At 51.7% G+C, this 57,671-nt stretch carries 46 protein-coding genes and 1 riboswitch (2 of these 47 only partly in view); of the genes, 41 read left to right on the forward strand and 5 right to left on the reverse strand.

All coding sequences use genetic code 11. The features are described 5' to 3' along the window. A protein-coding gene (locus DX130_RS06000) for a DHA2 family efflux MFS transporter permease subunit (protein WP_116043607.1) crosses the window boundary here: on the reverse strand, positions 1 to 1,289 show its 5' portion. It extends 202 nt beyond the left edge of the window; only the first 1,289 of its 1,491 coding nucleotides appear in the window; it begins with the start codon at positions 1,287 to 1,289; its stop codon lies off the left edge, out of view. A gap of 237 nt (positions 1,290 to 1,526) precedes the next feature. Here DX130_RS06000 and DX130_RS06005 point away from each other — a divergent pair, with 237 nt between their 5' ends. From DX130_RS06005 to DX130_RS06015, 3 genes are all read left to right on the forward strand, one after another. Beyond that, positions 1,527 to 2,132, forward strand: coding sequence for a TetR/AcrR family transcriptional regulator (locus DX130_RS06005; protein ID WP_116043609.1), 606 nt, complete (start codon positions 1,527 to 1,529; stop codon positions 2,130 to 2,132). Between the two features lie 152 nt (positions 2,133 to 2,284). Then, positions 2,285 to 3,877: a tRNA (N6-isopentenyl adenosine(37)-C2)-methylthiotransferase MiaB gene (gene miaB, locus DX130_RS06010; protein ID WP_116043610.1), complete on the forward strand. Its 1,593-nt coding sequence runs from the start codon at positions 2,285 to 2,287 to the stop codon at positions 3,875 to 3,877. Between the two features lie 25 nt (positions 3,878 to 3,902). Then, positions 3,903 to 4,382 carry a YlbF/YmcA family competence regulator gene (locus tag DX130_RS06015; protein ID WP_116043611.1) on the forward strand — a complete coding sequence of 160 codons (480 nt, stop codon included), beginning with the start codon at positions 3,903 to 3,905 and terminating at the stop codon, positions 4,380 to 4,382. Positions 4,383 to 4,458: 76 nt separating this feature from the next. Here the strand turns inward: DX130_RS06015 and DX130_RS06020 are convergent, their stop codons facing one another. Beyond that, the gene (locus tag DX130_RS06020; RefSeq protein ID WP_116043613.1) at positions 4,459 to 5,076 is read right to left on the reverse strand and encodes a biotin transporter BioY; all 618 of its coding nucleotides are present in this window, start codon (positions 5,074 to 5,076) and stop codon (positions 4,459 to 4,461) included. Between the two features lie 123 nt (positions 5,077 to 5,199). On the opposite strand from DX130_RS06020, the gene DX130_RS06025 reads away from it, so the two are divergent. Both DX130_RS06025 and DX130_RS06030 read left to right on the forward strand, forming a co-directional pair. Beyond that, entirely contained in the window at positions 5,200 to 6,045 is an 846-nt protein-coding gene (locus DX130_RS06025) for an ATP-binding cassette domain-containing protein (protein ID WP_116043614.1), read from the forward strand. Continuing rightward, entirely contained in the window at positions 6,035 to 7,783 is a 1,749-nt protein-coding gene (locus DX130_RS06030; RefSeq protein WP_116043616.1) for an ATP-binding cassette domain-containing protein, read from the forward strand. The genes DX130_RS06025 and DX130_RS06030 overlap by 11 nt, the downstream gene beginning before the upstream one ends. On the opposite strand, the gene DX130_RS06035 is transcribed toward DX130_RS06030, so the two are convergent. Then, the gene (locus DX130_RS06035; protein ID WP_116043617.1) at positions 7,760 to 8,410 is read right to left on the reverse strand and encodes an HAD family hydrolase; all 651 of its coding nucleotides are present in this window, start codon (positions 8,408 to 8,410) and stop codon (positions 7,760 to 7,762) included. The genes DX130_RS06030 and DX130_RS06035 overlap by 24 nt on opposite strands. Before the next feature lie 230 nt (positions 8,411 to 8,640). Between DX130_RS06035 and lepB the strand changes: the two genes are divergently transcribed. The 16 genes from lepB (at position 8,641) to add (ending at position 31,079) form a co-directional block, all read left to right on the forward strand. Then, complete coding sequence (gene lepB, locus DX130_RS06040; protein ID WP_116043619.1) at positions 8,641 to 9,186, forward strand: signal peptidase I; 546 nt, start codon at positions 8,641 to 8,643, stop codon at positions 9,184 to 9,186. 120 nt (positions 9,187 to 9,306) lie between these two features. Beyond that, positions 9,307 to 10,800, forward strand: coding sequence for a sensor histidine kinase (locus DX130_RS06045; protein WP_116043620.1), 1,494 nt, complete (start codon positions 9,307 to 9,309; stop codon positions 10,798 to 10,800). Further along, positions 10,778 to 11,467, forward strand: coding sequence for a response regulator transcription factor (locus tag DX130_RS06050; RefSeq protein WP_116043622.1), 690 nt, complete (start codon positions 10,778 to 10,780; stop codon positions 11,465 to 11,467). Before DX130_RS06045 ends, DX130_RS06050 begins: the two co-directional genes overlap by 23 nt. Before the next feature lie 36 nt (positions 11,468 to 11,503). Further along, positions 11,504 to 14,533, forward strand: a complete 3,030-nt coding sequence (locus tag DX130_RS06055) for an efflux RND transporter permease subunit (protein WP_116043623.1) — start codon at positions 11,504 to 11,506, stop codon at positions 14,531 to 14,533. A gap of 136 nt (positions 14,534 to 14,669) precedes the next feature. Next, positions 14,670 to 15,542 (forward strand): NAD(P)-dependent oxidoreductase, encoded by an 873-nt coding sequence (locus tag DX130_RS06060; protein ID WP_116043625.1) that lies wholly within the window; start codon positions 14,670 to 14,672, stop codon positions 15,540 to 15,542. Positions 15,543 to 15,601: 59 nt separating this feature from the next. Beyond that, complete coding sequence (locus tag DX130_RS06065; RefSeq protein WP_116043627.1) at positions 15,602 to 16,000, forward strand: DUF3889 domain-containing protein; 399 nt, start codon at positions 15,602 to 15,604, stop codon at positions 15,998 to 16,000. A gap of 236 nt (positions 16,001 to 16,236) precedes the next feature. Next, on the forward strand, positions 16,237 to 18,645 hold the full coding sequence (locus DX130_RS06070; protein ID WP_116043629.1) for a hypothetical protein: 2,409 nt from the start codon (positions 16,237 to 16,239) through the stop codon (positions 18,643 to 18,645). Positions 18,646 to 18,671: 26 nt separating this feature from the next. Beyond that, positions 18,672 to 19,604, forward strand: a complete 933-nt coding sequence (locus DX130_RS06075) for an ABC transporter ATP-binding protein (protein WP_116045767.1) — start codon at positions 18,672 to 18,674, stop codon at positions 19,602 to 19,604. Continuing rightward, the gene (locus DX130_RS06080; protein ID WP_116043630.1) at positions 19,601 to 20,518 is read left to right on the forward strand and encodes an ABC transporter permease; all 918 of its coding nucleotides are present in this window, start codon (positions 19,601 to 19,603) and stop codon (positions 20,516 to 20,518) included. Before DX130_RS06075 ends, DX130_RS06080 begins: the two co-directional genes overlap by 4 nt. A 27-nt stretch (positions 20,519 to 20,545) precedes the next feature. Further along, the gene (locus DX130_RS06085) at positions 20,546 to 22,312 is read left to right on the forward strand and encodes a hypothetical protein (RefSeq protein WP_116043631.1); all 1,767 of its coding nucleotides are present in this window, start codon (positions 20,546 to 20,548) and stop codon (positions 22,310 to 22,312) included. Positions 22,313 to 22,388: 76 nt separating this feature from the next. Further along, entirely contained in the window at positions 22,389 to 23,378 is a 990-nt protein-coding gene (locus DX130_RS06090; RefSeq protein ID WP_116043633.1) for an AAA family ATPase, read from the forward strand. Then, on the forward strand, positions 23,375 to 24,418 hold the full coding sequence (locus DX130_RS06095) for a DUF58 domain-containing protein (RefSeq protein WP_116043635.1): 1,044 nt from the start codon (positions 23,375 to 23,377) through the stop codon (positions 24,416 to 24,418). Before DX130_RS06090 ends, DX130_RS06095 begins: the two co-directional genes overlap by 4 nt. 70 nt (positions 24,419 to 24,488) lie before the next feature. After that, positions 24,489 to 26,453 carry a vWA domain-containing protein gene (locus tag DX130_RS06100; protein WP_116043636.1) on the forward strand — a complete coding sequence of 655 codons (1,965 nt, stop codon included), beginning with the start codon at positions 24,489 to 24,491 and terminating at the stop codon, positions 26,451 to 26,453. Then, positions 26,437 to 29,418: a VWA domain-containing protein gene (locus tag DX130_RS06105; RefSeq protein WP_116043638.1), complete on the forward strand. Its 2,982-nt coding sequence runs from the start codon at positions 26,437 to 26,439 to the stop codon at positions 29,416 to 29,418. Before DX130_RS06100 ends, DX130_RS06105 begins: the two co-directional genes overlap by 17 nt. Before the next feature lie 83 nt (positions 29,419 to 29,501). Continuing rightward, entirely contained in the window at positions 29,502 to 29,813 is a 312-nt protein-coding gene (locus DX130_RS06110) for a rhodanese-like domain-containing protein (RefSeq protein ID WP_116043639.1), read from the forward strand. A gap of 231 nt (positions 29,814 to 30,044) precedes the next feature. Continuing rightward, positions 30,045 to 31,079, forward strand: a complete 1,035-nt coding sequence (add, locus tag DX130_RS06115; RefSeq protein WP_116043641.1) for an adenosine deaminase — start codon at positions 30,045 to 30,047, stop codon at positions 31,077 to 31,079. Here add and DX130_RS06120 read toward each other — a convergent pair. Then, complete coding sequence (locus DX130_RS06120; RefSeq protein WP_165861175.1) at positions 31,072 to 32,715, reverse strand: PucR family transcriptional regulator; 1,644 nt, start codon at positions 32,713 to 32,715, stop codon at positions 31,072 to 31,074. The genes add and DX130_RS06120 overlap by 8 nt on opposite strands. Before the next feature lie 483 nt (positions 32,716 to 33,198). On the opposite strand from DX130_RS06120, the gene uraD reads away from it, so the two are divergent. From uraD to DX130_RS06145, 5 genes are all read left to right on the forward strand, one after another. Continuing rightward, positions 33,199 to 33,711 carry a 2-oxo-4-hydroxy-4-carboxy-5-ureidoimidazoline decarboxylase gene (gene uraD / locus DX130_RS06125; protein WP_116043644.1) on the forward strand — a complete coding sequence of 171 codons (513 nt, stop codon included), beginning with the start codon at positions 33,199 to 33,201 and terminating at the stop codon, positions 33,709 to 33,711. A gap of 225 nt (positions 33,712 to 33,936) precedes the next feature. Then, the gene (locus tag DX130_RS06130) at positions 33,937 to 34,872 is read left to right on the forward strand and encodes an FAD binding domain-containing protein (protein WP_133297895.1); all 936 of its coding nucleotides are present in this window, start codon (positions 33,937 to 33,939) and stop codon (positions 34,870 to 34,872) included. Positions 34,873 to 35,361: 489 nt separating this feature from the next. Next, positions 35,362 to 36,681, forward strand: a complete 1,320-nt coding sequence (locus DX130_RS06135; protein ID WP_116043647.1) for a deoxyguanosinetriphosphate triphosphohydrolase family protein — start codon at positions 35,362 to 35,364, stop codon at positions 36,679 to 36,681. 116 nt (positions 36,682 to 36,797) lie between these two features. After that, entirely contained in the window at positions 36,798 to 39,056 is a 2,259-nt protein-coding gene (locus DX130_RS06140) for a heavy metal translocating P-type ATPase (RefSeq protein ID WP_116043648.1), read from the forward strand. After that, entirely contained in the window at positions 39,056 to 39,742 is a 687-nt protein-coding gene (locus tag DX130_RS06145; RefSeq protein ID WP_116043650.1) for a sulfite exporter TauE/SafE family protein, read from the forward strand. The genes DX130_RS06140 and DX130_RS06145 overlap by 1 nt, the downstream gene beginning before the upstream one ends. Before the next feature lie 195 nt (positions 39,743 to 39,937). Here DX130_RS06145 and DX130_RS06150 read toward each other — a convergent pair whose 3' ends face one another. After that, positions 39,938 to 40,411 carry a FixH family protein gene (locus DX130_RS06150; RefSeq protein WP_116043651.1) on the reverse strand — a complete coding sequence of 158 codons (474 nt, stop codon included), beginning with the start codon at positions 40,409 to 40,411 and terminating at the stop codon, positions 39,938 to 39,940. A gap of 305 nt (positions 40,412 to 40,716) precedes the next feature. Then, positions 40,717 to 40,918: riboswitch (cobalamin riboswitch) on the forward strand. A 164-nt stretch (positions 40,919 to 41,082) separates the two neighbouring features. On the opposite strand from DX130_RS06150, the gene DX130_RS06155 reads away from it, so the two are divergent. The 15 genes from DX130_RS06155 to DX130_RS06225 form a co-directional block, all read left to right on the forward strand. After that, positions 41,083 to 42,102 (forward strand): ABC transporter substrate-binding protein, encoded by a 1,020-nt coding sequence (locus tag DX130_RS06155; protein ID WP_116043653.1) that lies wholly within the window; start codon positions 41,083 to 41,085, stop codon positions 42,100 to 42,102. Beyond that, positions 42,103 to 43,146 (forward strand): FecCD family ABC transporter permease, encoded by a 1,044-nt coding sequence (locus tag DX130_RS06160; protein WP_116043654.1) that lies wholly within the window; start codon positions 42,103 to 42,105, stop codon positions 43,144 to 43,146. It abuts the gene before it with no gap. Beyond that, positions 43,143 to 43,925, forward strand: a complete 783-nt coding sequence (locus DX130_RS06165; RefSeq protein ID WP_240644322.1) for an ABC transporter ATP-binding protein — start codon at positions 43,143 to 43,145, stop codon at positions 43,923 to 43,925. Before DX130_RS06160 ends, DX130_RS06165 begins: the two co-directional genes overlap by 4 nt. Before the next feature lie 16 nt (positions 43,926 to 43,941). Beyond that, positions 43,942 to 45,009, forward strand: a complete 1,068-nt coding sequence (cobT, locus tag DX130_RS06170; RefSeq protein WP_116043656.1) for a nicotinate-nucleotide--dimethylbenzimidazole phosphoribosyltransferase — start codon at positions 43,942 to 43,944, stop codon at positions 45,007 to 45,009. Between the two features lie 14 nt (positions 45,010 to 45,023). Further along, positions 45,024 to 45,623 (forward strand): bifunctional adenosylcobinamide kinase/adenosylcobinamide-phosphate guanylyltransferase, encoded by a 600-nt coding sequence (gene cobU / locus DX130_RS06175; protein ID WP_116043657.1) that lies wholly within the window; start codon positions 45,024 to 45,026, stop codon positions 45,621 to 45,623. Continuing rightward, on the forward strand, positions 45,620 to 46,600 hold the full coding sequence (gene cbiB, locus DX130_RS06180) for an adenosylcobinamide-phosphate synthase CbiB (protein WP_116043659.1): 981 nt from the start codon (positions 45,620 to 45,622) through the stop codon (positions 46,598 to 46,600). Before cobU ends, cbiB begins: the two co-directional genes overlap by 4 nt. Further along, positions 46,588 to 47,403 carry an adenosylcobinamide-GDP ribazoletransferase gene (gene cobS / locus DX130_RS06185; RefSeq protein WP_116043660.1) on the forward strand — a complete coding sequence of 272 codons (816 nt, stop codon included), beginning with the start codon at positions 46,588 to 46,590 and terminating at the stop codon, positions 47,401 to 47,403. Before cbiB ends, cobS begins: the two co-directional genes overlap by 13 nt. 268 nt (positions 47,404 to 47,671) lie before the next feature. Then, positions 47,672 to 48,781 (forward strand): threonine-phosphate decarboxylase CobD, encoded by a 1,110-nt coding sequence (cobD, locus tag DX130_RS26845; RefSeq protein ID WP_116043662.1) that lies wholly within the window; start codon positions 47,672 to 47,674, stop codon positions 48,779 to 48,781. Further along, complete coding sequence (locus tag DX130_RS26850; protein ID WP_116043663.1) at positions 48,771 to 50,429, forward strand: cobyric acid synthase; 1,659 nt, start codon at positions 48,771 to 48,773, stop codon at positions 50,427 to 50,429. The genes cobD and DX130_RS26850 overlap by 11 nt, the downstream gene beginning before the upstream one ends. Next, positions 50,426 to 51,139, forward strand: a complete 714-nt coding sequence (locus DX130_RS06200; protein ID WP_116043665.1) for an adenosylcobinamide amidohydrolase — start codon at positions 50,426 to 50,428, stop codon at positions 51,137 to 51,139. Before DX130_RS26850 ends, DX130_RS06200 begins: the two co-directional genes overlap by 4 nt. 252 nt (positions 51,140 to 51,391) lie before the next feature. Further along, positions 51,392 to 53,173 carry a copper amine oxidase N-terminal domain-containing protein gene (locus DX130_RS06205; protein WP_116043666.1) on the forward strand — a complete coding sequence of 594 codons (1,782 nt, stop codon included), beginning with the start codon at positions 51,392 to 51,394 and terminating at the stop codon, positions 53,171 to 53,173. Positions 53,174 to 53,319: 146 nt separating this feature from the next. Beyond that, positions 53,320 to 54,162 carry a hypothetical protein gene (locus DX130_RS06210; RefSeq protein ID WP_116043668.1) on the forward strand — a complete coding sequence of 281 codons (843 nt, stop codon included), beginning with the start codon at positions 53,320 to 53,322 and terminating at the stop codon, positions 54,160 to 54,162. 43 nt (positions 54,163 to 54,205) lie between these two features. Continuing rightward, on the forward strand, positions 54,206 to 56,710 hold the full coding sequence (gene hrpB / locus DX130_RS06215) for an ATP-dependent helicase HrpB (RefSeq protein ID WP_116043669.1): 2,505 nt from the start codon (positions 54,206 to 54,208) through the stop codon (positions 56,708 to 56,710). Between the two features lie 18 nt (positions 56,711 to 56,728). Further along, a complete protein-coding gene (locus tag DX130_RS06220; protein WP_240644323.1) occupies positions 56,729 to 57,028 on the forward strand; it encodes a DUF1294 domain-containing protein in 300 nt (99 codons plus the stop codon). A 76-nt stretch (positions 57,029 to 57,104) separates the two neighbouring features. Continuing rightward, a protein-coding gene (locus tag DX130_RS06225) for a HelD family protein (RefSeq protein WP_116043671.1) crosses the window boundary here: on the forward strand, positions 57,105 to 57,671 show its 5' portion. Its footprint extends 1,551 nt past the window's final position; 567 of the gene's 2,118 nt are visible here — the first part of the coding sequence; it begins with the start codon at positions 57,105 to 57,107; its stop codon lies off the right edge, out of view.

Here is a 57,671-nt window from a genome sequence, read left to right on the forward strand (position 1 = left end):
AGAAGCGTGGACAGTCCTGCAATGGCAAAGGAGCTCATTACTTGCTGCGCGGCGCCTGTCAGCGACGTAACCCGGCCGACCAGATGCCTTGGCGCGGATTGGATGATATGAGTATTAAGCGGCATCATCGAGAAGCCCATGCCGGAGCCAAGAAGCACAAGCGGCACCATAATCTGTGGAATTGTCGTATCAGCCGTGATACTGGACAATAAGTATGCGCCAGTCGATACGAGCAGCAGACCAAGTATGACGACCGGACGTGCGCCCAGCTTGTCGAACAGCTTGCCGCCGATCGGCATGAACACGCCGGCAGAGAGTGCTTGCGGCAATAGGATCAGGCCGGTTTCGAAGGGGGAATATCCCTTTGCCTGAATAAGGAACATAGGAATAAGAAATAACGTGCCGAACAATGCGATTTGTACAATCCATTGGAGAATAATGCCTCGAGTGAAATCTCCGGATTTGAAGACGCGCAGCTCCAGAAGCGGATTGCGACGCCGCAATTCTACCGTAATGAAGATGATCAGAGATATGCTGCCTACAATAAGGCCAACCAGCGTCTCCGTTGACGTCCAGCCGCTGCCGCCGCCGTGTTCGCTGCCGGCAGAGCTGATGCCGAATGCCAGCGCCGCGAATGCCAATGGGGCGAAGATCATGCCGAGCAGATCAAGCGTAGGTACGGTCTGACGTTCCAGGTTAGGCAGGGTGCGCAGTCCGACAATGACCGCAATAATGCCCACTGGTACATTAATAAGGAAGATCCAATGCCAAGTTGCATATTCAACTAGCCAGCCTGCGACAACAGGACCTGAAGCAGGGGCTAGGAGCATCGGTATGCCGATCATGCCCATTACGGCACCTTGCTTGCCAGGAGGGCTTAGACGGAAAGTGAAGGCCATTGCGATAGGGGCGACCATACCGCCGCCAAGACCTTGAATGACACGGAACAATATCAATTGCTCGACAGTGCTGGCAAGTCCGCAAAGCACCGAGCCAATCGTGAACATGACAACCGAAAGCAGAAAAATTTTCTTTGCTCCGAATTTATCGGAAAGCCATCCTGCAAGCGGAATAACGGCGGCCTGTGCGAGCGCATAGCCGGTTACGGTCCACTGGACAAGCGTAAATGTGCTTTCGAATTCGACTATGAACTGATTCAAGGCGACATTCATAGCCGTTCCATCCAAAATAACCATAAACATGCCGACGATGATGGCAAGCAGAGGGAGCATAATGCTCCGTATGGAAGGTTCTCCATTGCGCGCGGTTGGTATAGATGATGATGCCATTACGTATTCCTCCTATCCCGTTAAGGGTATTCTCTTTCTTTTATTGACCTGTCAACATACCAAAGCTTAAAATAAAGGTGTGTGACATGGTGCGGACAATTGTCCGCATTTCTGAATCATATAGAGGAATGGTTTAAAAGTCAAATAAATTTTGGGGACGATTTCTGCTCTGCAAAGGATCGGGAATTCCCTTTTTTTCATAGAAAGAACCTAGATTACCATATAAGGAGCAATGAAATGTCGTCGACTGAAAACAACCGGTCCAAGGATGAACTTAGCAGGTGCATTATGGAGACTGCCATACAATTGTTTAGCGAACAGGGGGTCGAATCGGTCAGTATGCATCAAATCGCCAAGTCAGCCGGAGTTGGACAAGGTACGCTGTATCGCAGGTATGCGAACAAGGCTGATCTATGTATCGGGATGATGCAGGATAGTTTCGATCAAATGCAGTTCAAGGTGACACACTATTTGCGGGAGACTTCCGGTCATTCCGTTCAAGAGAGATTGAAGGGCGTTATCGGCATTCTGCTCCGATTTCTCGGTCAGAAATCAAAAATGCTGGGCATCATTCAAGTTCAGCTGATGAAGGAGCGCAGCAAGGACGATTTCTATCAATCACCGCCGTATCAATTCATGCACGGCATGCTGACGGATCTGCTGTCCGAGATGCCGGAGCAGGATCGGGCGAAGGATTTCGATCCTCCTTTTCTTGCGCATACGTATATCGCGGTATTGTCACCTCATACCTACAGGCATCTTGTCTATGTGAAAGGCTACAGTCACGAGCGGTTTTACGAACAGTTTTGCAGCTTGTATATCGACCCCTTGTTCAAGAGCTAGCAATTTGACTGCTTTCCCGAGCATCGAGCACAGCAATTGTTGATATCCCAATGGTATAGAGCAGTTCAATGTGGTATAATTTTGTATTGTTGTGTTGGAATATTTTTCGTACAGGCATAACGGATCTAGCATAAAAGGAAGTGAAGAGGGACATGACGAAAGAGACTCCGAAAACGTCGATTGCTGCGACTGGCAAAGGCGATAAGGACTATTCCAAATATTTCGACTTCAGCGATGCCAAAATCTTGAGCGAGGAAGATGGCGTCACGACCCTGCGGATTAAAGGGCGTAACATCCAGTTGTCTTCGGCTCCTTCCTATAAAGATGAGAAAAAACGGGGCAAAGAAGATATTCAAGTGCATTATGATTTTTCCATACCTGAAGAATTGCGTACGATAGGAAAAGGCAAACATTATTTGATCCAGACTTATGGCTGCCAGATGAACGAGCATGATACTGAAGTGATGAAAGGCATGTTCGAAGAGATGGGCTACACGGCTACCGAGGACAGGAAGCAAGCGGATGTCATATTGCTCAATACGTGTGCCATTCGTGAAAATGCGGAGGATAAGGTGTTCGGAGAGCTAGGCCACCTGAAAGTGCTGAAGACGGAGAAACCTGGCCTGCTGTTAGGCGTATGCGGCTGTATGTCACAGGAAGAATCCGTCGTGGGACGAATTCTACAGAAGCACTCCTTCGTTGACATGATCTTTGGCACACACAATATTCACCGCTTGCCGCATCTGCTGCAGAACGCGTATTATAGCAAGGAATTGGTGGTCGAGGTGTGGTCGAAGGAAGGCGACATTATCGAGAACATGCCCAAGAAGCGTGAAGGAATGCGGGCATGGGTCAACATTATGTATGGCTGTGATAAGTTCTGCACCTACTGTATTGTTCCTTATACGAGGGGCAAGGAGCGCAGCCGCCGTCCTGAAGATGTCATTGCCGAGGTGCGCGAGCTGGCGCGTCAAGGCTATAAGGAAGTGACGCTGCTTGGGCAGAATGTCAACGCATACGGCAAAGACTTTGAGGGAGTCGACTATCGATTCGGAGACCTGATGCAAGCCATGTCCAAAATCGATATTCCGCGTATTCGGTTCACGACAAGTCATCCGCGAGATTTTGACGATCATCTCATTGAGGTGCTGGCGACCCAAGGCAATTTGGTGGAGCATATCCACTTGCCGGTTCAGTCGGGCAGTACAGAAGTGTTGAAGCGGATGAGCCGCAAATATTCGCGTGAGATGTTCCTGGATCTGGTTGCGCGTATTAAAGCAGCTATTCCGAATGCAGTCTTGACGACGGATATTATCGTTGGTTTCCCTGGAGAGACGGACGAGCAGTTCGAGGAGACGATGTCACTTGTCCAAGAGGTAGGGTTTCACTTTGCCTATTCGTTCATCTATTCACCGCGTGAGGGTACCCCTGCGGCCGGAATGGAAGATAACGTGCCGATGGAGACGAAGAAACGCCGTCTGCAGCGCCTGAATGACATGCTTGCCGCTATCGCGCGTGAGAAAAACGACGAGATGCTGGGCGAAGTCATTGAAGTGCTGATTGAAGGCGAGAGCAAAAACAATGCTACTATTTTGTCGGGTCGCACCCGGGCGAATAAGCTTGTCCATATGGAAGGACCCAAGGAGTGGATCGGCACATTCGTACATGCGAAGGTTACCGAGACACAAACCTGGTATATCAAGGCAGAGCCGATTCATTCGGCTATAGACGAGGCCGTAAGCTAACGGCTACAAATAGGAGAGATGACGAATGGCAGAACATCAACATGAACATGGCGTAGCTTGCAGCCATCATGGCGGAACGACCGATATCCCGACGTACAACACACTCGATCTTATCGTAAAAGAAGACATCATGGCAAAAGCGAAAGAGCTGGCGGAAGTCATCTTCCATTCCGACGAAGTGCAGCAATACCGCCGTGCGGAGCAGCAAATCAACGGCAACGAACGCGTGCAGGCGCTAATTGGCAAGATCAAGAAGAAGCAGAAGGAAGTTGTAGCATTCGAGAAGACGTTCAAAAATCCGGATATGGTGAAAAAGATTGAAGGCGAGATGGAGACGCTCCAGGACGAGCTGGACGGCATGCCGATCGTAACTCAGTTCCAGCAAAGCCAATCCGACATTAACTATTTGCTGCAGCTTGTGGTAACCGTCATTCGTGACACCGTGTCAGACCGGATTAATGTGGAAGACGCAAACGAGCCAGATCCTGAGAATTGCAGCGACTAATCTATAAAGAAATAAAAGCCGCTCGCCGGCTACGGCTAATTGCCGTAGGGCGAGCGGCTTTTTGCTTGGTTCTTGTTTAACGTTGGACTTCTGAAGTGACAGTCGGACTCGTTCCAATCCTCTCTGCGCTGCGGAAGCGATAGACGAAGGATGCCAGTGAGAGCGCTGCGATGGCGCCAACAAACGATTTGATAGCGTCGCCTGGCAAGAAGGTAGACCCGATCAGGAGTGTCTTCGACCAGGAGTATTCTAAAGAAAATTTCATCCATAGCAGTCCCGGCACATAAGACAGTACGGAGCAAAGGATGAAGAAGATGAGAAAAAATCCGATGAGCGCATATGCCTTGTTGGAGATGATGCGTTTCGTCGTCAGTAGTTTATGTACCGCGATGCTGGCGAACATAGCGCAGAACGGGAAGGCAAAGATGAACCCTCCGGTCGGCCCGATCAGGTGCGATATGCCGCCTTTGCCGCCGAATAAGGGCAATCCGAAGGCGGAGAGCACAATGACCGCAAAGATGCTTGCGAATGCGAGCCGTGGCCTGAGGAATAGACTGGATAAAATGACGGCGAAGGTCTGCAGCGTGATGGGAATGACGGAGAAGTTGAGCTTCATTTGCTGCATGCTGAGAACGATAAACAATGCTGCAAATAAGGCGACGTACACAAGTGATCGAATCGATACAGGTTTCATTAGCGATGGAATCTCCTTTATATGCTTGCATAATTATTGTTAACCCATTATCATTAATTTTGGTTAACAAATCGAATTCTAGCACAGCCTTTCGATCCTGGGAAGAGGTAAGGGGAAATTTTTTTGACTCATCATGCTCAGCTTGAACTTAAACATATATCATATGCGCCAATTTCCTTGATCAGTGAATCGGGCGGAGACATACTTACAGATATTCAAATGACTGTACGACACGGCGAGTGGATCTCGATCCTTGGAATGAATGGCAGCGGGAAGAGCACCTTGTTGAAAGTAGCCGCGGGGTTGATTCGTCAAGGCGTTCGAGGCAGCTTGCACAGGGCGGGAATAGGGAGAGATAAGCCGATACCGATTGTGATGCAGCATCCGGACGCAGGCCTCATTGGCTCCACACCTTGGGAGGATGTGGTGACGCTGCTTGAGCGACAAGGCGTGCCTGCCGAAGGAATTGTTCCGCTGGCGGAACAATCGCTGAAGAATGTTGGTCTCATTAACCGTATGCATCAGCCGCTGGAAACCCTGTCAGGCGGTCAGAAGCAACTCGTTGCCATTGCTGGCTGTCTTGCTGCGGAAGCACCTATTCTGCTGTTGGACGAAGTAACGGCGATGCTCGATCCGGGAATGACGTCGATCGTATGCAGTCATGTCAGGCGCCTGAATCAGCAAGGAACGACGGTATTATGGATCACTCAGAGACTGGAGGAGCTGATGCCTTCGGATCGTACTTTGGTCATGTCGGAGGGGCGCATCGTTTTCGACGACTCCGCCGGCGAGCTGTTTCGGCGAGCATCCTCTGGTGAAGCCTTAGGTAGTCCAGGTGAGCTTCTAGGTTTTGAGGCGCCTTACGCAGTCAAGGTAGCCTGGGAGCTGGGGGCACAGGGGATTGAGCTGCCCTATATACCGCTAACCGTGAATCAATTGGCAGAGGCGGTGAGCTGGTATGAGCGCTGATTGGCTGCTTTACCATGTAGGCGTGAACGCTTTCGGAGAGAGAACGCAGCCGTTGCTGCAAGATATAAATTTGCATATAGAAGCGGGGAAAATGACCCTGCTGCTTGGACATAACGGCGCGGGCAAATCTACGTTATTGGAGAGTCTGGCTGGTCTGCGAGAGCTTGCTGCGGGGTCGATCAGACTGGGAGACGAGCCATTGTGGACGGAGCGCGGCAAAAAAAGGATCAATCGCGCCGTCATCGGTCGCATTGGCATTGCGATGCAGCAATCGGAAGCGCAATGGTTCGCTTCCACGGTCAGGGAGGAACTAGCCTTTTCGTTGCGTCCTTACCGTATCGATGGCTCAGAAGCGGAAGAGCGCATGCAAGCCGCTATGGCCAGCATCGGACTGGAATTGTCATTGCTGGGCCGGGACCCTTGGACGCTTAGCGGCGGACAGCAGCGAAGGCTTGCCATCGCTTGCCTGCTTGCTTGTCAGCCAGACTGGCTATTGCTGGATGAACCTACAGCAGGACTTGATACCGAGGGCATCCAGCGGTTGATAGGCATGTTGAATGAATACCGGGCGACAGGGCGCGGATTAATCGTGGCCACACATGATTTGGAGTCGCTGCTGCCTATAGCAGACCGTATTATTGTCATAAGTGATGGCCGAGCGTTCGAGACTTCCCCCGCTGAGGCTGCATTGACGATGGGCGCAGCCGCACCACAGGCGATGCAGGGGGAGGCGTTGCTCCGCAACAAAGGATGGCAGGGAGCGCTAAGTCCAGCGGGAATCACGCAAGGAGACGGCGAAGCTCAGTGGCAATCGCCTGAAGAGCTGGCCCTGTTAATGGCTGCCGAACTCCAGCGTAAAAGCAATGGAGAGACTCGTATACAGTCTCGATTGGTATCGCCGAGGTTCGCGGAGGAAGAAATGCTTGTACCGGAAGAGAGCCGTCTTTATGCTCATTCCGCAGATAGCGAATCGTCAAGCGGCCAAAGAGAGAATCGTCAGCCCAATAAAGAAATTTTTTATGATCCAAGAGCACTGGTGGCCGCTTATCTGATTGTTACAGCTGGATTATTGTCGCTTAACAGCTTGATTCAATTAGCAATGGGCGCCTTGATCGCCGGGGGTTTGGTGCTGCCGTTTCGAAAGCAGCTCATTCCCTTGTTGCCAATCATACGAGGTTTTTTATACTTCTCTCTTGTCTTTATCCTCATTGGAGCCGTATCGATGCAGCCGTTCGAGCTGCAATGGAGCAAGTCTGAGCCAATCGCGATAAGGATGCTGCAATTATGGCTGATCATGATTCTTGGGATGCCTTTACTTGCTTTAATGTCTCCGATCCGCCTGCAACGGGGACTGGAGCAAACGTTTGGTTGGATGGCCAAGCTTCGTGTCCCCATTCATTCGTTAAGTTTGCTGGTCATGCTGATCTTCCGCTTTATTCCGCTGCTCATGAGAGAATGGGTCCGTTTTGCCAAAATCGTAAAAGCGCGCGGGAAATCGACAGCCAGGGGCAACGGCATTCCGCTGCGACTGCTCACGTATTTGTTCATACCATATATTCGTGCAATCCTGAGAATGGCGGAGAGTATGGCTGATGCCTTGGAGGCCAGGGGCATTGGTCAAACCTCAGTTCGCACAACGCAAGGCTTTAAGCTCTTCTTCACAAGAGCGGACGGTGTCATGATTCTTGTCGCCGTCGCAGCGTGCGCGGTATTGCTAGTTGTCCGCTTCTGGCTGTAGCCTCATCCGGGCAAGCCACCGATCGGCTTCGCCAATCCAGCTGCCTTCGTGATCAGCTTGAAGCGTATGCCAGCCGACCGCAGCGCCTTGGCGCAAATTTTTGTCCTGATCATCAATGAACAGGACAGGCGCTTTGACGGGAAGCAACGCACAGGTGTATTCGTACAGCTCCGGCTGCGGTTTGCTCATGCCTACTTGATTGGAGATGGTAACCGTGGTCAGACAGGACTGCACCGGCTTCAGAATGGGTTGAACCCACTGCGCAAGATGATTGCTTAAGATATGAATGTCGGCATGCTTGCTCCACCGATCTATTGCAAGCAAACCAGGCAGCGGGGTCAGGCTTTCCATTAGGATTGCCTGACCCTGTTCTGCATTTATGGAAGGAATGCGGGAGCTGATCCACTCCCAGAATTGAGCTTCGGACCAACGCCCAATCCATAATCCACGACTGATTTCTTTTTTATAGTTGGCATAGAGCTGCTCCAATGGAGTCTCCGCATGTGTGGCAATCTCGTTCCAGAACCGGGGCGACAGATTGGTCGCCAGTACGCCACCGATATCAAGCACAAGCTGCGGACGCCGTCCTGTTGATGCTGGAACTTCCTCATTTATGTAGTTAGACATAATCAGGTACAACCCCTTTCACCCTCACTTTACCTTATATCCATTCGAATTGTCACGTGTGTCGAGGCCTTTCACGCGCGCTGCGAACCTTCATTATGCTGCAAGTGACTGCGAACCTCTCGCTAAAGGGAACGTTAGCACAAGTTGTTTCGTATAAGGGTTAGGTTGTAGACTATAAGCAGCAGTATAATTTTCCAACCAATTATATGGACGAAAGAGGTGGCCTCCTTATGGAGCAAAAACAAACTCAAATGAAGAACAGCAGATGGATTAAAGAAATAAAGGATTGGACATTGTCTCTTGGTATCGCAATCGTCGTAGCCTTGCTGTTCCAAAACTATGTTTACGCACAAACCGTGGTCCATAACATATCGATGCAAAACACGCTGGTGGATGGTCAAAGGTTGATTGAGGACAAATGGTCGTACCGGTTCACCGATCCGAAGCAAGGCGATATTGTCATCATTAACGGCCCAGAGCATAAAGACCGTTTGGTGAAGCGCGTTGTTGCATTGCCGGGACAAACCGTCGATATGAAGGACGGCTTCGTCTATGTGGACGGCAAAAAGCTGGAAGAATCGTATGCGAAAGGGCAGACCTATCCTAGAGAGGTGTCGATCCCCCTTACAGTGCCTGAAGGACATGTCTTTGTCATAGGCGACAATAGAGAACACAGCGATGACAGCCGGTCATTCGGGCCAGTGGCGCTCAACAGCCTGGAAGGCAAAGCGGTCTTCCGGATTTGGCCCCTGGGCGAATTCGGGGGACTTCAATAGTTAAGTGCATCGAAACGTAATAATTTTGTAATAAAAGCGTTCAGATTCGTTTAGAAATGAACTTTATGATAGACGATAGGTGAAGGATACGATTTCATCGCGCATACGGAGTGTGAAGTAGTGTCTATAAAGGTAAAGCTTTATATGTCATACCTGGCTATGGCGTTTGTTCCGATCATCTTGCTCATGCTGTTTATGCTTATTATTTTTTTTGCAGGTGAGAAGCATGATTTAAGGGAGTTTGGCGAAGCGCAGAAATACGAAAGCTTTAATCAGGCTATCATCTATGGGGAGCTGTCCTATGTCATTCGGGAGGATACGGCGAGGCTGGAGGATGCAGTATTTCTGAAGAGCTTTCAGGATCGTCTTATGGAACAGTGGGCTGGTTTTGTGTTGACCCGCAATGGTCAAGTGACAGTGGTATCTTCTTTTCTGCAAGAGTTGTCGCCGGAAGAGGATTGGAAGTCACTCATTGAAAATCCCCCCAGACAGATGTCATTCAATCTATACCGTTTCACCTCCAGCCAGATTCAGTTCGCGTATCCGGATGGCAGTCTGGGGGAGATGGTTTTATTCCACCGTTCGGATGCGGTGCCGGTATTCTGGCATCCACTGACGACGACCGCAGGTTTGCTTTTTGTAGGCTTGACGGGCTTGCTTCTGACCTATTTTGTCTCTCGCAGCATTATACGGCCGATCCAGTCACTTCGAACGGCAGCGCTCCGAATCAAGGAGGGTGATCTCACACATGAGCTTCAAACGAGGAAGACGAAGCTTGGCAAATTAAATGAGATTGCTCAGCTTGGATCGGCATTTGAAGAGATGCGTATCAGACTCAAGCATTCCATCGAGCAAAGTCTTCAATACGAGGATAACAGAAAGCTGCTGCTGTCGCATATCTCCCATGATCTGAAGACGCCGATTTCTGCGATTAAAGGTTATGTGGAAGGTATCCTCGACGGTATTGCCAATACCGATGAGAAGCGCGTGCGTTACATGCATACGATTTATCGGAAGGCAACGGATATGGACCAATTGATCGACGAGCTGTTTCTTTTCTCCAAGCTGGATCTGCAGAAGGTCGCTTACGATTTCAAAATTGTTGATATCGGCCGTTATGTAGAGGATTTTATGGACGAGCAGCGTTTCGAGCTGGAGAAGGCAGGTGTTGCTTTGAAGTTCGAGGATTATTCCGAGGGCGGATTGCACGTCGCAGCCGATCCCGACAAGTTGAACCGCATCTTCACCAACATCTTGAACAATTGTGTGAAGTATATGCAGCAGGATCAAGATGATCGGGATGATGTTATTTCGGTAAGAATAAGAAAGGAAGACGAATACGCCATAATTGAGATGGATGATACCGGCCCCGGTATTGACCTGACAGACTTGCCGCATATCTTTGACGGTTTCTATCGGGCAGAACAATCGCGAAACTCCGAGAGCGGCGGGAGCGGGCTAGGGCTTGCCATCGTCAAGCAGATTACGGAAGGGCATGGCGGCTTCGTCTGGGCAGAGAATTTGCCGGATGATGGAGCGCGTTTCTGCATCAAGCTTCCACTCACAACGGCGTTCAAGGCGGTGAACGAGCATGAAGAACATTTTAATCATTGAAGACGAGAAGTCGATCGCCGAGCTCGAACGGGATTATTTGGAGAGTCACGGGTACCAAGTGCAAATCGAAGGCCGCGGCGATATCGGCTTGCAACTGGCGCTCGAGGGCAGCTATGACCTGATTATTGTGGATGTCATGCTCCCGAAGCTGGACGGCTTCGAAATCTGCCGCGAGATTCGGGCAAGGCAGAATATCCCGATTATTATGGTTACTTCCAAAAAGGAAGAAATAGATAAGATCAGAGGACTGGGTCTGGGGGCAGATGATTATATGACAAAGCCATTCAGTCCCAGCGAGCTTGTAGCGCGCGTCAAAGCCCATCTTTCACGCTTTGAGAGGCTGACGGCTGATAAGCCAAGTCTGGGCCAGCACATTCAAATTCGCGGTCTGACAATTGACAAGCAAGCGCGGCGCGTTACGATTCATGACGAAGAAGCGATGCTGACGACAAAAGAATATGAGCTGTTGCTATTGCTCGCATCCCATCCCAATCGGGTTTTTGAAAAGGAGAAGCTGTTCGAGCGGATCTGGGGACTGGATTCCAATGGCGATGCAGCAACCGTGACCGTTCATATTAGACGGCTCCGCGAGAAGATTGAGCACGATCCGTCTAACCCCCAATACATTGAGACCATCTGGGGAGTCGGCTACCGATTTAAGGTATAGCTATAAAGAGAGAAATAACGCGAGGAGTGGAGAGAGTTGAAAAGTGTCATCAAGTTTTCATTGAATAACAAGTTTGCTCTATGGATCATGACCCTGATCATCCTGTTCTCCGGCTTATACGCCGGCATGAACATGAAGATGGAGACGATTCCGGATATTACCATTCCGATCGTCAGCGTAACGACCATCTATCCAGGCGCAGCCCCGGAAGAAGTGATGGAGAAGGTCACGAAGCCGATTGAGCAAAGAACGCGCAATTTGAGCGGCGTGAACAGCGTATCCTCAACCTCCTTCGAGAATGCATCCTCCGTCGTCATTGAGTATACGTATGAGACAGATATGGAGAAGGCAGCCGATGAGATCAAGAGCATCCTGTCTGAGCTGAAGTTCCCGGAAGGTGTACAGACGCCGGGCGTGTCCCGTATCAGCATGAATGCGTTCCCGGTTCTGTCGCTCAGTCTTTCTAATGAAAGTCTGGAGCTGGACCATCTGACCAAGCAAGTGACAGAGAACGTTTTGCCTCGCCTGGAAGGTCTTGAAGGCATAGCGGATGTTCAGATCTCGGGTCAAAACATCATGGAAGGCGAACTATCCTTCAACGCTGAAGCTTTGGCGGCAACGGGATTGACTGAAGATGCCGTGAAGGGAATCATTCAAGCATCTGCACTCACTGTTCCGCTAGGCATATTCGAGTTTGGCGACTCCGAGAAATCGATCATGGTTGACGGCAACATTGTAAATGAAGCCGATCTCAACAATCTTGTGCTCATGCCGGGCGTGAAACTAAGCGATGTAGCTAAGCTGACTATTTCGGGCAAAGCGGAATCCGTATCCCGTACAAATGGCAAAGACGCAATTGGCATTAACATCGTCAAAGCGGCAGACGCTAATACTGTTGATGTCGTCAATCGGGTGAAAAACATCATTACCGATCTGGAAGATGCGAATGAAGGATTAAACATTACGGTTGCGTTCGACCAAGGCGAGCCGATTGAAGCCTCCGTTCATACGATGTTGAGCAAAGCGCTGATTGGCGCCCTCGCAGCAATCGTGATCATTCTGTTGTTCCTTCGCAATATTCGCTCGACGATTATTTCCGTCGTGTCTATCCCATTGTCGATCCTAATGGCAATGCTGGCTCTTAAGCAAATGGACATTACACTTAATATTATGACGCTAGGTGCGATTACGGTCGCAATCGGCCGCGTTATTGACGATTCCATCGTCGTTATTGAGAATATTTACCGAAGAATGTCGCTATCAACTGAGAAGTTGAAGGGCAAAGAGCTGATTCTGGAAGCGACACGCGAAATGTTCGTGCCGATTATGGCTTCCACCGTTGTAACGGTAGCCGTATTCCTGCCGCTCGGATTCGTATCCGGCATGGTCGGAGAAGTATTTATGCCGTTCGCATTGACGGTTGTATTCGCACTGGCGGCTTCGCTAGTTGTCGCGATTACAGTTGTGCCGATGATGGCGCACATGATGTTCCGCAATGGACTAAAGGCTAATCAAGTGCATGAAGACAAACCGGGTCGTCTGGCGCTATGGTACAAAAAAGTGCTGCGCTGGACTCTGGATCATAAGTTAGTTACGTTCTCGGCAGCTATTGTGCTTCTGCTAGGCAGCGTGCTCCTGGCACCGATTGTCGGCTTCAGCTTCTTGCCTGCCGATGAACAGAAGTCGATGATTGTTACGTATAGCCCGGCTCCAGGCGAGACGCGTGAGCAAGTAGAAAAGGTTGCGCTCGAAGCCGAAAAAATCCTGATGGCGCGCGATGGCATCTCAGTAGTGCAGTATGCGGTTGGCGGACAAAATCCGATGAGCCCAGGCGCTTCAAAGTCGGGATTGTTCAACCTCTCCTATAACAAGGATTTCAAAGGTTTCACAGAAGAAAAAGAAAAACTTATTCCGTTGCTGCGTGAGATTGACGCACAAGGCGAATGGAAAGAACAAAACTTCACAGGTGGTCTTGGCGGCTCCACCATTACAATGAATGTGTACGGTCCGGATATGAAGGCCATTCAGCCGATTGTTGACGATCTGATGGCTAAGCTGGATGAAAACGCTGATCTGAAAAAAGTCAGTTCCAGCTTGTCCGAAACGTATGAGCAATATCGCATCGTCGCTGACCGCGACAAGCTTAGCCAATACGGCCTGACGGCAGGTCATATTGCGATGGCGCTTAGTCCGGTTCGTGATCGTCCGGTTCTTACGACAATTGAGAGTGATGGGGAAGACATTAATGTCTACCTGGAAGTCGAAGAGAAGTCGTACCAGAAGCTGTCTGATCTGGAGAATGTGATGATCATGTCTCCGCTTGGCATGGAAGTTGCCCTGAAGGATGTCGTTAAGATTGAAGAGGGCGAATCGCCGAATACGATTACCCGTCTGAACGACCGTATCTATGCATCCGTATCCGCTGATGTGTCGGCATCCAATGTAGGAGCTGTCTCCAGCGGCATTCAGAAGACGATTGACAGCATGAAGCTTCCAGGCAATATCAATATCGACATGGGCGGCGTAACGGAGCAAATGAACGAGACGTTCTCCCAGCTAGGCATGGCTATCTTAGCTGCCATTGCGGTTGTATATCTGGTGTTGGTGCTTACGTTCGGCGGAGGTTTGACGCCGCTGTCGATTCTGTTCTCGCTTCCGTTCACCGTTATTGGCGCCATGCTGGGCTTGCTCGTAACAGGCGAGACAATCAGCGCTACAGCGCTAATCGGGGCTTTGATGCTAATCGGTATCGTCGTCACGAACGCAATCGTACTGATCGACCGCGTCATCCACAAGGAAAACGAAGGGCTTTCGGTTCGTGAAGCGCTTCTGGAAGCCGGCGTAACACGTCTGCGTCCGATTCTGATGACTGCGATCGCTACAGTCGGCGCCTTGCTTCCGCTTGCATTTGGTTTCGAATCTGGCGGCCTGATCTCCAAAGGTATGGCCGTTACCGTAATCGGCGGATTGACAAGCTCAACGTTGCTGACGCTCATTATCGTACCGATCGTGTATGAATTCCTCAATCGGAAAAAAGCGAAAAAAGGCGTCTCAGCTGTGAAGTAAGCCTAATATAAACCGTTTGAACATTGCCGCCCAGTGGATGATCGTCCACTGGGCGGCAATTTTGATATAATGACAATAGTATAAGCGGAATTGAATCGAGCATCTCATTAAGGATAGACAGGGAGAGTGCAACAGGATGAGTCCTCAGTTGACGAAAGTAGGTTTTATCGGGACAGGTGTTATGGGTGCCAGCATGGCGAGCCATGTGCAGCAAGGCGGCTACGAAGTACATATTTATACGCGTACGAAGGAGAAAGCCCTTCCTCTTATCGAGCAAGGCTTGATCTGGCAGGACACGCCGGGGGATATGGCACGGATTTGCGATGTGATCATTACGATGGTCGGTTATCCATCTGATGTGGAGGAGCTGTATCTGGGGCCTTCCGGCCTAATTGATTCCGCTCGGAGCGGGACCACTTTCATCGATATGACGACTTCCAGCCCGGCTCTAGCGAAACGGATCTATGATGCAGCTATAGCACGAGGCATGCATGCGCTGGATGCGCCCGTATCGGGCGGAGATATCGGTGCGCGCAATGCGGCGCTGACCATAATGGCTGGCGGTGACCGCGAAGCCTATGAAACGGTGCTGCCGATCCTGTCGCGAATGGGCAAGCAGATGCTGCTGCAAGGCGCAGCCGGTGCCGGTCAGCATACCAAGATGGCGAATCAGATTGCGATTGCCTCTACGATGATCGGGGTATGCGAAGCGCTAATCTATGCGAAAAATGCCGGTCTTGATCCTGAACTTGTACTCCAGAGCATTAGCGCCGGAAGTGCGGGCAGCTGGTCGCTCAGCAATCTGGCGCCGCGTATTATTGCCGGCAACTTTGAACCGGGCTTCTACGTGAAGCATTTTATAAAGGATATGGGGATAGCACTTGACGCTGCTGCGGAGATGAAATTGGAGCTGCCCGGCTTGGCGCTGGCTCGCGAGCTGTATCAGCGTATTGCAGACGCGGGTCTGGGAGATAAAGGGACCCATGCGCTCTACAAGGCATGGGACTAATAAGTAGGCGATTCCATGCAGCTTACGCCTGTATGACTCAGCTATGATCAAAAAACAGCTTGACTGGTTACACTATCGGAATCTCTGCCATTTTAAGCAATAACGGGAGGTGGTATACGATATTAGGCCAGGTCGTTGTGAAAGCGATTTTCCTGCTGCTCAGCATAGCGAGCCCGGACACTCAGGCGGCAGTTGAACCTATTGCGGTTCAAGCAGCCGCTCCCGCTTACGCCAAGTGGGGCAAGCTTGCTATGGAAGAGACGGCGAAGGTTTACCGCGATGCTTCCATTGTAGACTATAAATATGAAGGAAGATTCGGCAGCACCGAGGGAGTAGCAGAGGAGCGATTTCTGCTGTGGCTGAGACAGGGGGACCGTCAATTCGGGGTTCGTGTATCGTTAAAGATTCAGTTGGAGACCGAAAATGTGCTGACGGTCAAGCTTACTGAGACGAACTAAGGCAGGATTGAAAATAGATTAGACGAATACCATGGAATGAATAGAAGCGCTTTACCAATAGATACGTAGGCATGCTCCTTTCTTAGCTAAAGGAGTATGCCTTTTTCAGTTGGTTAGGTTTCGACGAGACCTGCCACAGGTGGAATACCATATAAACTTTGGAAAACAAAGCAACCATTCCTCTCCATTATTCGTTACAATTGATAAAGGACATAGAACAGAAATGAGGATGTTGCGTGAAAGGAAGATTGAAGCGGATCATAGCATGGCATACGGCAATCGTTATCGCGTGCATGCTGTTTGCGGCCGTATCCATTCCAAAGGCTGCAGCGGCGGGAGAGCAAGCAGAAGGAATTACGATTAAGCGGACCGTAGGTTTTCAAGGTTCCTATAAGCAGAACAAGTGGTATCCCATCAGTGTAACGCTGACAAACCATACGAATAGTGATAAATCGGGCGAAGTGGTATTGTCCACGGCTACATCAGAGGGCAATACGACTGATCATATTGTTCCCGTTGATCTGCCAATCGGGACGGCTGTTGAGGTATCGTTTGCGTTGAAGGGAACTATGCTCAGCAAGGATACAGCTCTGATTCGATTTTTCGAGGGATCTTATACGAGTGGTAAGTCTATCCCGTTAATTGGGATGGATACGCTAGAGGGACGAATGATTAGCGGGTATACGATTGGCGTTGTCTCGCGTGATCCGGATACGCTTAACTTTATGCCTACGCTTAACGTAAAGGGTTATGAAATTACGGTGATACCGTTAACACCGGAAGAACTGCCGGATGAATCGGTTAAGCTTGATATGCTGGATACGATCGTTATTAATGATAGGTCCACAGCAGAGTGGAACGAGGCTTCCGTGAAAGCAATCAAAGACTGGGTAATCAAAGGCGGGACGCTTGTCCTGTCAGGCGGTGCCGGCTATGCCAAAACGTCCGAGGCCTTCCGTGACATTGCGCCCGTAGAAGCGACGGGGCTCTCTGAACTGGTCAATGTGGATAGGCTGTCTGTCTTAGGGGGCGGCGCAGAACTTAAGCTGGAAAAGCCGATCACCCTATCCAGCGGTCGAGTCGTTTCGGGAACAATCGAGTTGGCCGATGGCAGCTTGCCCCTGGCGGTGAGCCGTGAGGTTGGCTTTGGCTCCGTTCTCTATGTGGCCTTTGATCCTTCCTTGGCCCCATTATCCAATTGGGTGGGAAGCGCTACACTGTGGTCCAAGCTGTTGAAGCATTCACTGTCGAATCCATTAAGTGCGGGTGGTGCAGGCATCAGTAGAATGGGCGGATCCTTCTACAATGACTTGCAGAGCGGGTTGAAAGCGGCGATTGATCAGTTTCCTTCGATCAAACCGCCATCCTTTTCATTGCTGCTCCTGATGTTTGGATTGTATGTCTTAATAGTGGGACCGCTGTTGTATGGGCTATTGGCAAAGACAGACCGCAGGGAATGGGCGTGGTGGCTGATTCCTTCCGTTTCCATTATCACAGGCGTTTTGGTGCTCTTCATTGGGGCGGGAGATAAGCGAAGCACACAGGTACATACGATTGAAATTATTGAGATATCAGCTAATGGCCCAGCGGTGCTCTCGGGTGCGACAGCGATCTTTAGTCCCACAGGCGGGACAATAACGGCCGATTTCGCTGAGAAGAGGCAGCTTGGCATGTATTCGGACAATTATGGAAGTGATTCGCTGCTCTTGAACGGTAATTTTCAGTTAATTGACCGGACGGATCGTATTCAGGCCGTATGGCGCTCTGTATCCTATTGGTCGACTCGAAAATTGTGGATGGAACGAGCGGTTGCGGACTCTGCCGTCATCGGCAGCTTGAGGGCGGAATACCGGGAGGACAATGGCTCGCTCCAGATCGTAGTCACGAATGAGACAGGAGTTGATTTGAACAACGTGTCGCTCGTGATCAATTCGCAGGTGAAGACGGGAGGAGACTTGAAAGCGGGAGAAAGCTATACGTTTAGCAATGTGAGCTATAACCTCTCTCTGATTATAGGCAGCTATTACGACTACTCCGGCATGATCTTCCCTTACAGTCCCACAAGCGACAGAGATGAATGGCAACGGGAGCGGAGTGTGACGAGTAGTTACTTTGCCCAATTCATCAACAAAACGGAACCATTATCACCTGTCATCGTCGGATATAGTACCGATCATGACAGCAAATATACGGTGAATGGCGGGAAAGTGAAAGCCGATAATCTGAAGATGTGGGTTCAGGAACTTCAGCCAGTTAATCAAATCGGGGGTCGTGTTATCGTTCCAGCCGGTACGATAAATCCGCTTATTTCCTCCAATACATTGCAAAGTATGCAAAGCTACGGCAATGGTGTGATCCAGGTAGGTCCAGGGGAGGCCGAGCTGGAATATGCTATTCCAAACAGTGAGCATGTCGCTTATGACAAACTGGATGTCCAATTCGCGCAAGGATTTAACACTTCGGATGTTACCTGGAGTATCTGGCATGAATCGACTGGTCAGTGGCAGCCTATTAGGTCCAACCTTGGAGCTCCTCATGATTATTTCACTAAATTTGACACAATACGAATTAAGCTTGAGGTTCTCAATCATAGCGAGGCGGTGTTCCCGTATGTAGTCCTTGAAGGAGAGGAGCTAAGTCCATGAACGAGCAAACATTACAAGAACAGCCCATGATCGAGATTCGCGGACTGGTCAAGCAATTTGGCAGCTTCCATGCGCTTGAGGGAATCGACCTGACAATTGCAAAAGGGACGGTGTTCGGGTTTGTAGGTCCCAACGGGGCGGGCAAATCGACTACGATGGCAATCCTTGCTACACTAATGGCGCCAAGTTCGGGCTATGCCAAGGTGGACGGCTACGATGTGTCAGTGAATCCGCACGAGGTTCGGAAAAGAATCGGATATATGCCCGATTTTTTCGGTGTGTATGATCAGTTCAAGACTACCGAGTATTTGCATTTTTACGGTGCAAGCTATGGTATTCCGAAGGCAGAGCGGGAAGTGCTAATTCCCCAATTGCTTGAGCTTGTGAATCTTAGCGATAAGAAGGACGCTTATGTCGATACGTTGTCTCGCGGGATGAAGCAAAGGCTTTGTCTCGCTCGTTGTCTGGTGCATGACCCTGAGCTGCTCATCTTGGATGAGCCGGCCTCTGGACTTGATCCGCGCGCCAGAATCGAGATGCGCGAAATATTGAAGGAATTGAAGGCAATGGGGAAGACGATTATTATATCCTCCCATATTCTTCCTGAGCTTGCGGAGATGGTGGATGAAATTGGTGTCATTGAACATGGTTCAATGGTCGCTGTAGGCAATGTAGCCGATATTCAAAACAGACTGCGAGTCAAGCGCTTTCTGCATGTTCGCCTACTGGGACGTGAGGAGGAAGCGGAGTCCTTTTTGCGTGATCAGCCTTATGTCAATCGATTGCTTCGAGATGATAAAGGCTGGCAGATCCATTTTGGCGGCCATGACGAGGAACAAGCCATGCTGCTGGAATCACTGATGGCTGCTGGATTTCGCGTCGTATCCTTCAGTGAGGCGCAGACGAATCTGGAAGATGTGTTTCTGGAAATTACGCGGGGAGGAGGCGGAGCCGAATGAGAAGAAATGAGACAAGAGGACGGCTTGGCAGGTTTGATCTAATCAATCCTGTGTTGGATAAGGAAATTAAGCTGCGCATGAGATCGCCCAGAACGATGTGGACCCTATTTTTCTATCTGTTGGCGATTGGGTTTCTGGCTTTCGTTGCAATCTATTTGACTCAGGAATTGTCTGGTCGAAACGGTGCTGCCTTTAATCCCGAGCAGAGCAAGATGTTGTTCTATTTCTTGACAATGGCGCAGCTTGGTTTGGTCGCGTTCATGGCACCTGGCCTAACCGCAGGTGTAATAAGCGGCGAACGTGAGAAGCAGACATTAAATCTGCTGCTGACGACACAACAAAGCTCCGCAACGATTATTATTAGCAAGCTGTTGTCATCGCTTAGCTTTATGGTTCTGATTGTGCTTAGCACCATTCCGATCTACAGCATGGTGTTCCTGTACGGAGGCATCTCACCCAAACAGTTGGTTCTCGTCTTTTTATTCTATTTGTTCATTATGCTGACACTAGGTTCTATTGGTATATTTTTCTCTACCCTGCTGAAGCGGACGATGCTATCGGTAATTTCTACGTATGGCGTCACTCTGTTCATTTTTGCTGGGACGGCTATGCTCTATTTTGTAATGTTGAGCATTACAACGAATTACTATTATTCGCAACCTGCCGGAAGTGGCTCTACCTACAATTGGGTAGGCCATATCATCGCGATGAATCCGGTAGCGGCGCTCATGAGTATTTTAGAGCCTTCTCTATCGGATCAAGTATTTATGGTACATAGAAACGCCGGGCCAGTCAGGGGAGAAGCTCCTATGCCGCTATGGCTGGAGTTCATGCTGGCTTACACGATAATCTCAGCAATCGCACTATGGATTGCCGTACGCAAGCTCAGACCAGTATCAAGAAGACGACGCTAAACCTGGCCTAAAAGGAGGGAAAGGCAGATGGCAAATGATCCGTTAATCGAACAATTAAAGCCGGTACGTCGCCGATTAACGCTGTTCAGATTGTCGCGTATGACACTGTTGGGGTTGTTGGCAGGAAGTCTGGCTGGCGTTTTTGTGCTCGGCGTCGCAAGGTTATGGCTGCTGCTCTATGCCTCCTTGTTCTTCTTCTTCTTCGTTATGGCCGGACTGATCACAGGTCTGCTGTTTGGCTTATGGAATAGGGCAACGGCTAAGGAAGCCGCAATAGAAATGGATAAATCCGTGACGGAAGATGCTATTGTAACAGCGCTCGAAGGTCTGGAAGCTTACGGAGCCAACAAGCAAGAGCCAGCTATTGTAAAGCTCCAACGGGAAGATGCGACGGAGGCAGCTAATCGCTATGTCTCCGAATTGAATAAGCGATTGCCATGGCCTTCATGGCGTTCGGCACGTGTCATGCTATTCGGGCTGTGCGCGGTTTGGACGGGAATTGCCATTATGCTTATTCTTCCTAATCCCCTTCAAGAGCGGGCAGTGGCGCAAGCGGAAATGAAGATGTCTGTCGATGAGCTGGAACTGGAAGCCAAGTTGATAGAGGAAGAATTGGAGAGGCTTTCACTACCGCAGGATGTCAAGGAAGCATTGACCAAACCGCTTGACAAGCTGCGAGAGGAGCTGGTGTCTGGCGGATTGAAACCTGTTGAGGTGCTGGAGAAGCTGGATCAAGCGATGCGAGAGATTGAGCGTGTGGCTAATGCAGCCAAGGAAGCCTTGCAGAGATTGAACACTGCCGCCGAAGCCATGAACAGACAGCCGCTATTGCGTCCGTTAGGCGCAGCGCTGCAGGATCGCGATTCGGCGGCAATGGAGCAAGCTGTCGATCATATTCGCTCCAGCTTGAGTCGGCTGACGCCTGCGGAGCGCAAGGAACTGGCGGAGACGCTAGAGGGGCTGGCGTCGCAGATGCAGGAGCAGGGCGATGGCGCCGATAAGCTGGCGGCAGCGTTCGGAGAGGCGGCGCGGCAAGTGCGAGACAACAGCGAAGCTGATCAGAATAGCGGCGAAGATGCGCTATCCCAGCTAAGGAATCAGCTTGCAAGCGAGCTATCGCAGGGGGAACTGGAGCAACTGGCTCGCTCCATGTCGGAGCAGCTTGACCGCAGCGGTCAGGCTATTGCGGAGGGCATGCGCAGTCAAGGTTTAGGGGGTTCTATTCCGCCGTCATGGAGAGGGAATTCCCAGGATGGTTCCAGAACCCCCGGAGGAGGAACGTCCGGCGAGCAGCCGACCTCAGGGAGCAATGGTACATCGAACCCCGGCTCTAATGGCGGTCAGGGGAGTGGAAGCAGACCAGACAGCGGCCAAGGAGCAGAGTCTGGTGCCGGCCAAGGAAACGGAGGCGGTATAGGTTCTGCCGGCAGCCAAGAGAGTGGAGGTGGCGTAGGCTCTGGCAGTGGTCAAGGGAATGAAAGCGGCACAGGTTCTGGCAACGGCCAAGGAAGCGGCAACGGAGCTGGATTAGGCGCAGGCAGCCGGACGTTAGTGACGACACCCCGTACGATGGCTGGTTCAGGCGATGTCTATCAGGATGGCGGACCCTCCTCCGGCGGGCAAATCGAGCAAGGCGGTCAGTCCCCCATAATGGATGGGGTGACCCGCCCTTATGAAGAGGTATATAGCGAATATGCTGCAGAAGCCAGGCAGTCGCTTGGCAGATCTTCCCTTCCTGCTAGCATGCAGGATAAGGTAAAGCAGTATTTTGACGAGATCCAGCCCAATCGATAAATGCCAATAAGGAAAAAGATAGGTAGCCATCAGCTATTACGCGTGAAAGGCTGATAGAGAAGCGGAGGGACTGCGCATGATTGAATCGAAGGAAGGGCTTCAGGCTGCTGTAAAGAAAATAGCGACGCTTAAACAGGAAATAGCAATGGTCATTGTTGGCCAAGAGACGGTGGTCGAGCAATTGCTATGGAGCTTGCTTGCAGGCGGTCACGCGTTGCTGGAAGGGATACCTGGTCTAGGCAAAACGATGCTTGTGCGGACGATAGCAGACACAGTGTCGCTATCGTTCTCCCGTATTCAGTTCACGCCGGATCTGATGCCATCCGACATTACGGGTACCACGCTAATCGATTTTGGAACACAGGGTTCGGCGGCTCAGCGGTTCCAGCCGGGTCCCGTATTCGGTAACTTAGTACTGGCGGATGAAATCAACAGAGCCACGCCAAAGACGCAGAGCGCATTGCTGGAGGCGATGCAAGAGGGGACGGTAACCGCAGGGGGGACGACCCATGTATTGCCGAAGCCGTTTTTTGTGCTGGCTACGCAAAATCCGATCGAGCAGGAGGGAACCTATCCGCTTCCCGAGGCTCAGCTTGACCGTTTCCTGCTTAAGATCGGGGTTGAATATCCGACTCGGGAAGAGCTGAAGCAGATCGTAATGCGCACAACTGCTATGGAGGCTCCGAGGGCCCGTTCTGTTATGACGGGCGAGGAATTGACTGAACTGCAGCAGGATGCCAAAAGCTTGCTTGTTGCGGAGGATATACTGGATTTGGCGGTGCAGCTTGTCATGATGACGCATCCTGCAGAGGACGACGCTCCCGAGGAAGTGAAGCGTTATGCCAAGTTTGGAGCGGGACCTAGGGCACTTCAGGCGTTGATCTCAATTGGCAAGGTTCGTGCATTAAGCCATGGTAGGATGCATGTCTCGTGGCAGGATCTGCGTACAGCCGCACTCCCGGTGCTGCGTCATCGAATCGTATTGACCTATGAAGCGCAAGCGCTCGGGGTAACGACAGATAGACTCGCAGCATCTATTGTGGAGTCGATAGAGGCGAATCGTTGAGCCGGGAGGAGGGAGCCGGTCTCCATGCCAACTCCGTCAAGGGAATAAGCTCTATGACTGCTGAGGAAGCGTTCAGACTCCTGTTTCCCGATTCCGGTATTTTGGCAGAGGTTGAGTGGCTTCGCCTGGCAGGCGGTCATCGACTGCGAGGGACGATGGCGGGCAAGCGTCGGTCATCGATGCTTGGCGGCTCGCAGGAGTTCGCAGACTACCGTCCGTATGCGCCGGGCGACGATATCAGGCGGCTGGATTGGAATGTATACGGGCGTACGGGACGAGCTTATATTCGTCAATATTGGGATGAACAAGAGCTTCATGCAACGATGTATGTGGACGGATCGTTATCGATGACATTTTCGGGCGGCGCCGCATCTACAAAGCTGCAGGTTGCTTTGAGGCTGGCTTCGCTCATTTCCTATGCGGCATTAGCAGGAGAAGACAGAGTTGAAGTCCGTTTATTTGATCAGACGGGGATGGCAGACAGCCTGCCTCCTTTACATGGCAGACCTTCTTTTATGAAGCTGTACCGCTTCATGGCGGAGTATTATAGCGGAGGAGTTCATTCGAGAAGAGAAAGTCGAGAGAATGGGAATGCAAGCCATTCTGCTACACGAACGACACAATCGGCCGTCTCAGATTTGTCTATGCCATTCCGGGAGCCGGGCGCACTGCCAAGACGTCCGGGTGTCTCTTGGCTGTTCACGGATGCGATGTTCGAGAAGGGGATTGAAGAGACGCTATTGACGCTTGCGGCTGCCGGTCAGCGCGTTGTATGGGTTCAGCTCCTGTCCCCGGAGGAAGTTCATCCGTCTTGGGTAGGCGAGCTTAACCTGATCGATAGCGAGCTTGCTACGGGCAAGGAGGTAGCAGTATCGGAGAGACTGCTTAAGCAATATCGGAATGAGGTAGCGGCTTACAAGGACAAGCTGCGCAACCTGTGTTCCGAACGTGGAGCAGCTTATTCATTCGTAGATACGAGTATGCCAATGCAGCAAATCATTCGAGAATTAGTAGCTCAGCAAGGCGTGCTTGTTCGCTAGCGAAGACATGGCAGGGCAGAGATGCGTTGATTGCATGAGGAGCATGAGTAAGTGAGAGAGGGGGAGAGAAATGCAATTTCTGTCCGCCGCATCGGCCTGGTTTTTCACGTCGCTGCTGGTTATTGCGCTTATGTATATTTTGAGAAAGACGTATCGGGATACCGAGGTGGCCAGTCATCTATTATGGCGTCGTCTGCTGCAAGAGCAAGAAGCGAACCGTCCTTGGCAGCGACTGCGCAGCAGATGGCTTCTCCTGCTTCAATTGCTTGCGGCATCGCTCCTGGTGCTCGCATTGATGGAGCCCGTTATACTGCGGCCTTCTAGTCCTTCTGAACGGGCTGTTATCATCATCGATCGCTCGGCCAGTATGACGGCTGTTGCCGAGATTGAAGCTGCGAGCCAACTGACAACGAAATTCGAGCTAGCCGTAGACGAAGCAAAAAACTGGATTGACCGTCAGCCGGATAATCGGCTGATCACAGTTATTGCTACCGGTGCGGTTCCTGTTGAGATCGTATCATCTGAACGTAATAGACAGGTCTTGCGTGACGCGCTCGATGAATTGACCCCTTACTTTGGACTAACTGACCATGTCGCTGCCCTATCGTTGGCCGACTCCTTGCATCAGGGCAAGGATGGCGGCGCAACAGTTGTCTTCACTGATGGACAGTGGAGGGATGCGGAGGAAGCGAATGGCTTGCAGCTCTATCATCCTCTCCAAATTGTAACCGTTGGTTCGAATCTTCCGAATTGGAATGGTTCTATTCTGCACTTTGGCATACGTCCGGATATCAATGAGCCGGGTAGCTATCATGCGGCTGTAACGATCCGCAATGACGGAGAACTTGAACGGGAGTTTACTATTGAGATTTATTCCGGTTATGCCGATCGTCCTTTGGAGCGGGCTGCCGTGCGCAGTATTGACATTGCACCGGGAGAATGGGGAAGCATCGAACTATCCGGATTGCCTCCAGCTGCGTATTACAAAGCCCAGTTGCTCCCCGCGATTGACCGCATTCCAATGGACAACGTAGCTTACGGCTTCCCCGTCGTTCAAGGAGGCAGTCATGCCTTGGTTGTCTCGACTGAAGGCAATCTGTTCTTGGAGAAGGCGTTGCTCTTATCTGGCGTCATCCCTGTTAAGATCAATGTCGACTCGACTCCTCCAAGCGGAGAGCTGGCTGAAGGGATCGATTGGATCGTGATCGACGGCGCTTACGAACGGCTAAAGGACGACGAGAGATGGTCGAAACTGCTGGCTGACAAGCCGTTATGGCTTATTGATCATCCGGATGAGAAGGACAAGAGGTCGGCTGTGCCGAACAATGCTATTGTTCAAACGCAAGAGCATCCGCTTCTGTCATTTATTACGTTTTCAGATACTCATATCGGTCGGATGAACCGGTTGAGCCCAGAGGATGGGGATTGGGGAGACACCGTTCTTACCTATGGCGATGTGCCGGCCATTCTTGCAGGACAAATGGAAGGCAAGCCGCGGCTGAGATACACCTTCAAGCTTCAAGACACGGATCTTCCGCTCAGGCCGGAATTTCCCGTTCTAGTCTTTCAATCATCGCAATGGATGAACGGAGGCATGCAAGGTGATCTGGGAAGCGTGTCGGCAGGAGAGATGCTCTCTCTATCCCTGCATGCGGAGATCGATCGAGCGGAATGGGAAGGGGTAGAATGGTCTGATGTGAGGAAGGAACGGAAGGGACAACTGCTTCCTGTAGACATCGGCAGCATGATAGAAGCACCCGGTATACCGGGGTTGTATCGATTGCTGGAATGGAGCGAGCAAGGAGACCTTCTCGCAAGCCGCTATCTCTCCGTATCTGCGCACCCGGATGAGCTGCAGCCTGCGCCAGAGCTCCAATTGAGCAGCTTGTCGCTGGGTGAAGTGCAGAAGGGGGAATCAGGAATAGATCATGATTCCCCCTTGGTTCCACAGTCACTGCTGCCTTGGGCTATCGTTCTTATTCTCATGTTGCTATTGACGGAATGGGAGGTGTATCGTCGTGGGCATTCAAGCTGAATTCCCTTGGGTCATTATCCTCCTGGCGCCTTGGTTAGCCTATATCATATGGATGTACCGGCATACACCGCGCCTTGGGGGAGTCCGCAAACATGCGGCAATCGCGGTCCGCTCGCTTATCATGCTATTGCTGATTGTGTTGCTGGCAGGCATTCAGCCCTATCGCTCTCTGGAACAGCGCCATATCGTCTTTGTGGGGGATCGCTCCGCCAGCATGAATAATGAGTCGCAGATCGGCTCTTGGATTTCGGAAGCGTGGAGCAGCAAGTCGGATCGGGATACAGGCGCCATTGTTTCAATCGGCTTGCATGCCGTTACGGATCGATCAAGGTCCTCAGAGCCACTGCCAAGCGAAGGGGCGTATCCTTTTCGAACAGTGCTGAATGATCGTTACACCGATTTATCAAGGGGTCTGCAAATGGGCGCGTCCTTACTTGGCAAGGATGGCGGTCGCATCATTCTTTTGTCCGATGGCGCGCAAAATGTTGGAGATCTGCTTCGCCAATCCAGACTATTGCATGAGGCAGGCATTACGGTAGACACGGTTCATATCGCTACGGAATCTAAGCGGGACGCGGCTATTGATGAATTGATCGTTCCGCGCGCGATCAAGCAAGGCGAATCATTCAGCTTTCAACTTACTGTACAGAGCACCTTCGACGGAAATGCAGAGATCAGGCTGTACGAGGATGACCAGGAGCTCTCGGCATCCGCCATTCAATTGGAGAGAGGAGAGAATCGCTTTTCGATGCAAGGCGTGGCGCTTAAGCCTGGATTTCATCGCTATCGGGCGGAAATTCATGCTGCCGGCGATGAGCAGTCCCTTAATAATACGGCCTACGCATTCAGTCGTGTAAGCGGCCCTCCGACGGTTCTGATTGTTGAAGGCCAGCAAGGCTCGTCAGGCAATATTGAAGAAGCGTTGGCGGCTTCCATGATTGGCTATGAAACGATCAGTCCGGAGCAATTGTCGCTTGAACTAGCGCAATATGCGATGTATGACAGCATCCTCTTGCATAACGTGCCTGCGACTCGTATTGCTAAGAAACCGATGGAGTGGCTTGGACGTGCTGTCGGCGACTATGGCGTAGGGTTAGTCATGCTTGGCGGGGAAGACAGCTTTGGACTTGGCGGTTATTTTCATACGCCGATCGAACGGGCATCGCCCGTCTATATGGATTTGCAAGGTAGGAAACAGATCCCATCGCTAGGGCTTATACTCGTCATCGATCGCTCGGGAAGCATGTCGGACGGCAAGATGGAGCTTGCGAAGGAAGCGGCTATTCGAACTGTGGAGCTGCTTCGCGATATCGATCAGGTCGGCGTCATCGCCTTCGATTCGGCTCCTGTCTGGATTGTTGAGCCTACAGCACTGACTGACCGGGATGAGGTGATCACGAAAATTCAGGGCATACAGGCCGATGGCGGCACGGAAATCTATTCCGCGCTTGCCAAAGGGTATGAAGGTCTCTTGCAGGTGGATGCTCAGCGTAAGCATATGATTTTGCTCACAGACGGGCAATCAGCCGGCAACGAAAACTATGAATCGGTAATCGACGGCATGAATGGAAACGAAATGACCTTATCGACAGTGGCAATAGGCGACGGAGCCGATCAGACTCTACTGGAATGGTTGGCGGCAAAAGGGAAAGGGCGCTATTATTTCACGAAGGATCAGAGTACCATCCCCGCTATCTTTAGCCGTGAGACGGTGTTAATGTCCCGGACTTACATTGTGGAAGGCGAAATGATCCCGACTATTGGGCAGGCAGGGGATTGGAATCGATTATGGCAGAACGGGATGCCGGAGATTCGTGCGTATGTAGCGGCTACACCCAAGGAGCTGGCTGAAGTGGCGCTCTGGTCGCATGACGGCGACCCGATCTTGTCCCGATGGACGTATGGCGCCGGGCGTTCGGTAGCCTGGACAAGCGATATGACGGGCAAGTGGGCGCCTGATTGGGTGACATGGAGTCAATTGCCGCAGGTGCTAACCGAATGGGTGAAGTGGACATTCCCGCAATTCGACAGTGCTCCGTACCGTGCAAGAACGGAAGCAAGCGACGGAAGCGTCAAGCTTATAGTCGAGTCGACGGGAGGAGCGGATACGATGCCGGTAGAAGGTCTTGGGGTCAGTCTGGAGGGAGCGAGCGGGATTCAGGAGGTGAAGCGGCTTATGCCGGTCGCACCGGGTCGATATGAGACCTCCATTCATGAGCTAGCTCCAGGGGCTTATTTGTCCTATGTAGGGGGTTTCAGTAAGAACGGAGATACGCTTGCTGTAACAAATGGGATGGCAACGGGATTTGTTGTTCCATACGGGGCTGAATATCGAATTGGCAGCCATGGAGGAGATGAGTTGCTGGCCAACATTGCGGTGCTTACTGGCGGCCGGGTACTGGGATTGGACGAGGCTTCCGAAAGCTATAAGTTCCAGCCTGCTGTATACAAGCAGTCTTATGATTGGTCGCGTGACCTTCTTCTTATCGTGTTGGTGCTGTGGCTGGCTGATATTGCGATCAGAAGGCTGTCTATTCCTTGGACGCGAGTGGGACATGCAGGCTATACGTTGCTGCGCAAGAAGCTGCTGCCAGGCAAAAGCGTTGCAGTGGCGATCGACTCGAGTCCGTCTGTCTTCAGATTAAGGAAACGCGCAAGTGAGCGAAGCCGATTTTATGAACAAGATTCATCTACAGGAGGGACAATGGCCAAGATTCAATCAGAAGAAGCTCTTTTCCGCACGGATCCACAATCTTCAGAATCTATTCATGCAGAACGTTTGTCATCAAATCAAAAGAATACTCCTCAATCTCAAAAAGAGGAGCGAATGGCGCGAGCTGAATTGGGCACTCAAGCCCAAACAGAGGCAGCTGGCGCAGCGGGTTCGGATAAGGAGCAGGTTCATTCCGACTCTAGCGACACGATTAATAGACTGCTGGCAGCCAAGCGTAAAACGAGGCGATAATCAAAGGTTGGCATGGACATTCATACCTGTACACGATACAATGCTTTCGAATGGATGATTATGAGATGAAGGGTGATGGATAGATGTATCGCGAAATGACAACCTCAGAGCTGCTGGAGCAGCTTCAAGCTGGAGCAAAATTGAATTTGATCGACGTACGCGAGCCAGAGGAGTGGGAGGAAGGCCATATTGCAGAAGCGCGGCTGATCCCATTGTCCGAATTTCAAGCGCGTGCTCATGAGGTTCATGACGTTGTAGGCGAAGTCGTATTTATTTGCCGGAGCGGAGGCAGAAGCGGACGAGTTTGCGAGCATTTGAGCCTGCAAGGCTTTGATGTTGTGAATGTGGCGGGCGGCATGCTGGCATGGACCGGCGATGTGGAGACCGGCAAATAAGAAAGACCGATTGAACGGGAGAAGGCGAGAGGCCAGACTCTCGTTTTTTCGTGTTTATGCAAGACGTTTCAAGCCTAGAATAAGGATACAATCGTAAATGGTTAATAGGGTTTACATTATTCGCTTATGCAGTATATAGTAAGATTCAAATTCAAACCAGCTCAAATGGTCCCTAACACCGGTTATTGTGACCACATGCCGATAGAATAAGATATGAAGGAGGTCTTCTGTATGAATAATCGGATGCTTACCCTGCCCAAGGTCGATCTTCACCTCCATCTGGATGGAAGCGTGAAGCCGGAGACGGTGATCGATCTTGCACGCGAGATCGGAGAAGAGCTGCCTGCCGAAGAGCCGAGTCAGCTGCTCCCTTATATGCAAGTGGAAGGCGAATGCAAAAGCCTGACGGAATACTTAAACAAATTTCACTTTGTCGGACAGTTTCTCCACACGCCGTCTTCTCTAGAGCGCACCGCCTATGAGGTTGTGGAGCAAGCCTCTGCACAAAATTGCATCTATATTGAAGTCCGGTTCGCTCCGCAGCTTCATCGAAAGCTGGGTCTATCGGTAGAAGACGCAATTCAATATGTATTGCGAGGATTGCAGCAAGGTGAACGGGACTTCGGCGTAATGGCGCGTTGTATTGTCATCTGTCTTCGGGGACATTCGGAAGAACTGAATCGTGAAGTCATACGGGCTGCTTCTCTATATAGAGGAAAAGGGATTGTTGCGGTCGATTTGGCGGGAGCGGAAGCCGCATACCCGCCCGAGCTTTATCGGGATATATTCCCGATGGCACGCGAGCGAGGGCTCCCCATCACGATTCATGCAGGTGAGGCTGCGGGAGCCGCAAGCGTCCGTACTGCTGTCGAGCTGCTTGGAGCAAGCCGAATTGGCCATGGCGTCCGGATGAGGGAGGATGCCGGCATTGTAGAGTTGATCCGCAGGAAGCGGATTCCTCTTGAGCTATGTCCTATCAGCAACTTGCAAACAAAAGCGGTCCAAGATCTGGAGTCGTATCCGATTCGGGAATACTTTGATTTGGGCATTCCTGTGACCATCAATACCGACAACTTGACCGTATCCAATACGACAATAACGAAGGAATATGAACTTCTTTATGACAAGCTGGGCTTCTCGGAGGAGGAGATTGGCCGCATCGCCTTGTACGGCGCTGAAGCTGCATTCTTGCAAGGGACGGAGAAGAAGGAGCTTCTTGATCGGTTCGGGAATCAGCTTGCGCTCTGGCAGTCGCGCTCTATATAACCAGTTCTTTGATCATAAGCGCAATACGAATGCGCAAGCTGTCCGCGGCATTCCGCACCTGCAGGCCGGTAAGCTGCTCAATCCGGTTCAAGCGGTAGAGAACCGTGTTGCGATGGATATACAGTCCTTTGGCTGTCTCGCCGATATGGCCATGATTATCGTAAAAAAAACGCAGCGTCTTGCGCCACTCGCGCTGCTCGCTCTCATCAATGCCGTGCCAGGTCTCGAACGTTTCTTGCACAAATTCCTGCAAGTCATCCATTGGAATTAGTCGGAGCAAGTCGGCAAATTCCTTTGTATGATAATAATGGACGAAACGTTGTTTGTTGTGGCTTCTGCCCAGTTGATAAGCATCCAGCGACTGCTTGTAGGCGTTCGGGATATCGACCAGTTTGTTGATCGGGGCACTGATGCCGTACGATAAGACGATGTTTTCCTGAGCGGACAGCCTGTCGGAGATCCCCATTAACTGCTGGGATAATTTAAGCTTCCCGTCCGCCGATGAGCTGAGCAGCTCTTTGGCGGACAGCAGTGCAATGCACTTATCTTTTAAAGTAAATAAAACAAATGGCATGCCGAGCTTTCCGAATTCCTTCATTAACGCGTGATAAAGCTGATCGATTTCTCTTGCTCTTCGTTCAGCTTCTGCATGCTCTTGACCCGCAACAGCTCCTTCATCAGAATCTCTCCCGCATAGAACGGTCAACATTGATTCGGCCGGAAACAGGCCGTATTGTTTTCCTCGATGAATGATTTCCTGCTCCGATGCTATTTCTCCCTGTACAAGCTCTGTAAAAAACTCAATTTTGAACCGGCGAGCTCTGTCTTTGACCGCTTGTACCTTCAGAAGTTCGAAGCCAAGCACATTTGCGGCCTGCTCCAATGCCAGCGCATGCAGCTTGCGTATTTCCCCCTCATTATAAAATGCGATAATATAACCCGGTCGTTGGGGTATCGGTATAGGCTGGAGAATGACGTAGCGGGCTTCTTCGGTTGGCGTTGCCTTCTCAATGGGATAGATGCCTGGCGCAAGCTGCAGCTTCGCTGCTTGTGCGATCCAATTGTTCAATTGCGCAATATTTGGTCTGACTGTGGATGACAGGCAGATTAGCTCCAGCTTATGGCCCAGGATCACGACCGGGCTTGCAATCAACTGCGCCAGCTTGTCGACGATTTCCGATAGTCCTTCCCCATTAAGGATAAGGTTAAAGAACGTGTGATGGGTGTCCAATGCATAGCTGAGCTCATCTGTTTTATTTTGTAAAATACCGTTTAATGACTCGTTCAACACTTCCCCGAGCGAGTAATCAAGCGATAGCTCAAGCAGCGGGAATTGGAGACGATTCGCCTCTTCGATAACAGAGGGAGGGATATCTGCGAGAAACCGTTTGGTTTTGATGGCCAATCCTGCACACCCGGCATGAGCCATGCGGGCGATCAGTGATTCAAGTGCCTCGGGAGAGTCTTTCATGGCATAAGCGGTCGTAAGCAACAATTCATTAGGCTTCAGAAAGTGAGTCTTATGGGGAGCATCCATCAAATGGACGGAGCTTATATGGCGGGACAAACCCTCTGCACCAGCGGCCAGCCGGGCATGTTGCAGCGCTGGAATGAGCAAGAGATCTTTTAGCAGCATAACGCATCGCTCTTTTCGTGTTAGTTTATATAACATAATATAATGGATAACGAGCGGGAATGGAATAGATTCTTTTCATTTGTATAGTCTTTTTGTACAATATGCTTCTATTTTTCTAGTGATCTTGAACAATGACAAATCGTCCAATGCATCTTATGATAGTTTTAACCTACTTCTATGTCACTATTTATAACATTATTCCTTTGACCATACACAGTTGGATAGTCGATTAGGCATGAAACACAGGGATTGCGGAGGAAAAGCTGCATTCGGAAGCTTTGCTACGCTCGAATGCATATCGGAGCGAGGCGGTTAGCGGCGAACAAAGAGACAGATGTCATGTGCTGAAGCTGCTCGCAGCCCTTGAAGCAGAACTGCATGTCGCAGGATTCCAATTGACACGCGGGCGAGCGGTGCATGCGGCGACTGAACGATAGGAGAATGAGCCGAAACAACAAAAGATGAATATAGGAGGAATGATGGATGGAACAACGACGAGCGTATTCCTATAACGGGGAACAAGCGGCATTTGTAGCGCGATATGGTCATCTGTTCGAGAGTTCGCCTTGGGTCGCAGAGAAGGCATGGAACAACCGTCCCTTCCGGTCACGGCAAGAGCTGATAGCGTCAATGTTGGAGGTTGTGATGGAAGCGGACGGCCAATTGCAGCTTGAGCTGCTTAGAGCCTATCCCGAGCTTGGTGCCAAGCCGCGGATGACGATAGTGGCTGCGGAAGAACCAAGAGGCGCAGCTGCTGACCGGCTGGAACGAGACGAAGCCTACATTCTCCAGCGTATGAATGCAACCTACCGTGAAAAGTTTGGCTTTCCTTTTATTATGGCTGTGAAAGGTCTGACCGCCGATATGATTGCTGATTCCATGCAGATGCGAATGAAGAACACAACAGAGCAAGAGAAGAGACATGCCTTGAGGGAAGTATGTAAAGTTGCAGAATTCCGGCTAGCGTATGTCGAGGAGGATCAAGCTATTGGTTAAAAAGAAGGCTCGGATGGGCGTCAGCATCATGACGCCTATATGTGACCAGTTCGTAGTTAACCTGCCGTCGAAGTAGTTGTTGAGCTGCCTCCGAGGCGTTGAAATCGGTCATTATCTGTCATGGCAGCAATCTCTCCTTCTTGAACCTCGAAGCTTACCTCGCCAAGCACCATCCAATAGTCATGATGAACCTCGCGTTTATGCTGGATCTGGGAAGAAAGATGTTTGACAATCGTACCGAAGGGGAGGGAATACGTTTTGGCGATAGAGATGGCGGATTACCTGAGAGCCGATTATTCGAATGTATGGCAGCCTGCAAGTGTGGAAGAGGCTTGGCATCTAAAACGTAAATTCGGTGGAAAGGCCAGCTACGCAGCCGGTGGAACGCTGCTTCGTACGCAGTGGCAGAACGGGGTAAGACCGGAGCCTAAACATCTGATCAGCCTGTCGAGTATTCCTGAGCTGCAAGGAATTCGCTTGTCCGAGGAGACTTTGAGCATTGGAGCGAGAGCAGCGCTGGATGAATGCCATCAGCACCCGCTGCTGAATCGTCATGGTGAACTGCTGGTCACCGCAATTGGTCAGATTGCAGCACCGGCTATCCGCCATCTGGCGACAATTGGCGGGAACATATCCAGTCTAATTGGCGATGCGGTCCCGGCTTTGACGGCTATGAACGCCGAGGTAGTCGTTTTTCGCGGCAGTGGCTGGAGTCAAGGTCCCATTCTGGATTGGGTGCGCGGGAAAAATGGCGCTCGAGAGCCGGATGATTTGCTTGTGAGAGTAATCCTACCAGTCGTGACCGATTCAGAGCGTGCGCAGGAAGAGTTGTTTGCATTTTACGAAAAGGTTAGCAGACACGATACGTTCGTCCCTTCGATTGTAACAGTTGTTAAGCAAGATAGGGTGAGCGAGGATGGACATAGGACGGAGCTGCAAGTATCGGCGGAGGCTGAATCTGCTCTTCCGACTCGGCTGAGAGATGCCGCACCGACGATGAATGGTTCGAGATTAAGCGACAACATGCTCGGCTTGATTCATGAAGCGATCAAGGGACAATACAAAGCGGCAGAAGAGTTGTTTGCGGGTTCGGATTATCGGAAGGAAGCTACAGCCAATCTTATTTCTGCCCGTCTGTGGAAAATGATCAAGCATAAATAATTCAGCAGCGTCAATCAGGTGCTCGGCTGAGGGGCGGGGAGCGCATGGATTAAAGCGGCACTGATGACCGAATGGGCTGGGAGGTCAGGCAGGTTGCGACTCCTTGCGTTCCTTTGCGCTTTTTTGCTCTCCAGATATAGGGTGATTCCTTTACGTTCTGCAGGCATGGTATACTTTTAAAAATCAGGGATGCCGCTTATGCATACTGTGAGGTTTATGGTATGATATGGGCATGTATTGATATTATTTTGATAGACTTAATGAAACCTTCATTTCCTTTCAGCATATGTTGCTTACAGCAAGAGGCTGGCGGAAGTCGGCGAAACATTCGGACGTCATACATTATACCGGAAGCGTCGCGTTGCCGAATCATCTTCGGTACGCGTCGCTTTCTTTTCAAATGCGGAGTATTTTACATTCCTGCGTTGTCAGGAGAGCAGAGATACGGCGGAAACGCACGCAAATTAGACTTCAGGACAGGTGATCGCAATGAATATACGGAAGCTTAGATTCCATGAGACAGACCACACGCCTTCAAGCGAGGATCGAGACGAATATGAGAAGGATTACGCGCGGCTTATTCAATCGCCGGCATTCCGGCGGCTGCAAGGCAAGTCGCAGGTGTTCGGCGCAGGTTCCGGCGATTATTACCGGACACGGCTGACCCATTCCCTTGAGGTCTCCCAGATTGCAAGGGAGGTTGCCCGCAGGTTGGGCAAGACGTATCCGTTCCTCGCCAATAATGAACATCCCGGTTTGAAGCTTGTCCCGGAGGTTGTGGAATGCGCTTCGCTTGCACATGATCTAGGTCATCCTCCATTCGGGCATAAGGGCGAGGAAGTGCTGGATCGTATTCTCAGAGACCGTTACGGCGTGCCCTATGAAGGCAATGCGCAAAACTTCCGCATTCTTATGTTTCTGGAGAAGCGAGCCGGCAGTGAGCGTGGATTGGATTTGACGGCCGCTGTCTTGCTTGCGATTAATAAATATCCCTATTGCATAGATGAGCCAGGCCGAATGAAGGGCGTCTACCCAATGGAATGGCAGGGCATTGAATACTTGAGGAGTCTGTGGGAGATGCCAACCGGTTGCAGTACGCTGGAGGCACAGCTTATGGATCTCTGCGATGACATCGCTTATTCCACACATGATATCGAAGACGGGATCCGCGCTGGCAAAATCGTTTTGACAGAGGACTTTATCGAAGACGATCATTTGGTTGAGGGTGTGGTGCGGGAAATATTGGACGATCCTTCCAGTATAGCGGCGGTTCAGTGGGAAAGCACGAACCTAAAGGCGATGGTGCGCCGGGTGCTGGAAAGCTATTATCGTGAATGGAAATCAATCTTTGTTCAGTATGGTCGTGAGACTTCCCGCACGCGCCGGGAGATGAAAGCGAGATGGGTCAGCAAGTTCGCCAACAGCGTCGGAATTATCGACGATCCGAAGTCTGGTTGGAAACGCGTCACGTTCGTCAAGGATGGCGCTGAAGATTTGGAGCTGCTGCGTACGATGGAAATCTTGAAGAAGCTGGCATGGGTTACGCTGATCAAAGATTTTCGCGTGCAGCGGCTGCAGAAACGCAGTGAAAATATGCTCATCCGGCTCTGGGACAGTCTGGAGCAGTACGATACGGGCAGGCTGCTCTTGCCGCCGGACTGGGTGGAGAGCTATGACCGCCAGAAGGGAGAATGGCCTTGGGAGCGAGTTGTAGCCGACTACATCGCCGGGATGACGGACGCATATGCCGAGAAAGTGTATACGGAGCTGTTCGCAAGCCGCTCCGGTTCAATTTATGAACGTGATTAAGAAGCAGCTGACATAGATTCCAATCATGCAATCCGCCTTGCGCACATATAGTGTAAGGCGGCGGTACAGGCCCCGGCGTCGCAGACGAACGGGGTTTTTCGCTGATTGGAGGTTGGATGGCCATGATAAATGCGGGCGAAGAAAAAAGGTATACCCATGAGCTGGATTTTACGATACAGGGCATGAGCTGTGCCGCTTGCGCCGCTAGAATTGAAAAGACGATAGGCCGCGTGGAAGGTGTGACGGAGGTAGCGGTCAGCTTTCCGCTGCGTACTGCTTGGGTGCAAGTGAGCGGCGGCAAAGTGACGAAGGAGATGCTGGCGGAAAAAGTGGGGCAGCTGGGCTTCAGTGCCAAGCTAAATGAAAGTGCAAGCGAGGGGTTGCAGCGGGAGAGAGCGTGGCTTCGGCTCCGACTAATTGCGGCGGTTCTGTTGACCTTGCCGCTATTGGCAGGAATGGCGATGCATCTTTCGTGGTTGCAGCCGGTTGCCAATCTGTTGCCGGATGTGCTGTTTGTGCCATGGCTGCAGCTCGCCCTTGCGACTGTTGTGCAGTTTGTCATCGGGATGCCGTTTTATTTTGGCGCCTATTATGCGCTTCGGCAGCGAAGCGCAAATATGGATGTGCTGGTCGTGATCGGGACGACGGCTGCTTATTTGTACAGTCATTATGTGGTGTTCCGCGACGGGTTGTTTGCAGGCGGGTCGCATGGTTCGCCTCTGTACTTCGAGACGTCGGCCGTTGTGATGACAGCGGTGCTGCTGGGCAAATATATTGAAACCTCCGCTTCGTTGAAAGCGCAGCAGGAATCGGTTGGCTTCGATGAACTGCGGGTACAGACCGCTCTTGTCGAGAGAGGAGGGCTGCTGACTTCCCTGCGTACGGAATTTGTGCGGAAAGGGGATATCGTCCATGTGGGCGAAGATGAATTTGTCCCCGTGGACGGAACGATTCAGTACGGCGAATCCGCGTTGGACGAGTCGCTTCTCACTGGCGAGAGCGCAGCCGTCGTCAAACGACCGGAAGACGTCGTATGGGCCGGGACTCGCAATGGCTCCGGCAAGCTGACGGTCATAACGGGAGCTGCCGGTCACGAAACCTTGTTGAGCCGAATTCAAGAGCTGGTTCATCAAGGGCAGCGAGCGAAGTCCTCGCTGCAATCGCAGGTGGATGCCGTCGCAAGTTGGTTCGTTCCTGCGATGCTGATTACTGCTGTTTTGACTTTGGGCATATGGGGATTGGTCGTTGAGCCAGGAAATTGGAGCAAGGCGTCGCTATGTGCAATTGCTGTCCTATTAGCAGCTTGTCCATGTGCGCTGGGTCTGGCTGCGCCAATATCGTTGGTCATTGCCTCAGGGCGATTGGCCAAACGGGGTATTGTAGCCAAAGAGGCGGGAGCAGTGGAGCGGCTGGCAGCCATTCGCACGCTTGTGCTGGACAAAACGGGCACGTTAACCGAAGGGAAGCCGAAAGTCAGCTTTGCAGGTCCGCTAGGTACGGGCCGATCTTCTCTTCTCCGATTGGCGGTTGCGCTGGAGTCGGAATCCTCACACCCTCTGGCAGATGCAATCAGGGAAGAGGCGGCGCGTATCGGTCTCGTCACGCCCGATGCAGAACGAATCTCCTATGCAGCTGGAGGAGGGGCAGAGGGTTGGATTCACGGTGTCCACGCAGCAATCGGCAATGCCAGATATATCGAGAATTTAGGGGTCGCATTATCGCAAGAGGCTAGACGGCTGGCGTCAGAACGGGAGACGCATGGGGAGACTGTCATATACGTCACGGAACGGACGAACTGCGTAGGCATAATTGGATTCAGAGACCAGTTGAAGAGTGACGCCGCTCAGATGGCGCGCGAGCTGAGTCACCTTGGCATTCAACCTATCGTTGCGACGGGCGATCACAGCGCACCGGCCAATGCCGTCGCGAAGGCGCTCGGTATAAAAGAAGTTTATGCCTCCATGCTGCCAGAGAGCAAGCTTGCGCTCGTGGAGAAGCTGAAGCGGGGCGGCAAACGGGTCGCAATGGCCGGTGATGGCTGGAATGACGCGCCGGCGCTCGCTGCAGCTGATGTCGGCATCGCTATGGGCAATGGCACATACGGTGCGCTTGATGCTGGACATATTACATTAATCTTCTCTCGGCTGCAGGCCATTACAGAAGCTATTCGTCTCAGCAGGCTCACGATCAGGAATATAAGGCAAAACCTCGTCTTTGCCTTATGCTATAATGCCGTCATTATTCCATTCGCAGCAATCGGCTTCCTTCAGCCGTGGATGGCAGGCTCGGCGATGGCGCTAAGCTCCGTATCCGTCGTGGCCAATGCGTTGCGGCTCGGCGCCCGCATGGAGCGGGCTGCGCAGAGGAGTCTCTAATGTCACTCAGCCTGAATGGGATTGGGCTGATTTTCTTGACTGGATTATTCAGCGCGCCTCATTGTATTGGCATGTGCGGGGGAATCGTGTCGGCCGTATCACTACAATCAAGCGAATCAGCCAGACGGTCCATGCTGCTCTATAATGCGGGACGCATCCTTTCCTATTCATTGTTGGGTGCGACGATGGGAGCGGTTGGCTCATTTGTAGATGTAGCGGGGAGGTTTGCGGGAATTAGAGGACTTGCTTCAATAATAGGAGGCTGCTTCGTTCTCTTATGGATATGGAGGAAGATGCAGATTCCTTTCCTGAATCGCTTATCAGGGCGGTTGCATCAGGAACTGGCCACAGGTGCGCGCGCTGCTGAACGTAAGGAGACGGCCCATTTGCTGGCGACGGGATTTTCATTTGGCTTCCTTCCCTGCGGATTGACCTATGCGATGGGGATAAATGCTGCGGCTACCGGCTCATTCATGCAAGGTGCGCTTGTCATGGCAGTCTTCGGCCTGGCGACCGTGCCCGCTCTTGCCTTCGCAGCGTCGATTGCGACACTGGCCAATAAGCGCTGGCGGCGATTCATGCGAAGGGCCGGCGTTGTGACGGCTGTCGCCGTCGGCCTAATCTCGATTCTGAGAGGGCTCGCCGCGAACGGAATCATCCCGTCTGTATCTCCTTGGTTGTGGTAACTCAGGACGAGGCTGGTTTTAGAGTGCGAGAAACAGCTAGCTGGCTGGAAATAGCGCAGTTGGCGGAATAGTATCACGTGAAACGCTTAAATGTGCGAAACCAGCTAAACTGAGGAAATAGCTTTGTGAGAAACGCTTATATCTGCGAAAACGGTGAAACTGGTGAGAGAGCGTGCCTGCAAATGCCCTTCCCCGTTAGTAAACTGCTTTAAGGGTGCGCGTAATGATGTTGTTGCGGTCGCCGTCGATGGTGAGCGAGGCTTTCCATAAGCCAGGCATTAGCGGCACGCCTTCGCCTACATAGACGCCTGGCGCTGTCTCTATTAAGGAGAAGTCGAAGTCGCCGCATATCATGCCGATCATCTCCAACTTAATATCAAGCTGTGCCCCCTCTACCGGTTCACCTGATGCTTTAGTCAGTTTTAATTGGAAAGTATTGTTGGCGAGGACCGCTGTGGGGTATTCTAAAATGTTCCATTCCACCTGTCCGTTGCTAAACTCATGTGTTGTGATAGCAGCATCAGCCGAAAGCGCCTGCGGTCTAAGCATCAGCACAACCAAAGCGACTATGACAACAACTGTCGCGGCGAACAAGGTCCAGGAAATCCAGCCTCTCCCAAGAGCGTGGAGCTTATGGAGTAAAGAGTAAGGACTATTGTTCTCAGTCATCGTGGTGCCTCCTTTTCAGTAGCTGAATGGTATGGATTCGATATCATCATGGTTTACATAAGAGTTAAAACGACCACAATGCAGAGTGTAGCGCTATCGATTACATTCCATTTCAATTGGCATCCTTGATATTCATTACCTATGACGGAAGTGTAACGGAATATGCCTTTATGTACGAGCGGCAGAGCAGAGTTTTCACGCAAAATGAATGGACAATTGTGGACGAGGAGTGTATAGTAACTACTGATCTTTTAATAGTTGAAAGCAATGGGGTTCTTTGCGGAAAGATGTCTGGCAGCGACGGTAACGATCGATCGCGCGCATGTCGCAAAGGCTTAATAGGGAAGCCGGTGCAAATCCGGCGCGGACCCGCCACTGTAAGGAGGGCTTGCACACGGAAAAGTGTGCGAGCCATCGCAGCCGCAGGATGTCACTGAGTGCTCAACTCGGGAAGACGCGGCGAGCGAATATCCGAGCCAGGAAACCTGCCTCTTTGCGAAAACGCTGTTACCTACGTGGAATTAGGGAGGTGTTGGAGAGGCATGTTTCGCTGCGTGTGCGGCGATTGACAGGGGCGTTTCCGGCACAGAGGCCGGGGATGCCTTTTTTTTCAGTGCAAGATGCAGAAGTGATTCTGCGATAATCAACGAAATGATACAGGAGTGGATGAGATGAAGAACGTAATGTTGTGGTCAAAAATGAAAACAGCCGTAAGCCTGCTGCTCATTATGATGATGGTAGTTCTGGCAGCTTGTGGCGTAACCACAGATACAGACAAAGGTACAACAAACAACAATGGTCAAACCGAACAGGGCGCATCGGCATCTCCTAGTCCGGAAGCAACGCCGGAGCCATCGGAAGAAGCCAGTCAGACGGTCTATCCTTATGAAGTAACGGACGCAACGGGCACGGTTATCACGTTCGAAAAAGCGCCAAGCGCCGTTGTAACGCTGGTGCCTAGCGAGACGGAAACGATTTTTGCAATCGGTGCAGGCGCACAAGTGGTAGGCGTTGACGAATGGAGCAATTATCCGGAAGAAGCGGCTTCAATCGCAAAGATTGGCGACATGAAGACGAATATTGAAGCAGTTGCTGCATTGAACGCTGATCTGATTCTTGCTTCATCTTCGATGAACGTGGATGCCATTACGAAGCTTCGTGAGCTTGGCTTGAATGTATACGCCTCGAATCCGAAAACGTACGACGAAGTGGTTGCCAAAGTAGAGGAAATCGGTAAAATTATGAATATGCAGGCTGGAGCCGCTGAAGTGGCAAAGCACATGCGTGAAGTGAAAGATCAAGTAACTTCTGCGGTTAAAGATGCGGAGAAGAAAAAAGTATACTTGGAGTTCTCCCCAGGCTGGACGGTCGGTTCTGGAGAGTTTCTGGATGAGCTTCTGACGCTTGCGGGCGGCACTAACATCTCGGCAGCACAATCTGGTTGGTTCGAAGTGAATGGCGAGGAAGTGATTACGCAAAATCCTCAGCTTATTATTTACCCTGATTTCGGAGAGGAGAAAAGCTCCATCGTCGCAGGTATCGAAGCGCGTCCCGGCTGGGATACAATCGATGCGGTGAAGAATAATCAATTGTTCGCTGTAACCAACGATCCGCTTGTGCGCGTTGGTCCTCGACTGGCGGACGGACTGCTTGAGCTTGCAAAAGCGATCCATCCCGAGCTTGTGAAATAAATGTTGCGAATAAAAGGCATCACCTATGGAGGAGCAGCTTTGCTCCTTCTTGCTGTTTCTATGATAGCCAGCTTGTCCATTGGATCTGCGGGATTATCCTTTGCTGACGTGTGGGGTATCTTGATTCATCAGCTGCCAGGAATGCCTGACGCCGCTGACAAATGGACAGCTGGAGAAATTGCGATTGTTACTCAGGTCAGGCTTTCGCGAGTATGGCTCGACGTATTGGTCGGAGCTTGCCTTGCGCTAGCCGGTGCCGGATTCCAAGGGGTGCTTCGCAATCCGCTCGCTGATCCGTACACGCTCGGCGTTGCATCTGGCAGCTCTGTTGGGGCTGCATTTATTATATTGACAGGCATGCAGCTTGCGCTGGGGCTTTGGACGATACCGATTGTGGCATTCAGTACGGGTATTTTGACACTCCTTGCTGTCATTTGGCTGTCTCGAAGCAATGGCGTTATGCAGATTGAGACGATCATTTTATCAGGCGTTATTATTCAATCGTTTCTTGGGGCGTTCGTGTCGTTAATGGTTTCGATGTCTCAAGGGGTTGTCAATCAGATTCTGTTCTGGATTATGGGCTCGCTTGCTATGAGAAGCTGGGAGCATGTCTATATGATGATCCCCTTTATTGTTGTTGCGCTCCCTATCTTGTTATACTTCAGTCCATCTTTAAATTTGTTCACTCTGGGCGAGAGGCATGCGTCTCATCTGGGTGTGAAGGTGGAGCGGACAAAGCTGATAGTGATGATTGTGTCTACGCTGCTTACAGCTGCGGCTGTGTCGGTGTCGGGTGTCATCGGATTTGTCGGTTTGGTAGTGCCGCATCTCATACGCCTGCTTGTAGGGCCGGATTATCGGCTTATTATTCCGCTTGCCGGCATTGGAGGCGGGATCTTTATGTTATGGGCAGATACGCTGGCGCGCACTGTGCTCAGCCCCAAGGAGCTGCCGCTTGGTGTCGTCACGGCGCTAATTGGCGCTCCGTTTTTCGCATTTTTGTTGCATCGCAGGATGAAGGTGGAAGGAGGCGCTAAACATTGAGTCTGGTTGCCCAACAAGTTGACGCTGTGTTGCAAGGCGTATCTGTGTTGAATTCCATTTCGGTGTCATTCGAACGTAATCGCTTCTACGGCATTATTGGTCCCAATGGTGTGGGGAAATCGACGCTTCTTCATATTTTGTCCGGCTCGGATGCGCCCAGCGCCGGAGGCGTGACGCTTGATGGCGTTCCGTTGTCCCATATGCCGGGGAAAATACTTGCCCGCAAGCTTGCTGTCTTGCAGCAGGGCGGTTTGCCGCCGGTGGGCTTTACGGTTCGTGAGGTCGTGGCTATGGGCAGGTACCCTCATCAGAATTGGCTGGGCGGAGAAGGGGAAGATCCCGAAGCAATTATAGATGAAGCCATTCATACAATGGAACTGGCTGAGCTGCAGAGTCGCAAGCTTCATCAGTTAAGCGGAGGAGAGCGTCAGCGAGTTGCTCTTGCGAAGCTGATGGCGCAGCAGCCGGAGATTCTGCTGTTGGACGAACCTACAACTTATCTCGATATTGGTTATCAGATTGAGTTGCTGGATACCGTGAAGGCCTGGCAGAAGCAGAGAAGCCTCCTTGTCGTTGCTGTACTGCATGACCTGAACCTTGCGTCTCTCTATTGCGACAAGCTGATTGCGCTTCATCGCGGTGGAATTGCCGCAGAAGGAACGCCAGATGAAGTGCTCAATCCAGCGGTTATTGAACGGCTCTACGGAGCGAAGACAACTCTCGTCAAGCATCCCGCAACGGGAGTGCCGCAATTAATTTTGCAGCCCGGCGAGTCATGATAGGGGAATTAGTGAGATGAGCGTTAATGAACAAGAAGAGCGCCTGCTGGCGATTATTGAATCGATTCCGCCGTATGATGAAGACGCTGCACATCGGGCGGAGCTCCATTCTGATCAACTGACGAAGCCGCCCGGCAGTCTCGGTAAGCTGGAAGCCATCGGGGCCCAGCTTGCCGGTGCAACGGGGGAACTTTGGCCGGACTTGTCCAAGCGGGCTGTCATTGTGATGGCTGGGGATCACGGCGTTTGCGAGGAAGGGATCAGCGCTTTTCCGCAAGCGGTTACGCCGCAGATGGTTCTTAATTTCTTGAATGGGGGCGCAGCTGTCAACGTCCTCGCGAGACAAGCCGGGGCAGAGGTTGTGTGCGTGGATATTGGAGTAGCTGCCGAGCTGAAGCATGAAAATCTGGTAAGCCGTAAAGTCGTGTGGGGCACACGGAATATGGCGAAGGAAGCTGCGATGACCCGTTCAGAAACGGTAGAAGCGATTATGGCAGGCATCGCCATAACGGCAGAGCAAGCTGCGACAGGAACCCGATTGTTTGCAACAGGGGAAATGGGGATCGGCAATACAACGGCCAGTGCTGCTATTACGTCCGTTCTGGCGAATCTCTCTCCTGAGCTGACGGTGGGTCGTGGCACGGGCATCAACGACAGTGTGCTTGTCCACAAGACTGAAGTGGTAAAGCGTGCCATTGAGCTGAATCAACCCAATCCCGGCGATCCCATTGACGTGCTTGCTAAAGTTGGCGGCGCGGAAATTGCAGGACTTGTTGGCGTCATCATCGGGGCGGCAGCGAACCGTTGTCCTGTTGTCATTGATGGCTATATATCCACGACGGCAGCGCTAGTTGCTTCAAGGCTGGCCCCTCGCACAGTTTCCTATATGCTGGCTTCACACTTGTCGCATGAACAGGGCCACTCCAAGCTAATGGAAGCGATTGGCCTGTCACCGCTTATTCATCTGGAGATGAGACTGGGAGAAGGGACAGGAGCGGTATTAGCCTTCCACCTGCTGGACGCTTCGCTTAGACTCATGCAGGAGATGGCTACCTTTGATAGCGCAGGAATATCGAAGTCATAAGGGGGAGGAAGCTCATGGCTATATTGATTACAGGCGGCGCGCGCAGCGGCAAAAGCCGATTCGCTGAACAGTACGCAGCCAAGCTTGGGACCCGCGGCGTCTATATCGCTACTTGTCAGCCTTACGATGAAGAGATGAAAGAGAGAATCCGTCTGCATATTCAGGATCGTGAATGCTCCGGCTTTTGTTGGGAGACGAGGGAAGAGCCGTTGGAAGTCGCGCTATTGCTACGCCAATTGACTATACGCTTAACAGGAGAGCAACAGGCAGGGGATGCGTTATGGACGGCTCCACCCGTGTTGCTGGATTGTGTAACGCTATGGCTGACCAACTGGATGTTGCAATCAGAGGGAGAGCAGAATGGTGCTGCCCGGCTCAACGGGCAGATAGAGGCATTTGTTGAAGCTGTCCGTCAATATCCGTATCCGCTTCTTCTTGTCACGAATGAAGTGGGGGACGGCATCGTGCCGGAGTATTCGCTTGGCAGAAGGTTCCGCGATGAGGCCGGCAGGTTAAACCAGCGGCTCGCCGAGGTTTGCGATCGTGTATTTTTGGTAACGGCCGGTATTCCTGTCGAATTGAAGTCGATTGCTTTCCGGTGGGATGAGCTGTGATCTTCTATAGTATCCAGGAATTGCTGCTGCTCGCGATTGCGGCTATTGTCCTCGATTGGATAATCGGTGATCCTAAGTGGCCGACCCATCCTGTCATTTGGATAGGCCGGCTTATTAAAGGGCTGGAGCGCCTGCTCTATCCAAGGGACAACGCTGCTTCGCCAATTACAGTCAAACTGCGAGGATGTCTCTTGACCCTGATCACCATAGGGGTGAGCTGGGGGATGATGACTCTGATCGTCTGGCTCGCGGATGCCATTCATGTATGGCTGGGATACGCCCTGTCCGCATGGTTTATCTCGACTACTCTGGCGGTCAAAGGTCTCAAAGATGCAGCGATGCTTGTTTATGTGCCTCTGACGCAAGGCAATCTGACTGCTGCTCGTCGCTATGTCGGTTACATTGTGGGCAGAGATACCGATAGCTTAAGCGAGCCTGAGGCTGCGAGAGCGGCTGTTGAGACGGTCGCGGAAAATACGGTGGACGCCTTCTTGTCGCCGCTGCTGTTCGCATTGATCGGCGGCGCGCCGCTTGCGATGCTGTACCGATCTGCCAATACGCTGGATTCGATGGTGGGTTATCGCAACGAAAAGTATATTCACTTTGGCTGGTGCTCCGCCCGCCTGGACGATGTACTGAACTATATACCGGCACGATTGACCGGTGTTCTTATGGTAGCAGCTGCCGCAATGTTGCCAGGCATGAATGCCCGAAGAAGCTGGCGATCCATTCGGAGGTTTGCTTCGCTTCATCCAAGTCCGAATAGCGGAATACCGGAAGCTGCGGTGGCGGGAGCAATCGGCATCCAGCTTGGAGGCGTCAATCGGTACTTTGGTGTAGAGAGCGAACGGGCTCGCATGGGCTGGAAGTCACGTGAGCTGGAGCCGCGGGATATCCGTGCCTCCATTAGCATGTTGTATGCCGTCAGCATAATTGCGTTAGCAGGATTGGGGGGAGTCTGGTTATGTCTCTTATAAAAGTGCATGTACAAGCAGCGATTGCCGCCTTGCAATTTCTGACCCGATTTCCAATTCCGGTCGAAGTGCCATTCGAGAAGCCTGTCTTAACACGAAGTGTATATTACTTTCCGATAGCGGGAGCTGCCATCGGCTTGTGTCTTGCTGCGGGCTCCTGGGCACTGCCTTATATACTTCCGGCTTGGCCGTCTGCGGTTGTGCTTCTGGCTATATGGATTGGTCTTAGCGGTGGACTCCATCTGGACGGATGGATGGACACGGCCGATGGTGTGCTGAGCCATCGTTCAAGAGAACGAATGCTAGAAATTATGAAGGACAGCCGGGTTGGCGCTATGGGCGTTATTGCGGCTGTTCTTTTGTTGATGTTGAAAGCTTCCTTATTAGCCTGGCTAATGAGTGAAGAGTTCAAAGGTAATGTATCCCTTGTCTCTATTCTTCTTATATCCGCAGTATGGAGTCGCACATGGATGGGCGTCGCCATCGCAGGATGGAAGCCGGCGCGACCGAATGAAGGTATCGGACAATTGTTTCACGGCGTAAGGCTGAGCAATGCGCTGGGATCCGTTGTGCTGGCGCTAACCATATCATTATCTACATTAATAATTAATGGAGCTAATATAGTGGAAATCACAATCATTGCAGCATCCTTCATCATCGTCACCTTGATTACAGGAGGCGGGATGTCTATTTGGCTTAACAGGAAACTTGGCGGGTTGACAGGAGATACGTACGGCGCGATGAACGAGGCGGTAGAGCTTGCTTTGTTGACGGCAGCTGTCATTGGGATTCGCTTGCTGGGTTAAGTGTGGTCGTGAGATATGACCTGCTCCTGTCTGTGGAATACTAGGGTGTGTCTGAGAACGCTGAGGGCAGCAAATTTTGCCGAATTTTCGTTCCATGCAAGGCGCGTTTGTGAAGGCGTACCGGGGGTACGTCAAGCAAACGGAACGAAGCAGGGGGCGGAAAGGCGGTGAAAGGTGCCACTGAACGGGTTTTCAGACACGCCCTAGACGATTATGGGATTGGTATTGAAATGATAGAGGTTGTCACCCCATTGAAGGAGAGAGAGCTATGCTTGAACGATATGGACACGGCGGGGATCTGAGAACGGCGGAGGAATGCTTCGGACTGCCTTCTTCCTCGTTCCTTGATTTCAGCTCCAATATGAATCCGCTCGGCCCGCCGGATGCGGTCCGCGAGACTTTGGCTCGATATGCGGTCTATATCGACCGCTACCCGGATCCTGTCTCCAGAAAGTTAAGCGCCATGTTGTCGGAGCGGCACGGCGTGGAAGAGAGTGCGATTCTGATCGGCAACGGAGCGGCAGAATTGATCGATCTTGTCGTTAGGGGACTGCGGCCGCGAACTGCGGCAGTGGCTGTCCCTTGTTTCTCGGAATATGGCGACGCCATCCGGAAGACTGAAGCTGCTCTGTATGAAGGAAGGCTCCATGAAGCGGATCATTACCGATTGGAGAAGCGCTGGGTGGAGAAAGCCCTTGAGCAGACGGATGCGAACTTGTATATGCTGGGTTCTCCCAACAATCCGACAGGAGCGCTCGTAGAACCCGATCTGGTGAAAGATCTGCTGGCACATGGTGCAGCCGTTGTGGTGGATGAGGCTTTTATGGACTTCGTGCCCGAAGAAGAGAGCTACAGTCTGGCTCATGAGGCTTCGCAGACGCACAATTTGTTTGTCATACGCTCCATGACGAAGTTTTATTCTATTCCCGGCATTAGACTCGGCTATATGCTCGGTCATCCGGAGAAGATTGCCGAGCTAAGAAGGCTGCAAGTGCCATGGAGTGTCAATTCGCTTGCCCAATCCATTGGCGAGGCAGTACTGGCTGATGAAGCATTCGTCCAAAACTCCATGCGATGGCTTCAGGAGGAGAGACCTTGGCTGATGGATCAGCTTGAAGCGCTTGGGTTCCATGTGTATTCTAGCAAGACAAATTATTTGCTGCTTCGCTTGCCCAATGATTGTAGTCTGACTTCAACTGAGCTTCAGGGGATGTTGGGGTTAAAGGGTGTACTGATCCGCGACGGATCACGATTTCCGGGGCTTGACGAGCGGCATATTCGAATAGCTGTGAAGCTTCGTGAGCAAAATGAGAGATTGATTGCTGCACTAAAAGCTTGCATTTGGGAGCAGGGAGGCATAACTGGCGATGGGATATAGAAGTAGTATAGACCATGGTTCGATAACTGATCATAACACGACTATTGGTCAAACGCTGATGGTCCAGGGAACGGCATCCGATGTCGGCAAAAGTCTGATCACAGCGGCCTTATGCCGCATTTTTACACAGGATGGCTACCGGACGGCACCGTTCAAATCGCAAAATATGTCCCTAAACTCTTATGTAACTTGGGATGGCAAGGAAATAGGGCGCGCACAGGGGATGCAAGCCGATGCATGCGGAATAGCGGCGACTACGGATATGAATCCGATTCTGCTGAAGCCTACCGGCGAGATGTCCTCGCAAGTGGTTGTGCATGGCAAGCCGCTCAGAGATTACGAGGCAAAGGAATATCGCGAGAGCTATCTTCCCATAGCCGGCGGCATTGCGAGAGAGTCGCTGCGCATCTTGCGGGAGTCGTACGATATCGTCGTTCTGGAGGGAGCGGGCAGCCCGGCGGAAATTAACTTGAAAGACCGAGATATCGTCAACATGAATATGGCAGTATGGGCCGATGCCCCTGTTGTGCTGGTGGCGGATATCGATCGGGGCGGCGTGTTTGCGTCTATCGTCGGTACGCTGGAATTGCTGGAGCCGCATGAGCGAGACAGAGTGTGTGGATTTGTCATTAACAAATTCCGTGGTGATGTCGCGTTGTTGCAGCCTGGGCTGGACTGGTTGGAGGAGAGGACGGGCAAGCCCGTGCTCGGCGTTCTGCCATTTTTGCCTGGACTGGAGCTGGAGGATGAGGACTCGTTATCGTTAAGCGGAGCTAAAGCTTCGGAGCGTAGCCGCAGGGCTGGTCTTGTCACGCAAGCAGGACCTCTGACGAATATGCAGGATGTGGCGGAAAAGCTGGATATTATCGTTATCAAGTTTCCTCGTATATCTAACTTTACCGATATGGATCCGCTATTCGCGGAACCGGATGTCGACGTTCGGTTTGTCGAACAGGCACATGAATGGGGATCGCCTGATCTTATCTTATTGCCCGGGAGCAAAAACACGATTGTCGATCTGGCTTGGTTGCGAGAACAAGGGCTTGCGGATTTGGTCATAGGTCATATAGTTAGCGGAGGCAGAGCCGCTGCCATATGCGGAGGATATGAAATGCTGGGCGAGTGTCTTCTCGATCCGTTCGGCGTGGAGTCATCCCAGCCGGAATCACAGGGATTAGGGCTTTTCCCGTTCAATATCGAATTTCAGTCAGTCAAAACAACCATACGTGTTGAAGGAACGGTACGACTTGGCGGAAACAGCGGGAGCTGCCCGGTCGATGGTTATGAGATTCATATGGGTCAGATGGTTCCGCTCAGTCCTGATTTGCAGAGACCGTTTCTCATCAGAGAAAAGCGCTTTGTACAAACGGCTAATAGCGAAGACAAGTTCCAGCCAGAAGGAGTATGCACGCAAGACGGCAAGGTTTGGGGCACGTTCATTCACGGTATTCTTCATAATGACAGCTTTCGGAGAACATGGCTGAATGAAGCAAGAGTGGATAAGGGATGGGTCCCACTGGCAGAAGGTGTCCGATTCCGCGAGCGGCGAGAGGCGGCATTCGACCGACTGGCGGATGCGGCGAGGGCGCATCTGGATTTGGCGCGCATCTATGCGATTGCGGGTCTGAAGGGGGATCAGCGGGGATGACACAGCCCTTCCGAATCAACCCCCGTTATACATCGCGTTATTGGGAGGGACTCGAGCTGTGCTTGAGGGATGACCGGATTGAATTCCGTCTTCCGCAAGTATGTCATGCGCTGAGCAGTGCGATATGGCCGGGTGGATTCTCTAAAGCTGACGGACTGGTCAATTGGAAGGTACCGCTCGATTATCGCTGTGACGATCCGGTTGCTGACCTGAAACGGAGATGCGAGGAGTGGGGATTTCAACCGACGTCTACGGTAGGTTTTCTGACTGCTGCCAAGCTGACTCATGCTTCTGTAACGGAGATCCACGGAGACTGCTTCCGGCTGCTGTGCTGCACGACGGCAGGGACTCGAAATGCAGCCCGGGCCGGGATGAAGCGGGAGACGTATTCCGCTTATATGCCGGGGACGATCAACACGATTTTATTGCTGGATGCCAGGATGACCGAATCTGCTATGGTGAACGCGATTATTACGGCAACAGAAGCGAAGACAGCCGCTCTGCAGCAACTGAATATACGAGAAACGGCCAATGGAGAGTCTGCTACGGGGACAACGACTGATGCAATCGCCATTGCCGTCAGCCAATCCGCTTGTTGGGGGAAGAGCGAACATGCCTATGCAGGGGTGGCCACGACGATCGGCTGCGCAATCGGGGAAGCGGTCTATGACACCGTGCTGGAGGCAGCGTCTACTCAGCATGAGGTCTAAAGCGGCTGCAATTAGGCAAGGCTGATAAAATAATTGAACGAGCGATTGGTAGATTGCAAGAGCAGGCTGGCAGGTATGAAAACAGTCGGTTCAAGTGTTGAGACGACTGTAGGGTGCTTACTGCATCTATTTCAGCTGAAGCAGGCAATTATGTTGCAACTTTTCCAATTGTTGAGCGTCTATAGGTATGGGCTTAAGTCAGTTAAGCTGGCAAGCTACCCTATTTTACTAGATTGAGGAGTTGTGACTTGAATGCTGCAACCTAGATGGAGCAAAAGAAAAAAAGTGGCTGCATTAATTCTCTCCGCCATGTTAATGACCGCACCAATCAGCCATGCGGCTGCGGGAGAGACGCCGATTACATCTGGAACGACTTACGTTGTGTTCTATCTGGACAACAAAGAAGCTTTCCTCAATGGACAGCAAGTGACGCTGGATTCGCCGGCAGTTGCGCGCAAAGGCAGAACCTATGTGCCAGCGAAGTTTCTCGGAGACGCCTTTGGCATGAAGGTCGAATGGCAGGAGCAGACTCGTACGGTGCTGATGGTTACACCGACGCACGAAATTTTGCTCGATACAGTGAACAAGCAAGCTTGGGTGAATGGGCTGGCCTATCCCTTTGACGATGTGGCCATGCTGCTGAACGGCAGGCTGATGATTAAGCTGACCTGGCTATCGGATTATATGGGGGCTACCTATACATACAATCAAGAGCTTCGCCGCGTTGACGTTATCCATGTCAATAAGCCGCAAGGCAATTACAATCCCGATCTCAATAATTCCGCACCAATAGCCAAGTTCACGACAGGCAAGCAGACTTACCGGATCGGCGAGCCAATCAAGTATATCAATCTCAGTTATGATCCCGACGCGGAAGCGGTAAAGCTGGAGTGGACAGGCAAGGAGGACGTATTCTTCAAGGCTGGAACGTATCCCGTCACGCTAGTCGGAACCGACAAGATGGGGCATAAGAGCAAGCCGTTCACGCGCAATATAGTAGTTACAGATGAGGTATATTTGAATGAAGCGGAATACCCGATCTATACGAAGCCGGCAGGCAGCTATATCACGACAAGCTGGAGTACTTTGTACAACAACTACTTTAATCTGCCGGATATTCCGAAAAAGGTGACGGAGGACAAGTCGCGTACGCTGCTCATGAGCGACAGTCCGGAAACCTTCCGAGAGCTCGGCATCTTGTATCAGGACAATATTAATGGCAAAGGCAGATTGTATGCCGACCATTTGAATGGGACCGACAAAACGGTGAGCTTTGCCATTATGGCGACGAACAAGTCGGATAAGCCGGTGACGATTCGGACGACGAACAAAGGTGAAGTGTATCCGTCTATCTACGCCCATCTGATTGGTAGTGAAGCTATGGTCGATTATTTGATGGACGACACCGAGGAACAGACGATGACTATTCCGGCAGGAACTACATTCGTTTATAAGCAGTTCCCGGACTTCTACCCTGGATCGGGTGTCAATCTGATGTATGATGTGGAAACGGACGGCGAGGTTCAATTTACATTTGCAGCAGCGGATAAAGTGTCGAACGCGATTCTGGATATGCCGAAGCTGGCATTCAATGGCCATATTCGGGGCACATTCCAAATTGCGGGCTTTGATTGGGGCCTCGACCTGACTGAGAAGAACTTTAAGAAGCCGATGAAGCTAGTCATTGGCGACGGGAAGACGGATCCGTTCCAGAATGGCTATGATCCACAGCGGGGGACAGAAGCAATACTTAACGGCAATTACGGAACAGTCTATAAGATTCACTCCGACAAACCGCGGAAGATGGCCATTATGATTCTCGCAAAAGGCGGGCCATTCAAAGGTCCGTTCAAAATAAACGGCGAGATGGTCAAAGTACCGGCCTCAGGGGTGTTGACCGCCTTCGACGGCATGATTATTTTGCATAAAACGACAGGCAAGGAAGAGAGTCTGGACATTGAATTCAGCCCTCCTGCCGGATCGGCATTTCCGATCAACCTGATCTTCTATCCGTTGGATGATCGGGCTCAATAAGCGGTTACAGGCATCGTTGCTCTTGTCATGAGCAACGATGTTTGTTTTTGTGATGGGATTTGCCCCTATAAAGTAGACAAACGGCCTATGAAAGCGGTAAAATATAATGCTTAATACAATCGGACATGGGGAGTGGAAGACTGGACATGAATACGAATTCCGACACGGGCCAAAGGAAAGCCGAAGGGCTCAGCAGAAAGCAAATTACGATCGTTTTCGCAATCATCACAGGTATTTTGCTCTTCGCCGGCGTTCTCTTCATGATTCTGTACAACTCGCTCAGCAATAGGTCGCCAGGAGTCGATGCGCCGCTGGAAGCGATTACCCAATACCGTTACGATTACGCGGAAGCCGCGAACGGTATGAAGCTCCATGCGCTCGTGACGAAACCTGCATTCGTCACGCTTGAAGTCGTCCGTGAAAATGTGACACTGACAGATAAAGTCGGCATTAATGGCGGTTTCTTCTACGGCGAGACCTTGATCAGTATGGGAATCGTTAATGGACGCTCCATCAATGGCGCAAGCAACGAATATGGGAGCGGCGGGGAGAATATGAAGTATGCGAGAGGAACGCTCGTCTGGGATGGTGCGATTGACTCGCTCTCCGTGCAGATTCTATCGACGGCCTCCGAGGTTAAGGTCAGGGATCATACGCGATTCTGGGCACAGGGCGGCATCAGTATGAGTCTGGGTGATGAAGCCGGCTGGGAGAAACAGACAGCGGTAGAAAACGCACCGTTTCCGGATGAGCTGCGGCTTCGCTCGGCCGCTGTCTACGATGATGCCGGCATGCTCTATCTGATCGTGAGCGAGACGAGCGGCACGCTTCGGGACTTCAGGGCAGCTATTATGGAATCGATCGGTGCTGGTCGACTTGTCGAGGGTATCTTCCTGGACGGAGACGGCTCGTCTCAATTGCTAAGCAAAGAGATCAAGCTTGCTGGCGACAATCGGCCTGTACTGCAGATGCTTCGGATCACAAAGTAGATTCATATTGGCAACAGCTTGAAGGTTTGGAGGATACGGGACGATGATACGATTGCCCATTGAAGAGGTGTTGCCCGAATTGCTGCTCGCGCTGGAGAGCGGGAACAGCGCGGTGCTTGTAGCGGAGCCCGGCGCGGGCAAGACGACGAGGGTGCCGCTGGCTCTGCTTAAGCAACCATGGCTTGGCGGCAAAAAAATAATTATGCTGGAGCCGCGGAGGTTGGCTGCTCGTTCGGCAGCCCAATATATGGCCCGGATGCTGGGAGAGAAGGTTGGGGAGACGGTCGGCTATCGCGTTCGTCTGGATTCCAAGGTCGGACCGGGGACATTAATCGAGGTGGTCACGGAAGGCGTTCTAACGAGAATGTTGCAGGAAGATCCGTCGCTGGAACATGTAGGCGCCGTATTGTTCGATGAATTCCATGAACGCCATCTCCATAGCGATCTGGGTCTTGCTTTGTGCTTGCAGGCACAGTCGGTGCTGCGGGAAGAGCTTCGTCTGCTCATCATGTCGGCGACACTGGAAGCCGAGCCGGTAGCCGCTCTGCTGGGGGACGCTGTCGTGATCCGCAGCAAGGGACGAAGCTATCCCGTAACAACACGGTACGCGCCAATGAGATCAACTGCTCCGCTGGAGCAAGCGGTTGGACAAGTGGTAAGGCAAGCGATGCTGGAAGAAGAGGGTGACGCCCTTGTCTTTCTTCCGGGAGCGGCAGAGATTCGCAGAACCGCCAATTGGCTGCGTGGAGGGGGGCTGCCTCCCGGTGTTCGTCTGGCTGAGCTTCATGGCAGCCTGGCGTTGGAGCAACAGACAGCGGCGATTGCCGGATGCGCTCCGCATGAACGCAAAATCGTACTTGCGACCTCAATCGCAGAGTCCAGCCTCACCGTAGAAGGCGTCAGAATAGTTGTGGATAGCGGATTATCAAGAGTATCCAGATTCTCGCCGCGAACGGGGCTTAGCCGACTCGAAACGGTGGCCGTGTCCCAGCAATCGGCCGATCAGCGAAGAGGCCGTGCCGGTCGTGTCGCACCGGGCTATTGTTACCGTCTGTGGACGGAGCTAGAGCATCATCATCTGCCGCTCCAGACCAGGCCAGAGATGCTGGATGCGGATCTGTCTGCACTCGCACTTGAACTTGCCGTATGGGGAGTGACAGATCCGGCAGAGCTGCAATGGCTTACTCCGCCGCCTCAAGCTGCGTATGAAGGTGCAGTGGTCCTTCTGCAAAGCTTGAACGCCCTGGATGGACAAGGCAAGCCTACGCTTGCCGGTAGTGAAATCGCCAGGCTGGGCATGCACCCTCGGCTGGGAGCTATGCTGCTTGCGGCGGAAGAGGGTTCGGAGACGCTGGAGAAGGCTTGCGAGCTGGCAGCCTTGCTAAGCGAGCGTGACTTGCTGGGCGCTGAACGTAATGTAGATATAGCTCTGCGTCTAGCCGCTCTGCGAAATACAAGCGGCAACGATCCAACGGTACATCGGCTGATGACGCAGGCCATGCAATGGAAACGTAGGATGGAAGATTTGCGCAAGACTAATGCAACCTATTCAAATCAGTCTAAACAATCAGTGACGCAGTCGGATGGTTCGCTGCTCGCGAACGCCTACCCAGATCGCATCGCTCAGCGCAGGGCGGATGGACGATACATTATGGCTAATGGCAGGGGTGCCGTTCTTCCGGAGCTTCAGCCACTCTCGCGGTCTCCGTATCTCGTCATATGCGAGCTTGATGATGGGGGTACGGAGGGGCGAATTCGTCTCGCTGCGGAAATGGGTCTATCCCAAATCGAGACCAGCTTGTCCCTGCATCTGAAGAAAGAAGAAGCGGTAGAATGGGATGCCGGAACCCAGACCGTTCGTGCTAGACGGCGGGTGAGACTGGGGGCGATTATCCTCAGTGAAGTTCCGCTTGAAGGGCCAGACCCTGAGGCTGTAGCGGATACGCTGCTGCAAGGTATTCGTTTCCAGGGAATCTCTGCATTGCCTATGGGTAAACATGCTCTTAGTCTACTCGGCCGTATGCGGCTGATGAGCTTGAGTGGAGATGCGCAGTGGCCTGATGTGTCGGAAGAAGCTTTGCTCGATACGCTGGAGATTTGGTTGAAACCTCATGTGTACGGCATGAAGAGTATTGCTGATTTAAACAAGCTGTCTCTGACGCAACTGATAGGCGACCGGATGAGCTGGAGCCAGGCGCGCGAGCTGGACGAGCAAGTACCGACACATATTGTGGTGCCTAGCGGCTCGCGTATTCCGGTCGATTACAGCGATCCGGGCTCCCCGGTGCTGGCTGTGCGGCTGCAGGAGCTGTTCGGATGGAAGGATACGCCAAGACTGGTGAAGGGCAGATTGCCCTTGACGCTTCATTTGCTGTCTCCCTCTCAACGTCCCGTTCAAGTTACCAAGGACTTGGCGAGTTTTTGGGAGCATGCGTATTTTGATGTCAAGAAAGACTTAAAGGGACGTTATCCCAAGCATTATTGGCCGGATAACCCTTACGAGGCGGTCGCTACCAACCGGACGAAACCTAGACCGTCCCTATCATAAACGGCAGGAAGGAGTGCAGTGGCTTTGACCTGGTTATCTATCATGTACGGTTATTGGATTTTGCTTAGCCTGTACGGTTTTGTGTTGATGGGAATGGACAAACGACGAGCGCGCCGGAAGGCCAGGCGCATTCCTGAACGTCGCTTGTTTTTTGTAGCGGCTGTTGGCGGAGCGGCAGGCACTTGGTGCGGAATGAAGCTATGGCGCCATAAGACAAAACATCATTCGTTTACAGTTGGCATTCCTTACTTGGTAGCCGTTCATATTATTGTACTGCTATTGGTGACAGGTGTCTGGGTATGGGGAGCCGCCGCATAAACGGGAGACTGCCATTCATTTATTCAAGCTGGGCTCTTCGGGGGCTCGGCTATTTATGGTTAGGAGGGAAAGAGACATGTCAGAGGAAAAGACAGTACAGCAGTTGGAGCAAGAGCGGCTTGAGGCTGCTTTAGAGGATATAGAGGGACAAATACGGGGCATTGGACCGCGATATACGGGACAAGATTTCACGGAGCAGATGCTCGATCAGCAGCGCGAGGAACGAAAGCGGCGTCTGGAGATTGCCAGGCGTGAACCTTATTTTGGCCGCATGGACTTTCAGGAATTGTCCAATTCCATCAATAGGCAGACGGTGGTGGATGAGATTCAGGCGCTTTATATTGGAAAAGCAGGCGTAGCCAAAAACGGCGGCAACGAGCTGCTGGTTATCGACTGGCGCGCCCCGGCAGCCAGCATGTTCTATTCCTTCACAGGCGGAGACGAGCCCGCTGCTTATGAGTCGCCGGATGGTGAAGTGACGGGTTATGTGCACTTGAAGCGAAACTTTATGATTCGCAGCGGGGAGATCGCCCGTTTGGTGGATAGCTATGTCCGTGGCCAGGAGGAAGGTGCGATGTCGGATGAATTTCTGTTGTTCCGACTGGGCGAGAATAAGGACAACAAGCTTCGTGATATCGTCTCG

It is taken from the genome of Paenibacillus paeoniae (genome assembly GCF_003388735.1).
Taxonomy (GTDB): Bacteria; Bacillota; Bacilli; order Paenibacillales; family Paenibacillaceae; genus Pristimantibacillus; species Pristimantibacillus paeoniae.

Coding starts and splice junctions, on each gene's coding strand:
- lepB (WP_116043619.1), top strand. CDS start 8,641: ATGGAGCAAAAACAAACTCAAATGAAGAACAGCAGATGGATTAAAGAA.
- DX130_RS06140 (WP_116043648.1), top strand. CDS start 36,798: ATGGCCATGATAAATGCGGGCGAAGAAAAAAGGTATACCCATGAGCTG.
- DX130_RS06120 (WP_165861175.1), bottom strand. CDS start 32,715: ATGCTGCTAAAAGATCTCTTGCTCATTCCAGCGCTGCAACATGCCCGG.
- DX130_RS06015 (WP_116043611.1), top strand. CDS start 3,903: ATGGCAGAACATCAACATGAACATGGCGTAGCTTGCAGCCATCATGGC.
- DX130_RS06030 (WP_116043616.1), top strand. CDS start 6,035: ATGAGCGCTGATTGGCTGCTTTACCATGTAGGCGTGAACGCTTTCGGA.
- DX130_RS06035 (WP_116043617.1), bottom strand. CDS start 8,410: ATGTCTAACTACATAAATGAGGAAGTTCCAGCATCAACAGGACGGCGT.
- DX130_RS06020 (WP_116043613.1), bottom strand. CDS start 5,076: ATGAAACCTGTATCGATTCGATCACTTGTGTACGTCGCCTTATTTGCA.
- DX130_RS06155 (WP_116043653.1), top strand. CDS start 41,083: ATGAAGAACGTAATGTTGTGGTCAAAAATGAAAACAGCCGTAAGCCTG.
- DX130_RS06085 (WP_116043631.1), top strand. CDS start 20,546: ATGGCAAATGATCCGTTAATCGAACAATTAAAGCCGGTACGTCGCCGA.
- DX130_RS06075 (WP_116045767.1), top strand. CDS start 18,672: ATGATCGAGATTCGCGGACTGGTCAAGCAATTTGGCAGCTTCCATGCG.
- DX130_RS06160 (WP_116043654.1), top strand. CDS start 42,103: ATGTTGCGAATAAAAGGCATCACCTATGGAGGAGCAGCTTTGCTCCTT.
- uraD (WP_116043644.1), top strand. CDS start 33,199: ATGGAACAACGACGAGCGTATTCCTATAACGGGGAACAAGCGGCATTT.
- DX130_RS06145 (WP_116043650.1), top strand. CDS start 39,056: ATGTCACTCAGCCTGAATGGGATTGGGCTGATTTTCTTGACTGGATTA.
- add (WP_116043641.1), top strand. CDS start 30,045: ATGAATAATCGGATGCTTACCCTGCCCAAGGTCGATCTTCACCTCCAT.
- DX130_RS26850 (WP_116043663.1), top strand. CDS start 48,771: ATGGGATATAGAAGTAGTATAGACCATGGTTCGATAACTGATCATAAC.
- DX130_RS06205 (WP_116043666.1), top strand. CDS start 51,392: ATGCTGCAACCTAGATGGAGCAAAAGAAAAAAAGTGGCTGCATTAATT.
- DX130_RS06050 (WP_116043622.1), top strand. CDS start 10,778: ATGAAGAACATTTTAATCATTGAAGACGAGAAGTCGATCGCCGAGCTC.
- cobD (WP_116043662.1), top strand. CDS start 47,672: ATGCTTGAACGATATGGACACGGCGGGGATCTGAGAACGGCGGAGGAA.
- hrpB (WP_116043669.1), top strand. CDS start 54,206: ATGATACGATTGCCCATTGAAGAGGTGTTGCCCGAATTGCTGCTCGCG.
- miaB (WP_116043610.1), top strand. CDS start 2,285: ATGACGAAAGAGACTCCGAAAACGTCGATTGCTGCGACTGGCAAAGGC.
- DX130_RS06100 (WP_116043636.1), top strand. CDS start 24,489: ATGCAATTTCTGTCCGCCGCATCGGCCTGGTTTTTCACGTCGCTGCTG.
- cobU (WP_116043657.1), top strand. CDS start 45,024: ATGGCTATATTGATTACAGGCGGCGCGCGCAGCGGCAAAAGCCGATTC.
- DX130_RS06080 (WP_116043630.1), top strand. CDS start 19,601: ATGAGAAGAAATGAGACAAGAGGACGGCTTGGCAGGTTTGATCTAATC.
- DX130_RS06090 (WP_116043633.1), top strand. CDS start 22,389: ATGATTGAATCGAAGGAAGGGCTTCAGGCTGCTGTAAAGAAAATAGCG.
- DX130_RS06060 (WP_116043625.1), top strand. CDS start 14,670: ATGAGTCCTCAGTTGACGAAAGTAGGTTTTATCGGGACAGGTGTTATG.
- DX130_RS06135 (WP_116043647.1), top strand. CDS start 35,362: ATGAATATACGGAAGCTTAGATTCCATGAGACAGACCACACGCCTTCA.
- DX130_RS06210 (WP_116043668.1), top strand. CDS start 53,320: ATGAATACGAATTCCGACACGGGCCAAAGGAAAGCCGAAGGGCTCAGC.
- DX130_RS06200 (WP_116043665.1), top strand. CDS start 50,426: ATGACACAGCCCTTCCGAATCAACCCCCGTTATACATCGCGTTATTGG.
- DX130_RS06110 (WP_116043639.1), top strand. CDS start 29,502: ATGTATCGCGAAATGACAACCTCAGAGCTGCTGGAGCAGCTTCAAGCT.
- cobS (WP_116043660.1), top strand. CDS start 46,588: ATGTCTCTTATAAAAGTGCATGTACAAGCAGCGATTGCCGCCTTGCAA.
- DX130_RS06150 (WP_116043651.1), bottom strand. CDS start 40,411: ATGACTGAGAACAATAGTCCTTACTCTTTACTCCATAAGCTCCACGCT.
- cobT (WP_116043656.1), top strand. CDS start 43,942: ATGAGCGTTAATGAACAAGAAGAGCGCCTGCTGGCGATTATTGAATCG.
- DX130_RS06005 (WP_116043609.1), top strand. CDS start 1,527: ATGTCGTCGACTGAAAACAACCGGTCCAAGGATGAACTTAGCAGGTGC.